This is a genomic window from Pseudomonas sp. HS6-2 (genome assembly GCF_049325675.2).
Lineage (GTDB): Bacteria > Pseudomonadota > Gammaproteobacteria > Pseudomonadales > Pseudomonadaceae > Aquipseudomonas > Aquipseudomonas putida_N.
The window spans coordinates 2,767,988-2,825,658 of record NZ_CM143906.1 but is presented as its reverse complement, the minus strand read 5'-3'; the positions used below and the strand labels follow the sequence as shown (position 1 = coordinate 2,825,658).

Below are 57,671 nucleotides of genomic sequence, written 5' to 3'. Positions count from 1 at the left end.
GAGCAGAAAGGCCACATCGAACGTACCTGCCGCCGGCATTTTCACCGTCGAGCCATACACCCCGGGGGCCAGTTCGCGCAGGCTGCGGTCGATAACCAGAGTCGCGCGGGCCTGGTGGCCACGGTTGTTGTAGCCAGACATCGGGGCGTTCATGCCTTCGGCATAGAAGTAGGTGGTGTTGTCCACCGGGTTGACCACGAATACCGAATTGTCGTCCCGCGACACCGACAATCCTTGGGCCACTGGCAGGTCACCGGCCTGGCGTGGCGCCGCAGGGCCGGCTTCGAAGCCCTGCACGATCGGCTGGCGCCCTTCGCCCAGGCTGCTCAGGTTGATCATGCTGACCTTGGGCGAGGCCAGCCCGCGGATGTAGGCATAGCCTTTGGTGAAGGTCAGCTGGTACGGCTCGGCCGCCACCGGTACGCGGTGGATCAGCGTGTCGGTACTGGCGTCGATCACCAGCGCCTGGTTGTCCATGGTGTTGAGCACGATGCCCCAGCGGCCATCGCGGCTGAAGCGCATCGGCCCAAGGCCCTGCTCGGCCTTGACGATGTGGCGCAGCTGGTGGCTGCGGGCATCGATCACCCGCACCGTACCCTCTTCACCGTCGGCCACGTAGACCGCCTGGGACAGCGCCGAGTAGGCCACCGACAGCGGGTGCGGGCCGACCTCCAGGGTTTTCACCAGGCGCATCCCGGGGATGTCGATGATGCTCAGCGTGCCGCCGTCGCGGTTGCTGACAAAGGCGTAGCGCGAGTCGGCGCTGAAGGCGATTTCGTGGTGCCCGGAGCCGGTGGCGAACGACTTCAGGGTGCTGCGCGACGGGACGTCGATCACCGTCACCCCGCCTTTGGCCGGGTTGCGGCTGTTGTTACCAACCCACAGCCGGTGCTGGTCCGGCTGCAAGGCCAAGCGCACCGGTGATTCGCCTGCATCCAGGGTCGCCACACGGGTGAAGGTTTCGGTATCGACGACCGCCACCTGGCCACGCTCGGGGATCGACACGAACACCTGCTTGTCATCCCCGGTTGCCGCCCAGTCCATGGGCCGGCCCGGCAGGTCGATGCGCGCCAGGGTACTGGTGATGCCGCCCACCGACACCGTCGGGTCGATCACGGTCAGGCTGGCGTCCTTGTTCAGCACCAGCAGGAAGTAGCTGTTCAGGTCCAGCAACGGGCGAGCGCCGATGCTGCTCTTGAGGAACAGCGCAACACGAGCCTTGCAGCTCTGATCGCGGTTGCCGCCTTCGAGCGGTGCCGACTGCGCCGGGTCGATCCAGGCCCCCGGCGCCATGCCCGACAGCGGCTGGCCGCTGGCCTGGTCGGTGACCTTGAAGCGGATGTTGGCAAAGGCCCCTTCACGCACATCGCCGCCGGCCAAGGGGCGCGCCTCGAACTCCACCGTCACGCCATCGCGGCTGAGCCGGTGCAGGGCCTGCGGGTCGCCAGGCTCCTGCAGCAGCTCGCGCGGGTCGCACCAGAGCTTTTCATAAGCCACGCCCAAACCGATCAGCACCGCACCCAGCATCACCCCCAGTACTGCAGGCCGAGTCTTCTTGTTCTTGTACATGCTCGCGCTCCCCTACCCTTACTGGCTCGCCGCATTTGCCGGCGGCGCATCATTGGTCACCCGCAAGATGCCCCACAGTCCCGAGAGGTTGCCGTAGGCGGCATAGTCGCGGAACAGGTAGTCACCTGGCACTGCGTTGGCGCCACCGGCACTGGGCAGCATGAAGCTGAAGTGCGCCGCCGGCAGCACGCTCTCCTGGGCGCCGATGTACATGGCCATCGGGTTGTAACCGAAGCGCACCGAGCCGATGCCTGGCAGGTTCGTCGGGTAGCCGTCGAGGTCGTTCTTCTCGGCCTGGTAGTTGTGCAGCGGCCACAGGTGACCGTCGAGCTGGTAGGTGATGCCGCGGCTGCCACCGCTTGGCATCAGCACATGGCTGCGCACCGGCTGGCCAGGCTTGGCATACAGCACCGGGGTTTGCGGGTCGCCGCCGACCAGTGCGTTGCTGTAGGCCATGTGGGCGTTGGGCACGTCGGCAAAACCGAAGCCATCGGCATGGCCGAACGGTGCGTCCGGCGCCAGGCCGAAGCGCAGCCACAGCGGCTCGGTCTTGTAGTTCAGCGCCATGTTGCCGTTGTCCTTCGGATCGCCCGGCACGCCGTTGCCTTCGGTGGCGATGCCCTCCACCGGGCGGCCATCGGCCCAGCGCATGTTCATTGAGCGCTGCCACACTGTGACCAAGTCACGGTAGTCGGGCTGGCCGCTGACCTTCACCGTGGCCTGGGCGCGGCTGGCGCTGTCCTCGGTCCAGGTCGCGGTCTGCGGCAGGACACTCATGCCGGCGACCAAGCCCTTCTGCGGTTGCTTGATGACATCCGCCGGGGTCAGGTTGAGGCCACCGAACTCGATCGCCGTGGTGTTGATGTTGTCCACCGTGCGGCCCAGTTGCAGCAGCGGCTTGCCTTCGCGCTCCAGGTGGCCGGCGTAGTACTGGTACACCCGGCTCGGGTAGGCGCCGCTGTTACCCGCCCGGGGCGGCACGGTCTGCACCGGGTTGGCACCGACGTTGACGCCGTCGGACTTGGTGATGTCGTAGGCCAGCAGCTGCGCATGCAGGCCGACATGGCTGGACGGCCGCATCAGGTTGTTGTTGAAGGCGGTGGCGCCTTCGCTATCGAAGCGGTCGCGCTTGACCACGTTCTGCATCACCGCAGTGCTGGGCAAGTCAGGCATCACCTGCGGCAGGCGGTTTTCCAGGGTGATGCTGATGCAGTCGCCAGCATTGGCGCGCAGCACCAGCGGCTCCACCGGGACGCCAGCCTTGAGCTTGCCGGTGGCCGGGTCGAGGTCCGCCTTGCGCACGTACAGCACGGCAGTCGGGTCATGCAACGGCGCGCTGTGGCCGCCGACGGTGAAGGTGGTGCCGTCCTCCTCGTCGACCACCGTCACCTGCGGGATACGCGTATTGCGGCTGTTGAACACCAGGGTGCCACCGTTGGCCTTGAGCGGGCCACCGACATGCTGGCCGATACCGGCCGGGTCGTAGATGCTGACGCCGTTACGGTTCTCGAGAATGTCGTTGGCCAGTGCGGCGACTATCTCGTAGCTGCGCTTGACCGTCGGGCGGGTGCCGATGCCATTGGGGTTGGCCGTGGTTTTCGGGCAGACGCCGTCGAAGTTGACCGTGTTGCGCATGGCCACCGGCTGCGGGTTGTTCGGCAACGGGAACAGGTCGGCGCGTTGCGCGGTGTAGTTGCGCATCACGCCCCAGATACCGTTCCAGTAGCCTTCCAGGGCCGCATCCATGCTGTACAGGTAATCACCGTTGGTGGCCGCGGAGCTGGAGATCATCGACACCGGTGCCATGAAGCCCATCTGCTCGGAAATGCCGATCATCTGCGAGGCCTTCCAGCCCGAGTTGGAGCTGTTGCCAAAGCCGGAGCCGTTCTGCAGCCACTTCACACCGTGCAGGGTGACGTTGTGCTCCTCTTCATGGCCACCGGCGTGCAGGCGCAGGCGCACGTTGTCGCCGGAATAGGTACGCAGCATGGGCGTGAACGGGTCACCCGGCTCGCTACCGGCCTGGTTGATGTGGGGTGGGAACAACGTGGTGCCGCCGGTTGGCCCGACCGCCGAAGTGATCGCCGAAGGCGCCAGGTTCATGGCCGGGATCGCCCGGTCAGTGCGGCTCTGCAGGGCGTAGCCCAGGTCGCCGCCGAGGCCGTCGGCCTGCATGCCGCGCTTGCCGTCCGGGCCGACCTTGTTCGGGTCGAACACGCGCAGGGCCAGCGGCTCGTTGCGGTAGTTGACGACGAACATGCCGGGGTCATCCACCGAAATGGCCTGCGGGCATGGCCGGCTGGGGCAGCCTGGGCTCAAGCCGCCACGGGACTCGACCACCGACTCGAGCAGGTTGGAAGCCTTCTGCCGCACCGGCGGGTTGATGGCGTAGCGGAAGCTGTCTGCGGTGGCCGGATAGGCCTGGCCGTTGGGCACGCCATCCGGGCCAGCGCCGACGTACACGCCCGCTTCATAGGCATGCTGGAAGTCGCTGTACTCCAGGAAGAACTCGCGGTAGCTGTCGTTCTTGCCGTCGCCGTCATGGTCGCCGGTCTGGATCACCGCCTGCCACGAAGTCGGGCCGCCGTCCTGGCGGGCGCCCGGGTTGTACAGCTTCTCGCCGGTTTCGGCGTGGTACCAGGTGGAACCGGCCGGCTCGGCCAGCACGGTGGCGTAGAGCCCCAGTTGCTGGTGGGTCGATGGGCCAAGGTGGTCATGGGTGAAGATGGTGCCCAGGCCCCGGTCGACGTTATGCACGTTGATTAGCGGGTCAGCGAACCAGCGTTGCATGGCGGTACGCGCGCCCTGCCAGTCAGCCCGGCCGAAGCGCCCGAAGTACGGGTGCTGCCTGGCTTTCGGGCAGGCGGCCGTGCCCTCGCGGGCATCGCCCTCGGTGCAGCCGTTGAAGCTGCGAATGGCCTGCACCCGTTCCACCACGCTGCCGGGCGAAAGAATGCCGTCTTCGTAGTTCCAGCCATTGGCCGAACCGTCGGCGGCGGTCAGGTCCCACTTCGGCAGGTGGATGTGCTGGCCGATCACATCGGTCGGCGTACGCACCTGGTAGTCGTCCATCTCGTAGTACGACGGGATCAGGTTGGTGTGGGTGTACATCGTGCAGTCGAAGGTGTTCATGCGCATCACCAGCGGCTCAGGCGGGCGCTGCTTGGTGATCACCGGCCAGGCATCTTCCCAGAGCGCCAGGATGCGTGCCTGCGGGAAGTGGTAGCCAACCTTGTTGTACACCGCATCGAACTGGATATTGGCGCCCTTGTAGATGCGCGGGCGGTCAGCGGTGAAGGCGGACGCGCCCCGGAAGTTCATGCCGGTGAGGCTTTCCCCGCTGAAGAACTCGCCTACGCCCGAGGACTGGGTCAGGCGCTTGCCGCGGTCGTCCATGCAGGGTTCGTAGAAGGGGGCGCCTGCGGTCGGCAGCGCGCCGTTGGTGCGAAATGCCTTGGCCACCGGCTGACTGCCGGGGATCAACGCGTAGCTGGCGTGCTCGGCCTTGGCGTGGAACTGCATGGCAGCCTGTTCGACGTCGGTGCCCTCTTCCGGCAGGTAGATCGGCCTGGCCTTGTGCACCACCTTGGAAAAATCGAGTTTGGTGGTGGTGGTCACCGCCTCACCGCCGGCGGACACCCCATCCAGCGCGTGGCGACCGAGGCCACCGTCCCAACCGTCGACCTGGTTCGGGTCGAGGTTGGCCCACAGGGCCTTGCCGCTCTCCTTCAACTGCTTGGCCAGGGCCGGATCGAGCATGTCCAGCGGCGGGGTTGGCGGGCGGTTGCCGACGCTGCTTTCCATGCCGCCGATCCAGAACGGGTAGCCGGGGTTCTTCAAGCTGCCGTCGGCGTCGCGGTTGGCCTCGCTACGGTCGACCAGGGCCAGCGAACCGACTGCCTTGGGCGCGGCGGACTCGTGGGCGTGGTCATCGGCGGCCACTTGCTCGGTGGCGAGCTTGGGTATCACCACCACCTTGCCTGGCATCGGTGCCATGGCCTTGCCAGGCAACGGGACGATGGCCGGGATCGGCGTACCGGCCACGATCTCGCCATCGGGCAAAGCCCGTGCGCCGACTGCCGGCTTGCCACTGCGCAGGGCGAAGGGTGTGCTGTGGTAGCCGTTCTGGCCTTGCCCGCTGACTTCCAGGCGAGTGCCTTCCTCGAACACGTCGTGCACCCGCCACATGGCCCACATGCCCTGGGCGAAGTGCGGGTAGAAGTGGCAGTGGTAGATGGCATCGCCGGCCACGCGGTTGCGGTTGCCTGATCCGCCGTTGGCGATTTCATAGGTGTAGCCGATGCCCGGCCCGATGCCTTGGGCATCGATGTAGTCGGAGTTGTCATCGTTGGGGTTGAACAGCCACTGATGCCCATGCAGGTGGAAGATGTGCTGCTCGTGGCCGTTGTGGGTATTGCGGAACTTGGTGAAGTCGCCGATGTAGCTGTGGTGCACGTTGGCCGGCTCCGCCGGGTACAGGGCCATGCTGGCCTTGACCCCGGTAGCGCTGGCCGGCGGCACTTCACCTGGGCGGATGTGCTCCAGGCCGACGTTGGCCGGTACATCGACCAACGTACCGATATCGCCCACGGTATGTGCGCTGAGGAAGAATTCCTCATAGGCGCACGACAGGCAGTCATGCATCGGCCCGACGCCCAGGCGGTTGGCCACCACTTCTGCGCCCATGCCACCCGAGCCGTAGTTGATCATGAACGAATCGCGGGTCGGCTCCAGCACATGGCCCATCACCGGGTCGGCCCAATAACCCGGGAAGGCCTGGGTGGCGGCCACTTCGTCGGCGAACTGCGAGGCGAAATCACGGAACGCTTCAAGGCGGTTGGGCAGTGCCGGGTTGCGCTTGCCGATGCTCTCCAGCGGATAGGTGGTCTTGGGAAAACTGCCATCGGGGTTGGGGCCCATGACGATGGCATCGGTTTCGCTGTTGAGGATCTCATTGCCGTCGAGCATGGCGATGATCGGCTTTCCGGCCTTGCCTTCACTAAGCCATGGCTCGCTTTGCGGGTACCGCGCCTGGTAGTCGATCACGGGTTGGCCGGTTGCCGTGCGCCCGGTGGTTGCCAGGCGCATTTCTTCTTCAGTGAGGGTATTGCGGAAGGTTCGCCCACCTTTGGGGACGACCACCACCTGGCCGAACAGGCCGTTGGCAACATTGCCGGCGCCCCCCTGGCCGCCAAAGGTCGCGCCTTGACTGGTGGCGGCGAACGCACCTTCACGCTCGGCAAACAGGGTATAGCTGCGGGTGTTGCCGGGGGCCACCAGGAAATTGCCGTTGCGGCCAGTGTTGGCGGCGATGTCACCGATGCTGTTGACGGCCTGCATGCCGTTGACCTGGAAGCCGACGTGGCGGTCGGTCACCTGCTCATCGGCAACGAAGTGTTCACCGCCCTCATGTTCGACTTCGGTTTCCGGGCCCTCGCCTTGTTCAGGCTCGATCCCGTGCTTGTTGGGGTTGGCCTTGTAGTCGAGCAGGTTGGTCAGGTTGACCGTCAGGCAGTCACCGGCGGCCACCCGCAGCACGATCGGCCGCGGGCGCTTGTCGGGGCGCAAGGTGACCTTGCCCGGTACCGCCGCGCCGCCCTTGCTCAGCGGCACCTGGTGGTCGTCCACCACATCCTCGCGCAGGGCGAACATCATGCCGTTGGCGTTCTGCGCGCCAAGGCGGTTGAACATCAGCGGCTGGTCCAGCGCCACCACGTTGGCCACCAGGCTGCGCTGACACTGCACGGCGGCCTCGGCGGGCGCTTCCAAGCCAAACAGGGCCAGGACGAATGACGTCAGGACGGGGCCTTTGGACGGGGTCGACATGCTGCACCTCCGGGACACAGGAAACACTGCGAAGAGGTCAGCAAGGTGTGTGCCATAAGGGAATTGCGTTTAATTTCAGTTAGTTGGAAAGGGAAGCGGGAACGATTTGGGGATGATTACCCATGGGAAGTCCCCGAATTGGGGGATGATAGGCATTGGCGTTTCGGGGAATTGAATGACTGAGCGATTACGTGTCGACAATTCCCACAACGTAATAGGAAGGGTGACGATCCTCCAAGAATGGCTTCCTCGCTAGTGTTCGGCCTCAGCGTAATTGCAGCTGATCGCCGATTACCAGCTCGAGGAATCACCCGATGAACGACGCTACCGTGAGCCGCGCCGCCTCACCCCCTGCCTGCAGCGCACGGGTACCGATCCTGCCAGTGCGCTACGCCATCGTGCCACGTACCGGCGCTGCCCCGCCCTTTCGCTACAGCGACTCCGGCTTCGTCCTGGAGCAAGGCTTCCCTCCACTGCAGCACTGCGCCTACACCCTGCGCGCCCTCCGTCCGGGTTATGTCTACGTGTTCATGAAAGGCACTCAGGGCGAAAAGCTGGTCATCCACGAGTACGACGGTGAGGGCCAGTACAAGGAGTTGCGCTACCGCTGCCTGGAACACTACCAGCGGCGCGACCGCTATTTGTCCGGCCGGGCGATGGGCTGGGTCTGGGCCGACACCTGCGAGACAAGCGCCAAGGAAGTCTGGATCGCCTACAGCCCGCACCTGTGGAGCAACGCCATGACTGCGCGCATCACCGGTTCGCTGGCCATGCGCAAACGGCACATGCGCCAGCTGAACATGGCCGAGTTGATTGCCGGCAACCCGGCGCCGTCCACCCAGCCCCATGTGCTGCCGGTCAGCGCCCTGCAAACCTGGGTCGAAGACTTCAAGCCGGACGCGCAACGCATGTCGCTGAGCTGGAGCAGCCAGCCACGCACCTCGGCGCTGTTCGCAGGCAGCCTGCACGCCGTTGCACGCCATTACCCCTACACCCAACCGAAGATTCCCGCCGTGGTGGTGCTCAGCGACGCCGAAGGCCTGGCCCTGGACCTGAGCCTGTCGGTGTCGGCCTACCAGCATCAGTTGCGCGACCTGATGCCCGCCGAACAGCTGCCCCATACAAAGCCGGCGCAGGGTACCGAGCAAGCCGACGTGCCGCTGTGCTACCAGCTGGATGCCGAACGCCTCAGCCCGCAGAGCCGCGACTTCCACCACCGCAACCTGGTGGCCACGTTGCTGAACAAGACCCTGGAAAGCATGTACCCGGCCGACAACCCGTCCCTGGGCACAGCGGCCCTGAGGATACGCCCCGACAGCCGACCGAAGCCGCCTTACGAGGAACGCTTCCGGGTGCTCACCCACCCAGACTATTCCGAGCAGGGTCATCGACTGGGACAGCGCATCGATACCGCCAAGTACCTTAAGTTTCTGGAGGAACGCGACGAACTGGAATACCGCATCAGCCAGATGCGTGAGCTGGCCTTGCAAGCCAGCAACGAACACGACGCCTGGCTGGCCACCGCCGAAGCCGGCCATCTGGACGATCCGTACAGCCTGGCGGCCGCGCTGGCTTGCTATGACCGTGACGATCTCAGCTCCGCACGCGGACTGGAAATGTCTCTGGCCCTGCTGATTCACCCGATGGGCCAGCCCGTGCCCGGGACCGAAGAGCAGGACCTGCGCTTCAAGCGCCTGGAGCGCTGGCTGGACCAACACGACAGCCCGCTGTACGACGCCTTGGCACCGTTCAACCCATTCCGCGACAAGGCCGACTCGATCGGCACCTTGCTCGGTGCCAGCGACAACGTCATCGAAGGTCTGGTTGGCCGATTTCCGGCTTATGCCCGTATCACTGACCTCACGGCTCAATCGGTCAGCACCGTGGTGCTCAAGCGCATGCACGGGAAGACGCGTTGGGATGCCAGCAACAGCCTGCGTCAGCAGGTGCAGGCCGCAGCGCGCGAGGTCAATGCCGAGAAGGCGCTGGGGTTGCTCGCGGCGCGATACAACATTACCGACAAGCTGATTCTCGAAAATCCGTTCAGTCAGGAAGTAGAGAAATACCTGAAAAGTGGCATGTCGCAAGTAGAGGAAATGAAGCAGCTGCGCATCATGGGCAGCCGAACGGTGATGCTGGAGATGACCACGACTTCATTGGTAAAGCCAACGCTACTCGGACTGCTCACTTCTGGCGTCGGGACGGGTTTGAATGCCGGAATGCTGTGGTTTAACGTGCTCGCGCTACAGGTGGCCTATAAAAGTTTGCTGAAAGGTGGCGCACCTGAATATGCCGCAGGGTTCGCAGCGTCCATATTCGGGGTCGTCGGTGCTACTGCTGCAACCTTGGTGGGCGCACGGGCAATACAGAAAGCAGTGCTACTGAAGTCGAGCTCTATCGCTCCCGGATTGGCGTTTGGTAATGGGCTCTTCAAATACCTAGGCAGCAATCTATTTGCGCGTTTGTCAGGTTACCCTGCGATCATGCTGGGTCTCTACTCAGACATTGAAAAATCTCAAAGGCAGAGGCAGCAGGGCGATCCCACGGCAGCAAGATATACGTTTGCAGGTGGAATTCTCATCGCTATTGGATCCGCTATTGTTCTGGAGGGTGGGCTTGCTGTTCCCGGCGCGACAAAAGTTATTCCTTTTTCAGGTTGGACCGCTGCAGCCTTTGTCCTTTTCGGCGCGGCTTTCATTGCAGGAGGGTTCTATTTTCATGCAAAAGCAAATGAGCGAATCCACAGACCAATAGAGCTATGGGCAGCACGAAGCATCTTCGGCAATCTTCGAAATGACGGAGAGATCCGCGAGGGGATACAACTCGACTACGAGAAGAAACTTCCTCGGTACAATAATTTCATCGAGGAAATTAGTCGATGGCATTCAGCGTGCTACTCACCCACCCTGCTTACCACCAAGCAATCAAACTCAATGTTTCTTCCAGGACTATCAAGCGAATGGAAAGAAAAGAGATATTGGTCTCCCCCCGACTGGACAAAAATCGTGCGCAACGAAGAAGACAAGGTAAACGCGACAGTGGAGTTCACCGTGCTTTTAAGTGGCTTCGTTATTGGCTTAAGCCGATGGGCAGGAATTTTACAACTCGTGCAGCCTGATGGAAGTATTTCAACCGCAGAGCCACGGCCCAACTGCTACCCGACTCACTCCGGAATGGTATTAAACCTCAAGCTAGAAGTAGGCAGAAGCATACAAGCGAGACTCAATATTGCATACAATCCAAATCCAGGTTTTTCCAATGACTTCATCGCTTCGAACACGTTCTACCTTGGAGCCTAAAAATGTCAGTCACCTGGTTATTCTCCCCTCAAAAAAACACCAATTTCAATGCGTATATTTCAGGCCAACTGGTCAGCAGAACAGATATACTGATACGCTTGCGCAACCCATGGGTCACAGACTCCGTATTCATGGGAAAACTTTACATCGCCATGACTATTTGCACCATCATCTTTGTTTGCTCGAGCATCATCAAGGCAGAGATGTCACTCGCGCACGATCTCGACTTCATACTCATGTACCTTTCGGCATCGCTTACCTTCTCACCTTTCCTGCTATACAGAATTTTCTATATAAAAAATCTTTCAGATTTCTATTTAAATCGATTATCGAAAAAAATATACTATCAGCGCATAAGAAAACTATTAATCTTCGACTGGAACAATGTCAGCGGCGGAGTGTTCAAACGTACCGAATTTGGCGGATCTTCTTTCAGCACCCAGTACGCTTTGGCATTCGCTCCCCGTCGAGAAGATGGCACTTTCCACCAGCAAGATTGCCTCTGGATCGACAGCAATGAACCTACCGAGTCCGACATAAAGTATGTCGCCGAAGTCTGGGAATACCTCCGCCATTTCATGGACCACGGCCCCGACAAGCTTCCTCCACCGGGAGAGCCCAACTGGTGGCACAGGCCCCTACACGCCATCTGTCTCACTCCAGCAGAAGCCTGGCGCCACTATGCCCCATGGCGAACCGGCGAACCCGGTGAAATGCAAGGCAAGAAGAACTGGCAATTGCCGTTCTGGGCCGTGCTGTTTCCCTACAACCTTTCCGTAGCCATATGTTGGTACGTGATATGTCGTCTTTTCAATGTGCGGGCAGCACCCGCACCACCCGAGGCGTTTGAACAGGCGCCGATTCAATCCACCAGGCGCAAACGCAAATAGACCGAGCGGCAAAATACAGGGCCGCCATGCGGCCCTTCGTCGGCACACTCCACAAAACCTCTGAAACAAGTTGAACATCTGCCTCCAGTAAGCTTCCAAAGGATGATACGTGCCATCCTTTTGCCAGGAGCCTGTCGCCTATGCCCATCCAGCCTTCCCTGCTGTGCCAACGCGCAGGAAGCCAGCGGCCATGAAGATGCCCGGCCGCGCGCCCAACGCCAGCCTGCAGCTCGACTACGTGCGCGACACCCTGTTCGGGCCGGTAGCTCTGAGCGTGGAATGCCAATGCCAGCTGGCCGCCCTCAACCTCCAGGGCCGCCCCGCCCTGCGCCTGCATATCTGCCCGCCACTGCCGGACAAGGTCGAGCGCGCCCACAGCGTTGCGTTCGTCTGGGATGGGCGCAGCTACCGCGGGGTGGTCCGTGATCAAGGCAAATGCGGCGATGGCGGCCTGAACTTGTTGCTGGAGCTGCAGTAACAAGTCGATCAACGGCGACGCACCCGGCTGAACCTGACGCAAACGGCGGATCTCCATAACTACAAGGCCTTGCCTTCTGGAGAACGTCATGAACAGCCCGTTGCTCAAGCTCTTCACCCATCCCTCCGACGCCTGGATCGACATCCGCCGCGCCGAGGAAGACCACCCGCAACAATACCTGCCGCGCCTGTTGGTGCTGGCCCTGATCCCTGCCCTGTGCCTGTTCGTTGGCACCACCACCTTCGGCTGGAGCCTCGCCGCTGAAGACCGCGTGCGCCTGAGCATGGCCAGCGCCGCGCAACTGGCCGGGCTGCTGTATGCCACCACGGTGGTCGGGGTGATGCTGATGGGGGTAATGATCCGCTGGATGTCGCGCGGCTTCGATACGCAACCGACGCTCAATCAATGCATCGGCTTCGCCGCCTATTGCGCCACGCCGTGGTTCTTCGCTGGCGTTTTCGGCCTGGTGCCGATCCGCTGGTTGGCACTGCTGGCACTGGTCGCCGCCTCAGCCTACGCCACGGTATTGCTGTACGGCGGCTTGCAGACCTTCCTGCGCCTGCGCAAGGAGCAGGCCATGCTGTTTGCCAGCTGCGTCTGGGGTGTGGGGTTGCTGTTGCTGGTGACCATCCTGGTGACAATGATCCTGTTCTGGACCAACGGCCTCATGCCGGAATACGTGCGTCCGGCCAGCCTCGGCTGACCGGAGCGCAGGGTGCTCAGGCGATGGCTCTGAGTGCCGCCGGATGGCTGTCTCGCAGGGTGTGCAACTGGCCAACCAGGTTCACCAGGTCACGACAACTATTCAAGTTTTGCAGCGAGATCCCGGAGAGGGTCACGCCCTGCTCCAGGCTTTGCCCCTGACCCAGGCGGATGGTCAGGGTAGTGCCGTCCGGGCAGCTGACTTCGCAGCGGTCGGGCAGGCAGGCCTGCTCGATAATCTGCCGCATTTCCAGCATCGAAACTCCTATCAACGACATGGTACGACCCTCTCTGTACTGGATGGCCTGTTGTATGTGAGTACGCCTTTGGCAGGCAGGGTGCCAATTGAAATTGCGCATGCCCAAGCGGCCGTCCATGCGCCGGGGCAATGATCGTGCGGAGAATCCTTTAGCACCTTAGTGGAAGAACGATGATCGGCCTCGCCTGTTCGATCGAATGCTGGCACTTCACGACAGGCGGTCGCTGAACGGCCTATTTGTCTTCCAGGGACGCCCATAGATGCTGCGCGGCATAAGCGCGCCAGGGGCGCCAGGCCTGGGCGCGTTCGGCCAGTTGGGCGTCGGGCCCTTCCAGCAGGCGCAAGGCTTTGACCAGCGCTACATCGCCCAGCGGCAACGCATCAGCGGCGCCCGCCTGGCGCAGCGCCAGATACAGGGCGCTCCAGGGGCCGATGCCTTTCAGCCGGCAGAGGTTGGCCAACAGCGGCTCCAGGGCCTGGCCCTTTCGCAGCAGTTCTGGTTCTGCCAGCAGTGCCCGCGCCAACGTACCGAGGGTGGCAGCGCGTGCTCGGGGCATGCCGAGGTTTTCCAGGTCGGCGTTGGCGAGCACCTTCGTTGTCGGGAAGACGTGGGTCAGGCCTGCGGTCGGCAGACATAGCGGCTGGCCATGACGCGCTACCAGGCGTCCGGCCAGGGTCATGGCGCCCGCTACGCTGATCTGCTGGCCGAGTACCGTGCGCACGGCTTGCTCGCAGGCGTCCCACCCTTGAGGGACGCGCAGGCCCGGGCGGGCGGCGATCAGCCGGGCCATCAAGGGGTCGTGGCACAGTTCGGCGGCAATGCGTGCGGGGTTAGCGTCGAGGTCGAAAAAGCGGCGAATGCGGGCGATCAGGCTGGGGACAGCTGAGGCAGGCACGCCGCTGAGCTGGATAATCAAGCGATTGCCGCTGGCGGGCCGGGCTTCTAGTACGCCGTGTTTGCCTGCCACGGGGAAACTGCGGCGATAGGTGCCAGCGCTGAAGGTTTCAATGCCGGGGATGCAGCGGGCAGCCAGGAAGGCCTGGGTCGAAGGCCAATGGTAGGGCAAGGGGTAGCGCAGCCACAAAGTGTGCTGGCCGGAGGCATTGAGTGAGCGGTGGACGGCGTGCAGTCGGGACAGAGCCATTGCTGCATCATGCCAAGGTTTGCAGGGTTTGTACCGGCCTCTTCGCGGGCACGCCCGCGAAGAGGCCGGTACAGGCAATCAATGATCCAAGCCAGCACCCTCGCCCGCCATCTGCCCAAACCGCCCGGCGTGGAAATCATCGAACGACTCGGCAATCTCCGCCTGGCTGTTCATCACGAACGGTCCATAGCCTACGATCGGCTCATCGATCGGCTCACCGCTGAGCAACAGCAGGCTGGTACCTTCAAGCGCCTCGATCACCACATCCGCGCCACCGCGCTCCAGCAGCACCAGGCTGGCCGGGCCAGCTTCGCGCTCGCCGTTGACCCGCACGCTACCGCGCAACACCACCAGTGCAGCATTGTGGCCGTCGGCGATCGGCAATTGCAGGCTGGCACCCGCCTTCAGGCGCATGTCCCACACATCCATCGGGGTAAAGGTCCGCGCCGGGCCTGCATGGCCCTGATAGGCGCCAGCAATTACCCGCAGGCTGCCGCTATCGCCCTCCAGTTGCACCACCGGAATGTCCGTCGCCAGCAGCGTCTGGTACCCCGCCGCTGCACGCTTGTCACGCGCCGGCAGGTTGACCCACAGTTGCACCATCTCCAGTGAACCGCCACTGCGGGCGAAGGCCGGGGAATGGAACTCTTCGTGGATGATGCCATTGGCAGCGGTCATCCACTGCACGTCACCCGGGCCGATCAGGCCACCGGCACCGGTCGAGTCGCGGTGTTCCAGTTCGCCCTGATAGACGATGGTCACGGTTTCGAAGCCGCGGTGCGGATGCTGACCGACTCCGCGTCGATCGCTGGTCGGGCTGAAGTCGTACGGGCCGGCATAGTCCAGCAGCAGGAACGGGCTGATCTTGCTGGCCAGGTTGTCGTAGGTGAACAGGCTGCGCACCGGGAAACCATCACCCACCCAATGGGCGTGGGGGCTGCGGTGGATACCCAGAATCTTTTTCATGAGAAGTCTCCTCTCCAAACTGGGTTAACCTTACCAATCAGCCCAATCAGCCGGTAGTCGGCTTAAACGGCATTGATCGTTCCAGAAATGGAACAGCCAATCACGCTTGCAGGTAGACCAGCACCTTCTGCGCAGCCATCGCCGGATCTTCCTGCATGAAGCAGTGCCCACCGCAGACCTGAACGGCGCTAACTACAGGGTTGAGGCTGGCGAGGCGCTGCACCGAGTGCGGCACGAAGGGATAGGTGTGTTCGCCATACAGCACCAGGGTTGGCACCTGGATGGCAGCCAGCTGCGCCCACATGCGCGACGGGAACGAGCTGAAAATTTCCACTTCGCGACTGGGCCGGCACTTGAGCACCACGCCTTCGCCGCAATCACCGATCGCGTGCTCGACATACGCCTGCAACGCCGCGTCGCTCCAGCCCTTGAAGATGCCACGCCCGTGCAGCGATGCCCGCGCTGACTCACGGTCCGGCCAATGGCTGCGCCGGTTGGCGGCCTTGCGCGCCAAGGTATGCCGGCGGTGCAGGCCGACCAGCGCAGCCGCGCCCATCACGCCGATCATGCGCCGGCTGAACAGCACCGGATCGAGCAGTACGGCACGGGCAAACAAGCCCGGCTGGCTGGCCAGCATCAACCCGGTCAACACCCCGCCGAAACTGTGCCCCACGGCGTACCGGGGAACCTCGCCATATTCCCCACGGCCGGCCTCGAAGGCCTCCACCGCCAGCGCAGCGGTACGGTTCCAGCCGCGGAAGTCACCGCCATGGTCGCTGTCACCATGGCCCTGGACATCGCAGAGCCACAGATCGAAATGTTCACTCAGGCTCAACAGCAGCGGCTGGTAGGCCAGGCAGCAAAAGCCGTTACCGTGCAGGAAATGCAGCAACGGCTTGCCGCTGGCTGGTGAGCGCCAGCCACGCAGGGTGAAGCCTTCGGAGCTGTCGAAGGACCAGGGAATCAACTGCATCGGCTTGCTGTACTCATGGGTTCATGAAAACGCCGATTCTACAAACAGCAGCGGGTAGAGTGAAATCACCAGCAGCAAGGCCATCAGGACATTGAACAGCATCAGCCAGCGCGGGTTCTGCAGCAGGTTGCGCAGGGCGCTGCCGAACATCACCCAGACACCGACGCTGGGCAGGTTGACCAAGGCAAACAGCGCAGCAATCACCACCACATTCATCACATAGCCTTGGGCCGGCGTGTAGGTGGTGATTGCCCCCACCGCCATTACCCAGGCCTTGGGGTTGACCCACTGGAATGCCGCTGCGCCCCAGAACCCAAGCGGCTTGCGCGCGCTCGGCGAATCGCCGCCGAGCGGCCCTGAGGTGGCGATCTTCCAGGCCAGGTACAGCAAGTAGGCCGCACCGGTATAGCGCAACACGGTGTACAGCGCCGGCCAGGCCTTGAATACCTCGCCCAGGCCCAGGCCGACCGCCAACACCATGACCATGAAGCCAACGCTGATGCCCATGGCATGCGGGATCGAACGGCGCACGCCAAAGTTCACGCCCGAGGCCAGCAGCATGGTGTTGTTGGGCCCCGGTGTGATCGAGGAAACGAAGGCAAACAGCACAAAGGCGGTAAGCAGGTCCGCAGAGGCAAGCATGGCAGGCATTCCAGAATCGTTGCAGGTGCTGTCACACTAACGGAGTCGCCCTGCCCTGCGACCGGTACAGTTACATTAAATTATGCAGATACACATCACTGTACCGTTCACCAAAACAAGGAAGCCCCCGCATGAGCCTGACCATCCGCCCTGCCGTTCGCGCCGATGCCGCGCAGATTCTTGCCTACATCACCGAGCTGGCCGAGTACGAACGCGCCCGTCACGAAGTGGTCGCCACCCTGGCCGATATCGAGCACAGCCTGTTCGACGAAGGCAGCACCGTGCACAGCCTGATCTGCGAGCGTGACGGCAAGGCCATCGGCTTTGCCGTGTATTTCTACAGCTATTCGACCTGGCAGGGCCGCAACGGCATCTACCTGGAAGACCTGTACATCACCCCTGAGCAGCGTGGCGGTGGCGCGGGTCGGGATGTGCTGCGGCATATCGCACGCGAAGCCGTGGCCAACGGTTGCGCGCGCTTCGAGTGGAGCGTACTGGACTGGAACGAGCCCGCGATCGGTTTCTACAAGTCGTTGGGCGCCGAGCCACAGGATGAGTGGGTGCGCTACCGGCTGGATGGCGACAAGCTTCTGCAGTTTGCCCAAGGTTGATCACATTTACCCACCCCTCGCCCCTCTCTGGAGTCTCCCTTGGAACTCAGGCAACTGCGCTACTTCGTCAAGATCATCGAACACGGCAGCCTTGGCCGGGCCGCGCTCGAACTGGAGGTCGGCGTCTCCGCCCTGAGCCAGCAGATCGCCAAGCTCGAAAGCGAGCTGTGCACCCGCCTGCTCAACCGCAGCAGCACAGGGGTCACGCCAACCAGCGCCGGCATGGCGTTCCTGCACCATGCCCAGCTCAGCCTGCGCCAGGCCGACAACGCCATCCTCGCCGCCCACCGTGGGCGCATGAGCGGCTACGTCACCGTCGGCCTGCCGCCGACCACCGCGACCGTGCTCGCCCTGCCGCTGATCAATGCCATGCGCGAGCGTTACCCCGACATCCAGCTGCACCTGGTGGAAATGCTCTCCGGGCACCTTGCCGCGCAGCTCAACGCCCGGCAGATCGACCTCGCCATCCTGTTCCAGCTCGAAGGAGGCAAACGCTGGAGCGTGACGCCGCTGCTCGATGAACGGCTGTTCGTCATCAGCCCTCCACAGCTACCCCTCGCGCCCGAAGGCAGTGTGCAACTGACCGACCTGGGCCCGCTGCCACTGGTCATGCCCAGCGCCCAGCACGGTCTGCGTTCGACCCTGATGGCTGCATTCGAACGCTCCGGCCTGGTGCCGAACATCATCATGGAAGTCGATGGCCTGGCCGTGCTGATGAATGCGGTGCGCGCCGGCCATGCCGCGACCATCCAACCAGGCGCTGCAGCGGCGCTCAGCGGTGAAAGCGGGCTGCGGGTCGCGCAAATCAGCGACGCCCACGTTGGCCGACGCAACCTGCTGGCAACCCTGGCGGACGATGAGCTGTCACCCGCCGCGCTGGCCGCCCGACGGGTGATCATCGACGTTGCCCGCCAACTTGTCAGCCAGCGGCAATGGCCGGGCGCGACCTGGATCGAAGACGCCAGCCTTTAGAAAAACTGAACACCCCATGCCATAGCCCGCCTTTCGGCGCCCGGCCGACAGCCCTACTGTCTCCTCACTCGCAAGGGGCCCTTCGTTCATGCCTCCTTGCGACCGAGGAGCGACAATGATCGATGTTCTTGTAATCGGCGGCGGTAACGCCGCCCTCTGTGCCGCGCTGATGGCCCGCGAGGCCGGCGCCAGCGTCATGCTGCTGGAGGCCGCGCCCAGGGCCTGGCGTGGCGGTAATTCGCAGCACACCCGCAACCTGCGCTGCATGCACGACGCACCCCAGGATGTGCTGGTCGATGCCTACCCCGAAGAAGAGTACTGGCAGGACCTGCTCAAGGTCACCGGCGGCCTGACCAACGAAAAACTCGCGCGCATAGCCATCCGTGCGTCCTCCAGCTGCCGCGACTGGATGCGCAGCCACGGTGTGCATTTTCAGCCGCCGCTGTCCGGTGCCCTGCATGTGGCACGGACCAACGCGTTCTTTATGGGCGGCGGCAAGGCGTTGGTGAATGCCTATTTCCGCAGCGCCGAACGGCTCGGCGTGCAGGTGCGCTACAACGCCCAGGTCAACGATATCGAACTGCAGGGCGGCAGGTTCGTCGCAGCTCACCTGCCCCCCCGCGAGGTCGAGGGCCGCCAGCTGCCTGCAGAACGCATCCAGGCAAGGGCCTGCGTGTTGGCGGCGGGCGGCTTCGAGTCCAACCGTGAGTGGTTGCGTGAAGCCTGGGGCCAGAATGCCCGTGGCGAATGGCCGTCGGACAACTTCCTGATCCGCGGCACACGCTTCAACACCGGCATCCTGCTCAAGCGCATGGGCGAACTGGGCGCCGACATCATCGGCGACCCGACCCAGGCACACATGGTTGCCATCGACGCCCGCGCGCCGCTGTATGACGGTGGCATCTGCACCCGCATCGACTGCGTGTCACTAGGCGTGGTGGTCAATCGCGACGGCGAGCGTTTCTATGACGAAGGCGAAGACTTCTGGCCCAAGCGTTATGCCATCTGGGGCCGCCTTGTAGCCGGCCAGCCGGGTCAGCAGGCCTATTCGATCATCGACCAGCAGGCCATCGGCCGCTTCATGCCTCCGGTGTTCCCAGGCACCACGGCCAATTCCCTGGCCGAACTGGCGCGCAAGCTGGGCCTGCCAGAAGCACAGTTCTGCCAGACCATCGAAGCGTTCAACAGTGCCTGCCAGGTCGGCACCTTCGACCATACCGCGCTTGACGATTGCCACACCACAGGCGTGACCCCGGCCAAGACCCACTGGGCCCGCCCGCTGAGCAAACCGCCGTTCTACGCCTACCCGCTCAAGCCAGGCGTCACCTTCACCTACCTGGGCCTGGCGACCGACGAAAGCGCCGCCGTGCATTTCGCCGGCAAGCCCAGCCCCAACCTTTTCGTCGCTGGAGAAATGATGGCCGGTAACGTACTGGGCAAGGGTTACACCGCTGGTATCGGCATGGCCATCGGCACGGCGTACGGCCGTATCGCCGGCGTCCAGGCGGCCGCCAGCGCAGGCTTCGTCGACATCCAGGAGGCACGCCATGCAGCTGTTTGATCCGCAGGCACAAAGTGAACTGATCCCGGTGCTTAACGTGCACGAAAGCGAAGTGCAGCGGCAGATGAGCATCTGCAATGCCTGCCGTTATTGCGAAGGTTTCTGCGCCGTGTTTCCGGCGATGACCCGGCGCCTGGAGTTCGCCCAGGCCGACATCCACTACCTGGCCAACCTCTGCCACAACTGCGGCGCCTGCCTGCACGCCTGCCAGTACGCCGCGCCCCACGAATTCCAGGTCAACGTGCCCAAGGCCATGGCAAAGGTGCGCCTCGACACTTACACCGAATATGCCTGGCCGCGCACCCTCGGCCGTCTGTACCAGCGCAACGGCCTGACCCTTGCGCTGGCCAGCGGCTTCGCCCTGGTGCTGTTCCTGTGCCTGAGCCTGCTGGCCATGGGTAACTTGTTCACACCCATGGCCGGCGGCAACTTCTATGGCATCTTTGCCCACAACACACTGGCGCTGATGTTCGGTGGGGTGTTCGGCTTCGCAGTCATCGCCCTGGCGCTGGGCGTGCGCCGGTTCTGGCGCGACATCTCCCCTCCAGCAGCAACGGTCGCGCTAAAAACCGCCGCTGCACTGGAAGCGACTACCAGTGTGGCCCGCCTCAAGTACCTCGACGGAGGACATGGCGAGGGCTGCAACAATGCCGATGACCGTTTCACCCTGTGGCGGCGACGCTTCCACCACCTGACTTTCTACGGTTTCCTGTTGTGCCTGGCCGCCACCGGCAGCGCGACGCTCTACCACTACCTGCTTGGCTTGGAGGCGCCGTACCCGGTGCTGAGCCTGCCGGTCATGCTTGGCATCGCCGGAGGCCTCGGCCTGCTGGCGGGCCCTGCCGGGCTGCTGTACCTCAACCTGCGACGCAACCCCAACCACGGCGACGCCGAACAGAAACCCATGGACCGCGGTTTCATCGCTCTGCTGTTGCTGGTCAGCGCCAGCGGCCTGGCCCTGCTGGCGTTCCGCGAAACCAGCGCCCTTGGCCTGCTGTTGGCCCTGCACCTGGGGCTGGTGATGGCGTTCTTCCTGACCATGCCTTACAGCAAGTTCGCCCACGGCATTTTCCGCAGCGCCGCGTTGCTCAAGCACGCCATCGAGAAACGTCAGCCCAACCCGATCAATGCTGGCAACGACTGAGCGCGGCAACCTCCATCCAATAACAACAAAAGCGAGCCATGATGAAAACGACAACACCGACCCGGGGCGCCACCCTCGGCGCCATCTTGCGGGTCACCAGCGGCAACTTCCTCGAACAGTTCGACTTCTTCCTGTTCGGTTTCTATGCCACCTACATTTCCCAGACGTTCTTCCCGGCCAGCAGCGAGTTCGCCTCGCTGATGATGACCTTCGCGGTGTTCGGCTCGGGCTTCCTGATGCGCCCGCTGGGTGCCATCGTGCTGGGCGCCTACATCGACAAGGTCGGCCGGCGCAAAGGGCTGATCGTGACGCTGTCGATCATGGCTGCTGGCACCGTGCTGATTGCCCTGGTGCCCGGCTATGCCAGCATCGGTATCCTCGCCCCACTGCTGGTATTGCTGGGCCGGCTGTTGCAGGGCTTTTCAGCCGGCGCCGAGCTGGGTGGCGTATCCGTGTACCTTTCGGAGATCGCCAAGCCGGGGCGCACCGGCTTCTACACCAGTTGGCAGTCGGCGAGCCAGCAAGTGGCGATCGTCGTGGCGGCGGCGCTGGGCTATACCCTCAACGCCTGCATGGAAACCAGTGAGGTGGCAGCCTGGGGATGGCGCATTCCGTTCTTCATCGGTTGCGTGATCATCCCGTTCATCTTCATCATCCGCCGCTCGCTGCAGGAGACCGAAGCGTTCAAGGCCCGCGCACATCACCCGGGGACGGCCGAGGTGTTCCGCTCGATGTGCGACAACTGGCGCACGGTGCTGGCCGGTGGTTTGCTGGCGGCGATGACCACCACCACGTTCTACCTGATCACGGTGTACACCCCGACCTTCGGCAAGACCGTGCTGCACCTGAGCACCACCGATAGCCTGGTGGTGACCCTGCTGGTCGGGGTCAGCAACTTCATCTGGCTGCCCCTCGGCGGTGCCCTCTCCGACCGCATCGGCCGGCGCCCGCAGCTGTTGGCAATTTCCCTGCTGTGCGTGCTGACCGCCTACCCGGCCATGCACTGGCTCGCTGAAGCTGCCAGCTTCGAGCGCCTGCTCGCGGTGTTGCTGTACTTCTCGATGTTCTTCGGCCTGTACAACGGTGCCATGGTCGCGGCACTGACCGAGGTGATGCCGGCGAACGTGCGGGTGGTCGGCTTCTCGCTGGCCTTCAGCCTGGCCACCGCGCTGTTCGGCGGCTTTACGCCGGCGGTGTCGACGCTGCTGGTGCAGGCCACCGGGGACAAAGCCTCACCGGCTTACTGGCTGATGTTCGCGGCGGTATGCGGGTTCACCGCGACGACCGTGCTGTACCGTCGGCAAAGGCCGCAAGCGGTAAGCGCCCCTTGACCCTGAGCCCATGGGCACCTGTCATTTTTATCAGGTTACGTACTGACGACTTTGCTGGAAGCTTACCTCGCATCGAGTCACACCCTGATCTTGCGAGGTAGCTGCCCCATGGGTCGTATCGAAAAGGCAGTCAACCACAACACCCCAACCGTAATGGCCCACGAAGGCCGTGGCCTTGTCGTGCGCAAGATTGCCTTTTACCGTCACCCTGACCAACTGGATGAAAGCCAGGTACGCATCACACGTCACCACTTCACTGCATCTGGCTTTCTGAAGCAAAGCGCGGACCCGCGCTTGGCTAACGCCGGTATTGCCAACTTCATCTATCACTACGACCTGCGCGGCGATGCCCTGCACACCCGCAGCGTGGATGCGGGTACCTCCGTCAAACTGAGCGACACCGCCGGCCGGCCACTGCTCATCGTGAACGGCATCCTCAGCACGGGTGACAGCACGGAGGACCACAGCCAGGCCGTCAGCCACACCTGGCATTACGAGGTGCCAATCCTGCCTGGTCGGCCGCTAGCCGTTTCCGAACAGGTTGCCAGCGAAGTCCCACGAACCACTCAGCGCTTCATTTACGCGGCCAGCACGGCTGCAGACAAAGACCGGAACATCGCCGGGCATTGCATCAGTCACTACGATACGGCCGGACTGATGACCACTGAATGCATGGCCCTCTCTGGCGTGCCACTGTCGATGACACGCCGCTTGCCCCAAGCGGCAACTGACCCCGACCTGCAAGTCGATTGGCATGGCGCGGACCCGACTGCCTGGAATGCACTGCTTGGGCCAGAAAGGTACACCACCGTCACCTGCACCGATGCCACGGGCAATGTGCTGATCACGCGGGATGCGGCTGACCATCAGCAGCGTGTGGCGTATGGCGTGAACGGGCAGCTGGCGCGCACTTGGCTGACCGTGAAGAACAGCGCGGAACAACCCGTCGTGACGGCGCTGGCCCACTCGGCCGAGGGGCGAAAGCTGAGCGAGACACACGGCAACGGCGTGACCTGCACCTACCAATACGAGCCGCGAACGCAGCGACTGGCAATCATTCGAGTAGAACGTCAAACCGGCTTGCTGCAGGACCTGCGTTACCAATACGACCCGGTAGGCAATGTGCTCAATGCCAGGGACGAGTCTCAGCCGACGCGTATTTGGCGCAACCAACGGGTGGGACCAGAAAGCCTCTACGGCTACGACAGCCTGTACCAACTGGTCAGTGCCAACGGGCGGGAAATGGCCAATGCGGGTCGCCAGAACAGTCATTCAACTCCGGCATCCGTGCCGCTTGCCAGTGACAACGCCACCTACACCCGATACATCCGCCACTACCACTACGACACCGCAGGCAATCTGACCCAGATCCGCCACAGCGCGCCCGCCAGCAACAACGGCTACACCACGGACATTACCGTCAGCAACCGCAGTAACCGGGGGGTGACCAGCACCTTGGCCGGCACTCCTGAGGGAGTAGATGCTCTGTTTACAGCCGCAGGCCATCAACGCCAGTTGCAGCCAGGCCAGGCACTCGAATGGACACCCCGGGGAGAACTGCAGAAAGTCACCCCCGTGGTGCGCGACGGCGCCCCGGGCGATCACGAACTCTACCGCTACGATGCCCGCTGCCAGCGCGTACTGAAAAGTAGCACGCAACAGCTGAACAGCCAGCAGGTCATCTATCTGGCCAATCTGGAACTGCGAACGACGGGGAAAGAAAACCTTCAGGTTTTGTGCGTGGGTGAAGTCGGGCATGCGCAAGTGCGCGTTTTGCACTGGGTGGCCGGCAAGCCGGCTGAAATTGCCAATGATCAGTGGCGTTACCAGTATGGCGACCTTATCGGCAGCCATGGCCTGGAGCTCGATGGTAACGGCAACCTGATCAGCCGGGAGGAATATTACCCGTACGGGGAGACGTCGGTATGGGCAGCGCGCAGCGCGGTTGAGGCTGACTACAAGACCGTACGCTTTTCCGGCAAGGAGCGCGATGCGACTGGCTTGTATTACTACGGCTACCGGTATTACCAGCCTTGGGCAGGGCGCTGGTTGAGTGCGGACCCGGCAGGCACGCTGGATCATTTGAATCTCTATTGCATGGTTCGCAACAACCCTGTTAGCTACCTTGACGATCAGGGGCTCATGCTGCAGTCGCCCCAGGCCGATCCGTCTGAGACGAGGGAAGACATCAAAATACTGAAGTACGGACTGGACAACTTTGAAAGCAGTGAAAAAGATCTAGTTGAAGCAACCCTGGAAACATCACTAAATACGTTGATAAGCGTCACGGATCCAGCATTCATTCCTGATGCAACTCTAATGAGGCATTATTTCGGCAGCGAATACCTATCCCAATACACCAACATTAGAAACAGCTGGAACCAAACGCTGGATGTACTTGCCGAATATCCGTCCACCTTCTCAGAATACAGTCAAATCTATCGCGCCCAAACCAACACCCCAAACGTGTTTGCCGCGACAGAACAAAGCAACGGAACTGGGCGCCTGTATATTTTTGATAATTTCTTCACACTCAGCCACTCACCTGAAGCACTAGTGGCAACAATTATCCATGAATTCAGTCATTTTGGATATGTAAACGGCATGAGCGCGAAAGTCCCCAATACCCATGACTTTTTCTACTTGAGCGACGGAGAACCAACCTTTGATTCCTTCAAATTATTGAATAGACCTAAGTTTCAAGCGAGCGACGTCATAACCCCAGAATTATTTCTCGCCGAGACAGCAAACTTCCGATCACTTCATATCGTAGACGCAAACAAAAACACTCTGACTTACAGGCAACACAATGTAGATGCTTACTTAACCCTGAATAATGCAGTTACTTTCTTCAACAACACGCCTCTACTGCGATCCCGCATTGCGGCCAGGAATGCCGACAGCATTGCATATGCAGCAGTCAAACTGGCAGTCAAGATGTGATCCACAGCGCTTCTGTCCATTTACGGATAGTAAGCTGAGTTCTACAACAATTGCGCGGGAACTTGCCAAGTTTTCAGAGACTCAGGACCTTGTCGTCACAGCTGCGAGGGTTCTGACTTTACGCATGACCACCAACCCCTCCGCCGCGACCTGCAGCACCAGTGCCACATCAGCAAGCTCAATATCCCAGTCACTGTCGCACAGCCATCAGCTGAGCCCGTTATACCGCAAACGTTCCCAGCATTATTGCCAGGTTACAACTCATCCTTGATGAGGAATGCTTGCTTCACGCAGGTGCGTTCAGCCGGAGCGAGGCAATATGTCCATAGGGAACATGGCAATCGCAGTCAACCAAAACACCCCAAAGGCAATAGCCCGCGATGGCCGCGGTTCAAGCGTGCGCGAGATCACTTATCACCGCCATCCGGACGCACTGGATGTAACCCGGGCACGCGTCACCCGCCACCACTTCACTGCATCTGGCTTTCTGAAGCAGAGCGCAGACCCACGCTTGGCTAACGCCGGTATTGCCAACTTCATCTATCACTACGACCTGCGCGGCAATGCCTTGCACACCCGCAGCGTGGATGCGGGTACCTCCGTCAAACTGAGCGACACCGCCGGCCGGCCACTGCTCATCGTGAACGGCATCCTCAGCACCGGCGACAGCACGGAGGACCACAGCCAGGCCGTCAGCCACACCTGGCATTACGAGGTGCCAACCCTGCCTGGTCGGCCGCTAGCCGTTTCCGAGCAGGTTGCCAGCGAAGGCCCACGAACAACACAGCGCTTCATTTACGCGGCCAGCACGGCTGCAGACAAAGACCGGAACATCGCCGGGCATTGCATCAGTCACTACGATACGGCCGGGCTGATGGCCACTGAATGCATGGCCCTCTCTGGCGTGCCACTGTCGATGACACGCCGCTTGCCCCAAGCGGCGACTGACCCCGACCTGCAAGTCGATTGGCATGGTGCGGACCCGACTGCCTGGAATGCACTGCTTGGGCCAGAAAGGTACACTACCGTCACCTGCACCGATGCCACGGGCAATGTGCTGAACACGCGGGATGCGGCTGACCATCAGCAGCGTGTGGCGTATGGCGTGAACGGGCAGCTGGCGCGCACTTGGCTGACCGTGAAGAACAGCGCAGAGCAACCTGTGGTGACGGCGCTGACCCACTCGGCCGAGGGGCGAAAGCTGAACGAGACACACGGCAACGGCGTGACCTGCACCTACCAATACGAGCCGCGAACGCAGCGACTGGCAATCATTCGAGTAAAACGTCAAACCGGCTTGCTGCAGGACCTGCGTTACCAATACGACCCGGTAGGCAATGTGCTCAATGCCAGAGACGAGTCTCAGCAGACGCGCATTTGGCGCAACCAACGGGTGGGACCAGAAAGCCTCTACGGCTACGACAGCCTGTACCAACTGGTCAGTGCCAACGGGCGGGAAATGGCCAATGCGGGTCGCCAGAACAGTCATTCAACTCCGGCATCCGTGCCGCTTGCCAGTGACAACGCCACCTACACCCGATACATCCGCCACTACCACTACGACACCGCAGGCAATCTGACCCAGATCCGCCACAGCGCGCCCGCCAGCAACAACGGCTACACCACGGACATTACCGTCAGCAACCGCAGTAACCGGGGGGTGACCAGCACCTTGGCCGGCACTCCTGAGGGAGTAGATGCTCTGTTTACAGCCGCAGGCCATCAACGCCAGTTGCAGCCAGGCCAGGCACTCGAATGGACACCCCGGGGAGAACTGCAGAAAGTCACCCCCGTGGTGCGCGACGGCGCCCCGGGCGATCACGAACTCTACCGCTACGATGCCCGCTGCCAGCGCGTACTGAAGAGCAGCACGCAACAGCTGAACAGCCAGCAGGTCATCTACCTGGCCAATCTGGAACTGCGAACGACGGGGAAAGAAAGCCTTCAGGTTTTGTGCGTGGGTCAAACCGGTCATGCGCAAGTGCGCGTTTTGCACTGGGTGGCTGGCAAGCCGGCTGAGATTGCCGATGACCAGTTGCGTTACCAGTATGGCGACCTTATCGGCAGCCATGGCCTGGAGCTCGATGGTAGCGGCAGCCTGATCAGCCGGGAGGAATATTACCCGTACGGGGAGACGTCGGTATGGGCAGCGCGCAGTGCGATTGAGGCTGACTACAAGACCGTGCGTTTTTCGGGCAAGGAGCGCGATGCGACCGATTTGTATTACTACGGCTACCGGTATTACCTGTCTTGGGCAGGGCGCTGGTTGAGTGCGGACCCGGCTGAGACAGTGGATGGTTTGAACCTTTACTGCATGGTCCAAAACAACCCTGGCACCTATGCAGACTCAAATGGCCTCACGCTGACTATTACAGCATATGGCTTATCACAGTTCCCCGCAGACGAAGCAGAAACAGTAAAACAAGCATTAGATGCAGCACTCCTCGCGCTCAGAAAAGTCGTGAAACCAGGCCAGTCTCTATACGCAAACGAAATGAAAACATTCTTTGGACCGCGATATGCGGATGTATTGCCGAACATAGTAAACAACTGGAAAAAAATAGCGGGCATGCTAACAGAATATGCAACACCCGAAATAGGGCACAAGAAGATAAACCGAGCAACAGAAGGCGCCAGCAACACGTATGCGCAAGTAGCCAAAAGTGATTTCCAAGGCAGCATTCTCATCCTGGACGAATTTTTCTCAACCTCCCTTACAAATGAAACACGCGCAGCAACAATCATCCATGAAATTAGCCACCTTCGAAGGGTGTCAGGAATACAGTCAGTCAGCGTAAGCGCACAGGACTTCTTTTACCTTCTGGATAGCAACGCGTCAGCAGACTCTTACAAAATTGCTTACGAAGGAAGACTCTTGGAAAACCAAGTCGAAGACCGAATTGGTTTATTCAATGAAATCGCCACTGAAAATAATTACAAAATCATCCGAGTTGACGACCAATCCATGCACTATACCGATCAACAACGTCTGGGTTACTTGCCACTGAGCGATGCAGTATCGAGATTCAATGCAAGCAGTTCTCTGCGCGCACGAGTCACCAGCAAAAATTCTGACAGCCTCTCCTACTCAGCAATGAAAATGGCTGCAAGGTTATGAATGTGACTCAATCCATTCACCCTTATTTCGTAGCTGATATGACACCGAAAACTACAGTCTTACTTAGCTAGCCAATACGAACCTTACGCATCACCATCCCCACCAACCCCAAATTGACCAACGCCAGCAGACACAGCGCCACCAACACCCCCATCGAGCCAAAGTGCTCGAACAGAAAGCCACCTACCACAGGCGTGAGTGCCTGCCCGATCAGCGAAGGCCGCGACATGCGCCCCATCAGCAGCACATATTGCGCCGGTGGCATCATCGCCAGCGGCAGCAGCCCACGCACGATCGCTCGCAGGCCGTTGCCGCAGCCGAACACCAGCAAGCCCACCGCCGTAGCAGCCGGGACAAAGGTCACCATCAGCAACCCGATCAGCACCAGGCTAACCCAGGCGAGCGCGGTCCAGATCGGGTGGCGCTTGCCCGCCAGGATCTGCAGCACCCGCGACGCCACCTGGCTGGGCCCGAGCATCGCCGCCAGGCCGATGGCCACCGGCAGCGAATGCCCCAGCCCCTGCAGCACGGCCACCAGCTGTACGGCGATGGCGGTCATGATGATCGCGCCGATGGCGAACATGCTGGTCAACAGCAGGTACAGCGGGCGGTCCACGCCAAGCGCTTCGCCTTGTGCCTGCGCCCTGGCCGGCACCTCGACCCGCCCGCCCGCTGGCAGCACCCGCCAGTACAACGGTGCCACCACCACGATCAACACCAGCGCATAGCACACGCAGGTCGCTCGCCAGCCGAAGTGTTCGATGGCCAGGGCCACGGTCGGCCATGAAAGGGTCGAGGCGAAGCCGGCAATCAGGGTGATGCCGGTAATCGCCTTGCCCGCGCCTTCGCCATACAACCCGCCGAGGGTGGCGAACAACGTTTCATACAAACCCATTGCCATGCCGATGCCGATCACCGCCCAGGCCAGCAGGAACAGGCCGAGGTTGTGGCTGGCAGCCATGATCAGCAACCCCACCGCCACCACCCCGCCGCTGGCGGCCATTTGCGGGCGGGCGCCGTAGCGGGCGACCAGCCGGCTGGACAACGGGGCCAGCAGCGCCGAGACCATCAGGCTCAGGGACAGCGCACCGTAGACCCATTGGCTAGGCCAGCCGGTGTCGCGGCTGATCGGGTCGGCCATCACCGCCATGAGGAAGAACGAGCCGCCCCAGACCAGGATTTGCAGCACGCCGAGGAGAACGATGCCAAGGGGGCCGGGCAGGCGGTGGTAAGTGTGCACGGTGGGGCCTATTTCAGTCGCTATGCAGGGGGTGGCTGTGCCGGCCTCTTCGCGGGACAAGCCCGCTCCTGCAGGTACAACGCCAACCTTGAATGTCGTGCAATCCCTGTAGGAGCGGGCTTGCCCCGCGAAGAGGCCGGTACTGCTGTTAGAGAGCTTAAGCCCAAGCGCCGTCACATGCCCGCCATCGATGATTGATCCAGACATATCATTGCGCGTGATAATAACCTTCGCTGCGTTCGATTCGTGCGCCACGCGCAAGACACTCACACTCCGCCCACTACTAATACATTGGCGGAGTTCTCCATGGATCACTCACTCAAACCCTTGCGCTTCCCCCTCGCTGCCCTGGCAGTGGTGGTGCTCAGCGCTTGTGGCCGCACCCCCGACGCCGTGCAGGCTCCCGCCGCGCCCAAGGTCAGCGTCGCCAAGGTCATCGAGCAGCCGATCAACGAATGGGATGAGTTCACCGGCCGCCTGGAAGCGCCGGAAACCGTTGAGGTGCGCCCACGGGTCTCCGGCCAGATCGACCTGGTGGCATTCACCGAAGGCGCCCAGGTGAAGAAAGGCGACCTGCTGTTCCAGATCGACCCACGCCCGTTCCAGGCAGAGGTCCGCCGCCTTGAAGCCCAGCTGCAACAGGCCAAGGCCACCGCTATCCGCAGTGCCAACGAAGCCCGCCGTGGCGAGCGCCTGCGAGACAGCAATGCCATTTCCGCCGAGCTTGCCGAGTCGCGCAGCAGCGCCGCCGCCGAAGCCCGCGCCGGGGTCGATGCGATCCAGGCCCAGCTCGACCTGGCCCGCCTGAACCTCAGCTTCACCCGCGTCACCGCGCCGATCAGCGGCCGCGTCAGCCGCGCCGAATTCACCGCCGGCAACATCGTCACCGCCGATGTCACGCCGCTGACCAGCGTGGTGTCCACCGACAAGGTGTACGCCTATTTCGACGCCGACGAGCGCGTGTACCTCAAGTACACCCAGCTGGCGCGTGAAGGTCAGCGCGGCCAGAGCACCCCGGTGTACCTGGGCCTGACCAACGAAACCGGCAACCCGCACCTGGGCCAGATGAACTTCGTCGACAACCAGGTCAACCCGCGCACCGGCACCATCCGTGGTCGCGCCGTGTTCGACAACCGCGACGGCCAGTTCACCCCAGGCCTGTATGCACGGCTGAAGCTGGTCGGCAGCGCCCAGTACGACGCTGTGCTGATCAACGACGAAGCGGTCGGCACTGACCTTGGCAAGAAGTTCGTGCTGGTCATGGACAAGGACAACAAGGCCGCCTACCGCGCCGTGGAACTGGGGCCGAAGCTTGAAGGCCTGCGCATCGTGCGCAGCGGCCTGGCCAAGGACGACCGCATCGTGGTCAAGGGCCTGCAGCGGGTGCGCCCTGGCTCGCCGGTAACCCCGGAAGAAACGCCGATGGCCAGTGAACAGACCCTCACCGCCCTCGCCCAACAGCGCCAGGCACTCGAAGCCAGCAACCCGGCGCAGAAAGTAGCGGGCTCCACCGAAAAAGTCGCCAGCGCCCAGGCGCCACGCGGTTAAGGGACCACACCGATGAACTTTTCGAAATTCTTCATTACCCGGCCGATCTTCGCTGCGGTGCTGTCGCTGGTGCTGCTGATCGCGGGCTCGATCTCGCTGTTCCAGCTGCCGATCAGCGAATACCCCGAAGTGGTACCGCCGACCGTGGTGGTGCGCGCCAACTTCCCCGGTGCCAACCCCAAGGTGATCGGTGAAACCGTCGCCGCGCCGCTGGAGCAGGCCATCACCGGTGTCGAGAACATGCTGTACATGTCCTCGCAGTCCACCGCTGACGGCAAGTTGACCCTGACCATCACCTTCGCCCTGGGCACCGACCTGGACAACGCCCAGGTGCAGGTACAGAACCGCGTCACCCGCACCCAGCCCAAGCTGCCGGAGGAAGTGACCCGGATCGGTATCACCGTCGACAAGGCTTCGCCCGACCTGACCATGGTCGTGCACCTGACCTCGCCGGACAACCGCTACGACATGCTCTACCTGTCCAACTACGCCATCCTCAACATCAAGGATGAGCTGGCGCGCCTGGGCGGCGTCGGTGACGTGCAGCTGTTCGGCATGGGCGACTACTCGCTGCGCGTGTGGCTCGACCCGAACAAGACCGCGTCGCGCAACCTGACCGCCAGCGACGTGGTGGCGGCCATCCGCGAACAGAACCGCCAGGTTGCCGCCGGCCAGCTGGGCGCCCCGCCCGCCCCCGGCTCGACCAGTTTCCAGCTGTCGATCAACACCCAGGGCCGCTTGGTCAACGAGGAAGAGTTCGAGAACATCATCATCCGCGCAGGTGCCGATGGCGAAATCACGCGCCTGAAGGACATCGCCCGGGTCGAGCTGGGTTCCAGCCAGTACGCCCTGCGTTCGCTGCTGAACAACCAGCCGGCGGTCGCCATTCCGATCTTCCAGCGCCCAGGCTCCAACGCCATCGAGATCTCCGACGAAGTGCGGGCGAAGATGGCCGAGCTGAAGAAAGACTTCCCGGAAGGCATGGACTACAGCATCGTCTATGACCCGACCGTGTTCGTCCGCGGCTCCATCGAAGCGGTGGTACACACCCTGTTCGAAGCGCTGATCCTGGTCGTGCTGGTGGTGATCCTGTTCCTGCAGACCTGGCGCGCCTCGATCATCCCATTGATGGCCGTACCGGTCTCGCTGATCGGTACCTTCGCGGTGATGCACCTGTTCGGCTTCTCGCTCAACGCCTTGTCGTTGTTCGGCCTGGTGTTGGCCATCGGTATCGTGGTGGACGACGCCATCGTTGTGGTGGAGAACGTCGAGCGCAACATCGGGCTGGGCCTGAAACCGCTGGAAGCCACCCAAAAAGCCATGAGTGAAGTGACCGGGCCGATCATCGCCACGGCACTGGTGCTGTGCGCGGTGTTCGTACCGGCCGCGTTCATTTCCGGCCTTACCGGGCAGTTCTACAAGCAGTTCGCGCTGACCATCGCCATTTCCACGGTGATCTCGGCATTCAACTCGCTGACCCTGTCGCCGGCACTGGCTGCCGTGCTGCTGAAAGACCACCACGCGCCGAAAGACCGCTTCTCGCGGTTCCTCGAGCGCCTGCTGGGCAGCTGGCTGTTCGCCCCGTTCAACCGCTTCTTCGACCGTGCCAGCCACAGCTACGTTGGCGGCGTACGGCGGGTCATCCGCTCCAGCGGAATTGCCCTGTTCCTCTATGCCGGGCTGATGGGCCTGACTTACCTGGGCTTCTCGTCCACGCCGACCGGTTTCGTGCCGGCCCAGGACAAGCAGTACCTGGTGGCCTTCGCCCAGTTGCCTGACGCCGCCAGCCTCGACCGCACCGAGGCGGTGATCAAGCGCATGAGCGAAATCGCCCTGGAGCAGCCGGGCGTGGCCGATTCGGTGGCCTTCCCGGGCCTGTCGATCAACGGCTTCACCAACAGCCCGAACAGCGGCATCGTGTTCACCCCGCTCAAGCCGTTCGACGAGCGCAAGGACCCGAGCCAGTCGGCAGCGGCCATCGCCGCCGCGCTGAACGCCAAGTTCGCTGACATCCAGGACGCCTACATCGCGATCTTCCCGCCTCCACCGGTGCAAGGCCTGGGCACCATCGGCGGCTTCCGCCTGCAAATCGAGGACCGCGGCAACCTGGGCTACGAAGCGCTGTACAAGGAAACCCAGAACATCATCGCCAAAAGCCACAACGTACCGGAACTGGCGGGCCTGTTCACCAGCTACCAGGTCAACGTGCCGCAGGTCGATGCCGCCATCGACCGGGAAAAGGCCAAGACCCACGGCGTGGCGATCACCGACATCTTCGATACCCTGCAAGTCTACCTGGGCTCGCTGTACACCAACGATTTCAACCGCTTTGGCCGCACCTATCAAGTCAACGTCCAAGCTGAGCAGCAGTTCCGCCTCGATGCCGAGCAGATCGGCCAGCTGAAGGTGCGCAACAACCTCGGCGAGATGATCCCGCTGGCGACCTTCCTCAAGGTCAGCGACACCTCTGGGCCTGACCGGGTGATGCACTACAACGGCTTCATCACCGCCGAGATCAACGGTGCTGCAGCCCCTGGCTACAGCTCCGGCCAGGCCGAGGCGGCGATCGAGAAGCTGCTCAAGCAAGAGCTGCCCAACGGCATGACCTTCGAGTGGACCGACCTGACCTACCAGCAGATCCTCTCAGGCAACACCGCGCTGTTCGTGTTCCCGCTGTGCGTGCTGCTGGCCTTCCTGGTGCTGGCCGCCCAGTACGAGAGCTGGAGCCTGCCGCTGGCGGTGATCCTGATCGTGCCGATGACCCTGCTGTCGGCCATTACCGGGGTAATCGTGTCGGGTGGTGACAACAACATCTTCACCCAGATCGGCCTGATCGTATTGGTAGGCCTGGCGTGCAAGAACGCGATCCTGATCGTCGAGTTCGCCAAGGATGAACAAGCCAAGGGCCTCGACCCGCTGGCGGCGGTACTGGAAGCCTGCCGCCTGCGTCTGCGGCCGATCCTGATGACCTCGATCGCCTTCATCATGGGCGTGGTGCCGCTGGTGTTCAGCTCCGGTGCCGGCTCGGAAATGCGCCATGCCATGGGTGTGGCGGTGTTCTCAGGGATGATCGGCGTGACCGTGTTCGGCCTGTTCCTGACCCCGGTGTTCTTCTTCCTGATCCGCCGCTTCGTCGAGCGTCGCCAGGCCCGCAAGGCCGAGCACGCAGCCGTGCTGGAGAACCACGCATGAACCTGCTCAAACCATTGACCCCGAGCCTGCTGGCTCTGGCCCTGGCGGCCTGCGCGGTCGGCCCGGACTACAAGACCCCGGACACAGAGCCCGCACAATTCGACAGCGCTGATGTGCAGGCCAAAGCCTTCGACCGCAGTCGCTTCGAAAGCGTCTGGTGGAAGCAGTTCGACGACCCGGTGCTGAACCAGCTGGTGCAGGCATCGCTGGACGGCAACCGCGACCTGCGCGTGGCCTTCGCCCGGCTCAAGGCTGCACGGGCGATCCACGATGACGTCGCCAACGACCAGCTCCCGGTGGTCACCAGCCGCGCCAGCAGCGAGATCGGCAAAGGCCAGGTTCCCGGGCAGACCACCCAGCGGGTCAACCAGGAGCGCTACGACCTGGGCCTGGACATGGCCTGGGAGCTTGACCTGTTCGGCCGTATCCAGCGCCAGATCGAGGCCAGCGAGGCCCAGGAAGCGGTGGCCCAGGCTGACCTGCAACAGCTGCAGGTCAGCCTGATCGCCGAACTGGTTGATGCTTATGGCCAGCTGCGCGGGGCGCAACTGCGCGAGAAAATCGCCGTGGCCAACCTCAAGACCCAGCAGGAGTCACGCAGCATCACCGTGACCCTGCGCGACGCCGGGGTTGGCAACGACCTCGACGTCGTTCGTGCCGATGCCCGCCTCGCGGGTGTCGAGGCCACTGTGCCGCAACTGCAAGCCGAACAGGCCCGGGCGCGGCACCGCATCGCCACCCTGCTTGGACAGCGCCCTGACGCGCTGAGCGTCGACCTTTCGCCCAAGGCCTTGCCGGCCATCGCCAAAGCCTTGCCGGTGGGTGACCCGGGCGAGCTGCTGCGCCGCCGCCCGGATATCCGCAGCGCCGAACGCCAGCTGGCTGCCGCCACCGCCAATGTCGGCGTGGCCACCGCCGACCTGTTCCCGCGGGTGAGCCTCAGCGGCTTCCTCGGCTTTACCGCCGCCCGTGGCTCACAGATCGGTTCCTCCGCCGCCAATGCCTGGGCGCTGGGGCCAAGCATCACCTGGGCCGCTTTCGACCTGGGCAGCGTGCGGGCCCGCCTGCGCGGTGCCAAGGCTGACGCCGAAGGCGCCCTGGCCAACTATGAACAGCAGGTGCTGCTGGCCCTGGAAGAGTCAGCCAACGCCTTCAGCGACTACGACAAGACCCAGCAGCGACTGTTGTCGCTGATGCGCCAGAGCGAGGCCAGCCGCAAGGCGGCCGACCTGGCCTCGGTGCGTTACCGCGAAGGCACGGTGGACTACCTGGTGCTGCTCGATGCCGAACGCGAACGCCTGAGCGCCGAAGACGCCCAGGCCCAGGGCGAAGTCGACCTGTACCGCGGCATTGTCTCGATCTACAAGGCCCTCGGCGGCGGCTGGCAGCCGGAGACCGTTGCCAGCGCACGCTGAATCGCCCCGTATCCACGACTCCTTTGGTTGGTTCCTCCCCCAACCGTTTGCCCCGCCGGCCTTGGCCTGCGGGGCTTTTTTATGGCCCCTTGGCGACCCTGCGGCTTGCAGCCCAGGGCATTCTGCCCCAAGCTCTGCCTTCCCACCGCCATGGACCGCAGCGCCCGATGCCCAGACGCCACCGCTACCTGATCGCCGTACTGCTGCTGATCCTGGTGACGCTCGCCATCGTTTTCCTGCGCCGGGACGACAAGCCCGCGCCACCGGTACTGCCACCCCACAGCTACGGCAAGGCGCTGCGCCAGGCACATGACGGTTTGCCGGGTGCCGCCCGGGTGCTGTACCAACAACTGCAGCGTGATGACCTGACACCGATCCGCCGTGCCGCGCTGTATGCCGAATTGCCCAACTACCCGTCGCCGCAGGCACTGAAGCTGGCCCGCCTGGACCTGGAGAACGACGATCCGCTGGTGCGCCGCGCCGCCATTGCCAGCGTCCGCAAGCTGCTGCCACCCTCTCAGCGCAGCCTGGTGCTGGGGCCGCTGCTGGACGATGACGAGCAGAGCGTGCGCTTTGCCGCCGTGGATGCCCTGCTCGGCCTCGACCCTGATGCCATCGGCCTGTATTTCGGCCCGTTGCAGACCGCCCTAGAGCAATACCAGCAGGCTCTGGAAAAACAACTCGACGACGCCGAGGCCCAAGTGCACCTGGCGCGCCTGTACTTGCACGAAAATGATTACGACCAGGCGGCTGCGGCCCTGCAGCGCAGCCTGGCCATGGCGCCGGATGGCCTCGACGCCCTGGCCACCCAGGTGCGTTTGCTGGAACGCCAGGGCCACCATGACCAATCCCGTCAGGTGCTGGCCAACGCCCTGGCACTGCGCCCGGACTCGGCGTTCCTGCAATACGAGCTGGGGCTCTGGCTGATCCGCCATGATCAGCGCGAGTACGCCCTGCTGGCCCTGTCGCGCGCGGTGGAGCTGGAGCCGGAGAATGCCGACTATCGCTACACCCTGGCAGTGACCCTGCACGACCTGGATCAATCCGATGCCGCGCAGAAGCAGCTGGAAACCTTGCTCAGCCGCCAGCCGGCCAATCGCCGGGCACGGGTGCTGCTGATCCAGTACTGGAAGGAAACCGGTCAGTTGCAGAACGTTCAGGTGCTGCTCGCTGAACTGGAGCGGCAGAACCCGGACGATCCCTTCCTGCAACAGGGGCTGTAGATTGCGTTGAACCCTGGGGCAGTGCCCGTGGTCCAGTGGGTATCGGACAGTTGACGGCAGCAAGGGCACAGATTGGCCTTGCCGGCCGTTTCAGGAGAATCGCATTGGCCAGTTCGGCGACGATGGACGAACGTGCTCTGATCCTGGCTCCGGCACAGCTTGCCAGCAATACTTCACTGTTGCTGGCGGCCGCCGGTATCGATTGCCTGTGCATGCATGATATGGCCAAGCTGCAGGCCTGCCTGCTCGAAGGCGCCGGCATGGCCATCATCGCCGAGCAGACCCTTACCGTTGACGCTGCCAAATTGCTGCGCGTCTATATCGACCAGCAACCAGCCTGGTCTGACCTGCCGATCGTGTTGTTGACACAAACCGCTGCGACCACTGCCTCGGCCGATGACTTTGCGTTGGGCAACCTGACCCTGCTGGCCGCACCATTCAACAATGACCGGTTGCTGATCCTGACCCAGTCGGCGCTCCGCAGCCGGCGCCGCCAGTACCTGTCACGCGACCACATGCACGACCTGCAACAGCGCCTGGATGCGCGCGACGAAGAACAGGAGAGCGCCAACCTGGCCTTGCAGCAGAACCGCAAGATGGAGGCAGTCGGCCAGCTGGCCGGTGGCATGGCGCATGACTTCAACAACCTGCTGACCAGCATCGGTGGCTGTTTCGAGCTGGTCGACAGGCGCCTGAAACACGGCCGCAGCGAGGGCCTTGAAGCCATCCTGCAGAGGGGCCAGGAAGCCGTTGCCCGTGCAGCCAGGCTGACCCATCGCCTGCTGGCCTTCGCTTCCCGCCAATCGCTGCACAATCAGCGCATCGACCTGCTCGCGCTGCTGCAGCCACAGCGTATCGAGGCCATTCTCGACACCGCCGTATGCCTGCAGCTGAACCTTCCCGCAGACCTCTGGGCCGTGCAAGCGGACAACGAGCAATTGCAGGAAACGCTGAACAACCTGCTGGTCAATGCCTGCGAAGCGATGCCTAACGGGGGCAACTTGCGCATCGAAGCCAGTAATCGTCAGGTCGATGCGCTGCAGTTCGCCGTCAGCGGACTGATGACGGGTGACTACGCCTGCGTGAGCATCATCGATGATGGCCAAGGCATGTCAGCGAGCACCCTCGAACACGCATTCGAGCCCTTCTTCAGCACCAAGCCAGTGGGCCAGGGGATCGGCCTTGGCCTGTCGATGGTCTACGGTTTCAGCAAGCAGTCCCACGGCCATGTAGCGCTGTTCAGCCAGATTGGCCACGGCACGCAGGTCGACCTTTACCTGCCGCGCCATCTTGACCCACAACAGCCCCAGACCTCGAGGCCGCAACCAGCACCTGCCAGCAAAGGCCGCCATGTGCTGGTAGTCGAGGATGATGCTCATGTCCGTGACCTGCTTTGCCAGTCGTTGCAAGATGAGGGTTATCCCTGCCTGAGTGCCTGCAATGCCAACGAGGCCTTGCAGCTGCTGCGTTCAGCGCAGGCGATCGACCTGCTGGTCAGCGACGTTGGCCTGCCGGGCATGAATGGCCGGCAGCTGGCCGAGATCGCCCGCACGCTCCGCCCGTACCTTCCGGTGCTGTTCATCACTGGCTACGCCGAAACAGCGATGGCGCGCGAAGGGTTTCTCGCGCCGGGCATGCAGCTGATCTGCAAGCCATTCGAGCTCAAGCAGTTGCAGGCACAGGTTACCAATATGCTGGGCAGCCCCTGAGCCCGTTCAATCGCTCAGCATCAGCAGAGCCTGGTTCATCAAGCTGGCCAAGGCGAAAGGCTTGAGCATCAACGCCGTGCCTGGGGTTTCGGACAGTTGCGGGTCCAACGGTTGATCGTTGAACCCGGTGATGAACAGAATCTTCTGATCCGGTTCGAACATACGCATCGCCCTGGCGACCTGCCGCCCACTGAAACCACCCGGTAGGCCGATGTCGGTGATCACCAGGTCGAAAGGGCCGTGGTAACGGAAGCGCTCGAGCGCCGAATTCGCATCCCTGGCATCGCATACGTCGAAGCCACGCTCCTGCAGGTACTCCTTCATCACCAAACGCAGGTTTTCCTCGTCATCGACCAACAGCACGCGTTGACCTCTTGCTCGAGTTACAGCAGGTACCGGCTGCGGGGTTTCTTGCGCGATGTGTTCAAGGCAACGCGGGAACAACATACAGACCTTCAGACCGTGATCAGGTACTGACTCGAGCCACACGTAGCCACCCGACTGCCCGACGAAGCCATAGACCATCGCCAGCCCCAACCCGGCGCCATGGCCCATGGGCTTGGTGGTGAAGAACGGTTCAAATGCCCGGGCCATGTCCACTTCGGGCATGCCATGGCCATCGTCCGTGACATACACGGCGACATAGTCACCTGGGGCTAGGCCTCGCTCATCGGGAAACGGTGCCTCCAGGCGTTTGTTGATCGTGCGCAGGGTCACCACGCCACGCTCAAGGCAGGCCTCACGTGCGTTGGCAAACAGGTTCACCAATGCGTTTTCCAGCTGTGCAACATCCAGGCTGATGGTCCAGGGTTCTACGTCAAGTTCCCAATCCACCCGCATTTCAGCCCCCAGCACCTGGCGCAATAGCGGTTCCATGGAGGTCAGCTGGCGATTGATGTCCAGTGGCTTGGGTGACAGCGGCTGATGGCGGGAGAACGCCAAGAGGCGGTGAGTGAGCGTCATGGCGCGTTGCAACGAATCAGTGGCTAGCGCCACATAACGTTCGATTTGCTCCAGGCGCCCTTGGTCCATACGCCGTTGCAAGAGCTCCAGGCTGCCGCCGATACCCGACAGCAGGTTGTTCATCTCGTGTGCCATGCCACCTGCCAAATGGCTAACCGACTCCAGGCGCTGGGTTGCCCATAAATGGCTATTGGACTGTTGCAAGGCATCTTCATGATCCTGAGAAATGTCTCGCCCTACGGCCGTCAGCAGCGTGCCGTCAAAACTTGCCGTCCAGCGGAACAAACGGTAGTGCCCGTCCTTGTGACGCAAGCGTATTTCCAGCTGCTCGCGCCCACGGTTGCTTACGTACTCCATGACCGCAACCTCCACCTCGGCCCTGTCGGCAGGGTGAACCAGGTCCAGGATCGGTTTACCGCTTACCTCGTCTTCAGCCCAGCCCAGGACGCGCAACCAGGTCGGGTTGGCCGCTTGCAGCCGCAGGTCGCGGGTAACGACGATCATGGCATCACGAGAAAGCTGCCAGATGTGGTCACGATCGGCCATGATGCGCTCGATCTCGCGCTCGAACGCGAGCGCCTGCTCGCGCCATTCATCATGGGCATCGACGCTGGCATTGGCCGTGTGCAGGAACCCCACCACCTCATGCTGTTCATCGCGTAACGGTGTGTAGCTGAAAGCGTAGCGGGCTTGGGCACCCGTCTGCTTGTTCGTTAGCCTTAGTGGCTGGTCTTCGACAAGGTTCGAGCCACCTTCAAGCACCTTGAACACCCAGGGGCCAATGTCCTTCCAGGACTTTGCCCACAGTCTGTCGAACGCCTGCCCCAAGGCGTGGCCGTCACATTCAAGCAACTTCGCGTAGGCATCGTTGTGAATCACGGTCATCTGGGCGCCCCAGACTACTGCGCAGGGAAACGGCGAAAGCACCATCATGTCGACGGCGATGCGCAAAGGTGCCTGCCAATGCGGCAGCGGCCCGAGCGCGCTGTTGCGCCAGTCGAACCGCGTGACCTGCTCAGCCATACCCTCCGCGGTTGATGACCGAGTGGCGAGTTCCATGCCTTGTGCCGAAGGTTTGTGCGGCGTGCCTTTTACCAACACTGTCGTGATTCCACCATTGCTCTTGGGTGAAGACTGCGTTTGCGCATCATCTGCCCGACGCTTTGCCACTGCAATAGCGGCACAGTTAACCGCTTCACATTCGGCGCACCGCGCAGGCACAGAGTAATAGCATAGAGCCATTAGCGAAATGGCGCCTTGGCAAACGGGAGCTATGCTCAATAGGTTTTCCCCGCGCCAAGGAACGCATTGCCCTTCAACGACAGACCAGGAGCGTGCTGATGAGCAATAAGATTCTGGTAGTACTGACCAATACGGCCAAATACCCGGCGCTGAAGCGGGCCACCGGCCTATGGCTGGGGGAGGCTGTGCATTTTGTCGAGGCCGTGCAGAAAGCCGGGTATGAAGTCGATTACGTGAGCCCGAATGGCGGCTATGTGCCAATCGACCCGCATAGCCTGCAGATGGCTCCGGAGCTGGACTGGCAATGGTACGACGACAAGTCGTTCATGAGCCGTCTGGGCTCATCCTCAAGCCCAGGCAAGGTCAAGGCAAGTGATTACTGCGCCATTTATTACACCGGTGGGCACGGCGTGATGTACGACTTCCCGGACAACCCGCCGCTGCAGGAACTGGCACGCAAGATCTTCGAAAACAACGGCATTGTGGCCGCCGTCTGTCACGGCGTGGCCGGTCTGTTGAATATCAAGCTCAGCGACAACAGCCTGCTGCTCAAGGACCGGGAGATTACCGGCTTTTCCAATATCGAAGAAAAACTGGCGGAGCTGGACAAGGTGGTGCCGTTTCTTACTGAAAACGAATTGGTTGCCCGGGGCGGCACCTACAAAAAGGCCGATGACCCTTGGAAGCCGTTCGTGGTCTGTGACGGCCGGCTGATCACCGGGCAGAACCCCGCCTCGACAGGCCTGCTGGCCGAGAAGGTCATTGCTGCACTCAAGCCGAAATAGGTCCTACATCTTAGCAGCGTAGTTCGCAAAAGATGCATGGCATTGGATTACAGCAGGCGCAGTAATTGATTCATAGGCTCTCCACTGGGCTGCCCACCTCGGTCAGCTCGGTAAAGGGGGCTGAATACTCATGTCAAGAACCAAGACTGCAGGGCAAAGTTTGATAGAACTCTTGCTGACATTGGCAATCAGTTTGCTACCGGTCGGCAGCGGGCTGATGATCATTTTTTATCAGCAGGACAAGAAGCTTGAAGAGACCGCACGCATCTCCGTCAAGGAAGCTATCTATTCAGTGGACTTGGCGCTGAGTCGAATACACGCTTCAGCGTCTGCTGCCATGATGTTGGCAGGGACTCCCTGCGAGAGTGCCCGGGAGCAATTGCGCGATCAGGTTGCCACAGCAGCGCACCTTCGCTCGCTGGCATTGACCGTTGACGGGCGTGTTTATTGCAGCACCTTGAAAACGCCTTTCACACCGGATCAGATGTTTCCAGATCAACGATCGCAATTTCGTCTGGTACTGGACCCGCCTGCAATGCCCAATGCCGTTCTGCTTGCCTATCAGCTTGGAGAAGAGAATCTGGGGGTCATTGCCACCTCCTATGGCATGTTGCTGCGCAATGAACTGCGTGCCTTTCAAACGGGGTTGACCCTATTACTCGAATTCGCAGATCTGTACATCTGGGCCGACGGCGACAGTCGCGACCCGGCACGTCCATCGCAAAAGGAGTTTTTCAGAGAAGGTGTTTCAGCCAAGTATGGCTATACCGTCAAGGCGGGTTATGCAGAAGGCTATTCGGCGCGAGAGACGCGCCAGACGATAAAACAACTTTTCCCGTCCCTGGCGCTGGTTGGGATATTTACTGGCTCGATCACTTACTGGGGTTTGTTCAGGCAACGTAACCGGCGTGTTCGCAGCGCCGCCAGCAAGGGTAACTGACGGCGCTGTGCTTCACTTATTCGGCATTGAGCACGCCACGGCGGACCTGATCGCGCTCGATGGACTCGAACAGCGCCTTGAAGTTGCCTTCACCGAAGCCGTCATCCCCTTTGCGCTGGATGAATTCGAAGAATACCGGGCCAAGCAGCGTTTCCGAGAAAATCTGCAGCAGCAGGCGCTTGTCACCTGGCTCGGAAGCGCCATCCAACAGGATGCCGCGGGCCTGCAACTGGTCGACTGGCTCGCCATGGCCTGGGAGGCGTTCTTCGAGCATTTCGTAATAGGTCTGCGGCGGTGCGGTCATGAAGCGCATGCCAAAGCCCTTGAGTGCATCCCAGGTCTTGAGCAGGTCGTCGGTAAGGAAAGCCACATGCTGGATGCCCTCGCCGTTGAATTGCATCAGGAACTCTTCAATCTGCCCGGCGCCCTTGGACGACTCTTCATTGAGCGGAATGCGGATCATGCCGTCAGGCGCGGTCATGGCCTTGGAGGTCAGGCCGGTGTATTCGCCCTTGATGTCGAAGTAGCGAATCTCGCGGAAGTTGAACAGTTTCTCGTAGAAACCGGCCCAGTAAGCCATGCGCCCGCGATAGACGTTGTGGGTCAGGTGATCGATGATCTTCAGGCCGGCCCCTTGCGGGTTACGGTCGACGCCTTCGATGAAGTTGAAGTCGATATCGTAAATCGAGCTGCCTTCTTCGAAACGGTCGATCAGGTAGAGCGGTGCTCCACCGATGCCTTTGATGGCCGGCAGGCGCAATTCCATCGGGCCGGTTTCGATCTCGACCGGCTGCGCCCCCAGTTCCAGGGCTCGGGCATAGGCTTCATGGGCATTGCGCACGCGGAACGCCATGCCGCACACCGACGGACCATGCTCGGCCGCGAAGTAGGAGGCAATGCTCTTAGGTTCGTTATTGAGAATCAGGTTGATGCCGCCCTGGCGATAAAGGTGCACGTCCTTGGAGCGGTGGGTGGCCACCTTGGTGAAACCGAGTATCTGGAATACCGGCTCCAGCACGCCCGGCGTCGGCGAGGCCAGCTCGATGAATTCGAAGCCCATCAGGCCCATTGGATTGTCAAAGATATCAGCCATGTTCGTACCCTCATCTGCAGCGAAAATTAATGAATGCGTAGGATGTGGAACGGCAATGGTGGAGAGCACGGGATACCGCGCACACTGCGGGCGAGGAAGTCACCAATGATCAGCTTGAACCCATGGTATGTCATATGGACCCATTCTCGGCGGGGGTTGATCCCTCGGTAACGAAGGACCTTATTGTTGTATTCGTAAATCGATTCTACATTGCGTAAATGGCTTTGTCGCGCATTAGTTCGCCATCGGCGCCGACAAACGGCTATCCTCAGCACGTCAGTCATCAGGAAGATCACCCCAGCATGCCCCTCTCGGTCAAACGCCCTGCTCGCTGGAGCTGGCGCACGCTCATGCCCTGGATCGTCGGCGTGGTGCCGCTTGCCTGCGGCCTGGCGGTGATGAACTGGCAGATCGAGCGCGAATTGCGCGCCTCCAGCCAGGCGACTGCGCGTCAGGTGGTCGAGCATGTCGATCATATTCTAGACAACCTCGCCAATGCCGCGCAGGTGCTGCTGCCGCTGGCTGGCAGCCCCTGCGCCAACGCTCAGCTGACGTTGCGCAGCCAGGTCACGCGTAATGCTTTCGTCCGTTCGACCAACCTGTTCCAGCACCACAACCTGTATTGCAGTTCGCTGTTCGGCGATTTCGACGAACCCGTGGACGCTTATGACTACACCGATGGCCGGCTGTGGCTGATGAATGGCAACTCGGTAACGCCTGGCCATGCCCTGCTGGTGTACCGGGCCAGCGATGGCGATCGCGGTGCGATCACTACCGTGGATGGCGATCACCTGCTCACTGCATTACGCCTGATAGGCCCGGAGGAAGCGCTGCAGATCCGTGTCGGCAACGCCTGGATGGGCAAGGACGGCGCGGTGCATGACGGTGCCCCACCGGTCGCCGCCGCCGCCGATGTGACCCTGGGTTCGACCCGCTACCCGTTCAGCGTGCACGGTGGCTACGAGGCCGGCAAGCAAGGCGAGCTGCTGCGCAGCCACTACCCTGCCCTGCTCAGCCTGCTGCTCGCGCTCGGCGTGGTGGCCGGCGGCGCCTGCCGCTGGCAGATTCGCCGGGCCAGCTCGCCCAGGGCCGAGCTGCAGCGGGCCCTGGAGGCGGACGAGTTCCTGCCGTACTTCCAGCCGGTGGTGCGCAAGGGTGACTACCGCTGGGCCGGGGCTGAAGTATTGATGCGCTGGAACCATCCCCGTGAAGGCCTGGTACGTCCGGACCTGTTCATCCCCTACGCCGAACACAGTGGCCAGATCGTCGCCATGACCCGGGCCCTGATGCTGCACACCGCGCAGAACCTGGCGCCCTACACCGCGCTGCTGGAAGACGGCTTCCACATCGGCATCAACATTACCGCCGACCACTGCCGCGACCTGAGCCTGCTCGACGACTGCCAGACCTTCCTCCAGCACTTTCCCCCCGGGCGGGTACGGCTGACCCTGGAACTGACCGAGCGCAAGCTGATCGAAGCCACTCCGGTAGCCCTCGAGCTGTTCGCCAAGCTGCATGACATGGGGGTGATGATCGCCCTGGATGACTTTGGTACCGGCCAGTCGAGCCTCAACTACCTGCGCCAGTTCAAGGTCGATTACCTGAAGATCGACCAGAGCTTCGTGGCCATGATCGGTGGCGACGCCTTGTCCCAGCACATTCTCGACAGCATCATCGAGCTGTCCGCCAAGCTGGGCCTGGGCATCGTTGCCGAAGGGGTGGAAACCGAGGTCCAGCGTGATTACCTGGCGCGCAGCGGGGTGGACTTTCAGCAAGGCTATCTATTTGGCCGGCCGATGCCTGCAAGCGACTTCCTCAAGGCTCTCGCCGCACAACCCGGCGACGCGCGGTTGCCGCAAGGCGCGCCCCCTGAGATCATGCGCGGCTGATTCACCTGCTCACTCCCCTATCCGAGGCATTCGTGTCAAAAGGCATTATTTCGTCGGTCATGGCGTCCTGTCTGTTCGCTGTGATGTATTTCTATACCTCCTTGCTGTCGCCGCTCGATGGCGAAGAGATCTTTGGCTGGCGCACCTTGCTCACCCTGCCCTGCCTCACCCTGTTCATGCTGGTCAGCAAGGACTGGAAACGCGTCGGCGAATTGCTCGCCCGCGTGCGTCAGAAGCCGATCCTGCTGCTGGGCATGGTTGGTACGTCGTGGTTGATGGGTGTGCAGCTGTGGCTGTTCCTCTGGGCGCCGCTGCACGGGCGTAGCCTGGAAGTGTCGATGGGCTATTTCCTGCTGCCGCTGGCCATGGTGCTGACCGGGCGCCTGGTGTATGGCGAGCGCCTGTCACGCTTGCAGAAAGTGGCGGTCAGCTGCGCCGCGCTGGGCGTCGGGCACGAGCTGTACCAGAATGGCAGCTTCGCCTGGGAAACCTTGCTGGTGACGATCGGCTACCCGATCTACTTCGTGTTGCGGCGACGCTGCCGCACCGACCACCTCGGTGGCCTGTGGTGCGACATGTGCCTGTTGCTGCCCTGGGCAGTTTGTTTCGTCACCCAGGGGCCGTTGTCGACGGCCGACCTGCACCAACACCCCGGCCTCTACGGGCTGATCCCGCTGCTGGGAGCGATCAGCGCCTGTGCACTGATCGCCTACGTACTGGCCAGCCGCCTGTTGCCGTTCAGCCTGTTCGGCCTGCTCAGCTACGTCGAGCCGGTGTTGCTGGTGGGCGTCGCCCTGCTGCTGGGCGAAACAATCGGCCCGGATCAATGGCTGACCTACCTGCCGATCTGGGCCGCGGTGCTGGTGCTGGTGCTCGAAGGTTTCAAGCACCTGCTGCGCCAGCGTCGGCGCTCGGTGTAAGGCGCACCTGGCGCACCCGGCGCTCCTCCACCGCCACCACGGTCATGCTCCAGCCATTCCAGGCCAGCTGATCACCCACCACCGGCAGGCGGTCCAGCAAGCTCATCACCAGGCCCGCCAGGGTCTGGTAGTCCTCGGTGGCGCGGGCGCTGAAGCCTGTACGCGCCTGGACCTGGCTCAGGTTCAGGGCGCCACTGACGACAAAACTGCCACCTTCCTCGACGATCGCCGGGCCTTCCACCTCACTGGCATCCGGCAACTCACCGGCGATCGACTCGAGGATGTCGGTGATGGTCAGCAAACCGGTGAAATCACCGAACTCGTTGATCACGAAGGCAATGTGCGTCGACTGGCTGCGCATCTGCTCCAGGGCGTTGAGGATGCTGAAACTCTCCAGCAGGTTCAATGGCGCCCGAGCCATGCGCTCAAGGTCCGGCTGGCTGCCGGACAGCAGCTCCTTGAGCAGCTCCTTCTTGTGCACGAAGCCCAGCGGTTCCTCGATATGGCCGTTGCGAATCAGTGGCAGGCGCGAGTACGGCGAATTGGCCAGCGCTTCGGTGATGGCGTGCGCGGGTTGCGCCAGGTCGATCACGTCGACTTCGGCCCGCGCAGTCATTACCGTGCGGATCGGCCGCTCGGCCAGGTTCAGCACGCCGCTGATCATCACCCGCTCACGGCGGTCGAACAGGACCTGCTCCTCGCCACCTTCGACCAGGTCGGCGATTTCTTCGCCCACCTCGTCAGCTTCGACCCGGCGGCCTCCCAGCAGGCGCAGCACGGCATGTGCGGTACGTTCACGCAATGGCCGGTGCTGCTGCAGGCTGCGCTTGCGGCGGGCACGGGCCAGCTGGTTGAACAGCTCGATGAGGATCGAGAAGCCGATGGCCGCGTACAGGTAGCCTTTCGGGATATGGAAGCCCAGGCCTTCGGCGGTCAGGCTGAAACCGATCATCATCAGGAAGCCCAGGCACAGCATGATCACCGTCGGGTGGGCGTTGACGAAGCGGGTCAGCGGTTTGCTGGCGACGATCATGATGCCGATCGAGAAGATCACCGCGATCATCATCACCGACAATTCTTCGACCATGCCTACGGCCGTGATTACCGCGTCCAGCGAGAACACCGCGTCAAGCACGGCGATCTGCGCCACGATCGGCCAGAACAAGGCATGACGCACGGCACCCGTCGCCTGGGTGACATGCCCTTCCAGGCGCTCGTGCAACTCCATGGTGGCCTTGAACAGCAGGAACACACCACCGAACAGCATGATCAGGTCACGGCCGGAGAAGCTCTTGCCGAACACCTCGAACAGCGGCGCGGTCAGGGTGACCATCCACGAGATACTGGCCAGCAGGCCCAGGCGCATGATCAGCGCCAGGCTCAGGCCAATGACCCGCGCGCGGTCGCGCTGATGCGGCGGCAACTTGTCGGCGAGGATGGCGATGAACACCAGGTTGTCGATACCGAGCACCAGTTCGAGGACGATAAGCGTCAACAGGCCTAGCCAGGCCGTGGGATCGGCTAGCCATTCCATTAGCGGGTACTCACGAAGGAAGCGTCACGAGGACGGAGGGGGGATGGCCGGGAAGGCCAGGGACTGGGGGGCTCCGCGAAGGTGCTCATATAGACCTTGATTGAAAATAGGGAAGACGATCCTACAAGCACAGCCGGTTTTACTGATAGCGCGAAACTATTACAAAAGCTGTAGCCGGATCGCAGGGGACTATTCTTCAATACCCATGCCGGTCAAGGCCGCAGGATGGCGGCATCGTCCAACACACGGAGTTACGGAACATGAGCCTCTCCCTTTCCATGGCCGCATTCGCCCTTGCTGCATCGATTTCTCCCGGGCCGGTCAATGTAGTCGCCCTCGGCAGTGGTGCCCGTCATGGCCTGCGGGCGAGCCTGTGGCATGTGACGGGTGCGACGCTGGGCTTCTGCCTGCTGCTGGTGCTGGTTGGCCTGGGCTTGCACGAACTGCTGTTACGCTGGCCATTGCTGGGCGTGGCGCTGCATTGGGGCGGCGTGGCGTTTCTGCTGTACATGGCCTGGAAACTGGCCAGCGACGATGGCCAGCTGAATGGCTCAGATCAGCAGCGCGCACCTTCGGCCTGGCAGGGTGCAGCGATGCAATGGCTGAACCCCAAGGCCTGGCTGGCAGCGGTGGCGGGCGTGGGTGCTTACACCGGTGGCGAACAACAACTGCTGTGGTTGTTCACCTGGATCTACGGGCCGATCTGTTTCGTTTCGGTAGCCTGCTGGGCCTGGGCCGGGAGTGTGATCCGACAGTATCTTCGCAAGCCACGGTATCTTCGGTTGCTGAATCGCGGGCTGGCTGTATTGCTGGTGGGAAGCGCGGTCTATTTGCTCGTTTGATGTCGCCAGGGCCGGCCTTCTCGCGGCTTTAGCCGAGAAGAAGCCGGCACTGCATCGCGGTAATGCCCAGGTGTCGCCGCCAGGTGCTGCTTGAACGCCCGCTGCAAGTGCGCCTGATCGGCGAACCCCGCCTCCTGCGCCACCTCGGCGATAGCCCTTCCGTTGCGCAATAGCGCCCGCGCATGCTGCACCCGTTGATCCAGCAGATAACCGTGTGGCGTCAGGCCAAAGCGCTGGCGGAAGGCCCGGATCAAATAAGAGCGTGACAAGCTACAGGCCGCGCAGACATCCTCAAGGCTCAGCGGGTCTGTGCGATGGGCCCGGATGAACGCCGCTGCCGCGTCCAGTTGCGGATGGTCCACTCGCGCCTCATCTGCCAATGGCTGCAAATAGCGTGGGAGATCGCAGAAAAAACCCGCCAGGCGATCTTCACGATCGTTCAGTTCGTTGTCGAACAGGTCGGCAAACAGCTGCAGCAAGCGGCTGTACAAACACGGCGAAGTACTGACTGTCTGTGCTGGCAATTGGAAGCCCAGAGCCTGCAACCACGGCATGTCGACGAACAGCATCAGGTACGACCAGGGCTGGCCGGCGATCGGGTTGCAGGTGTGCACCACTCCTGGGTTCATCAACACCGTGGTACCGGCCATTACCTCGACCTGACTGGCACCGCTCAGGTAGGTACTGCAACCACCGGTGATCACGCCGATGGAAAAGCTCTCATGGGAATGGGCGGCATAACAGACCTTACGCCCATCCCCCACGCGCCGGGCTTCGACGAACGGCAATGCAGGGTCCCGCCAGAACCGCGACACCTCGATCATCGCCCTGCCCTCAGTCGCTGCTGTGCTGCACCACCACCAGCAGCTGCGCTGGCTGCTCGCCGACCGAACGCAGGCGGTGCGGTGTCTGGGCATTGAAGTGCAGCGCATCGCCCTGCTCCAGCAACACCCGTTCATTCATGAAATCGACCTCCACCTGGCCTGCGTGGACGAACAGAAACTCCTCACCCTCATGCTCCTTGAAGGTCGGGTCGCTGAACTCGGTCGGCGGCTGGATCAGGAACGGCAACAGGCTGTGCTGCCCGAACTGGCGAGTCAATGCCGCATAGCCCGGCCCATGGCCATCGCCCACCAGCGCCTGGCGCTCGCCCTGGCGTACCAGGCTGTAGCGGCTCTGCCCGGCCTGCTCCTCGGCGAACAGCTCTTCGACATTGACGTTCAACGCGCGTGCCAGCTTGAGCGCAGCAGCGATCGACGGCGTGTTCAGGCCACGCTCCACCTTGGACAGGTAGCTCTTGGTCATGCCGGATTTTTCGGCCAGTGTCTCAAGCGTGACACCAAGTTTTTTTCTCAACAATTTCAATCGGTTAGGCATGCGACGCGATTTTCCAGGATCAACAGGCTTGTCTATGACACTTTGTGTCATATAGGATTATTTGTGTCTCGCGCTTACCCGTTCCCCAACCGACTAAAGCTTTGGAACAGGCCAGCGCTGACATCGCTCATCACGCCACAGAGGAAAACCCATGGCCAAGACCCTGACACACAGCAAGGACCAACTGGTCCAGCAGGCGCTGACGCAGATGCAAGGCTCGCTTGCCGATACTACGTGGAATGTGCGAGAAAAGCTGGCCTTGACCTGCCGAATTCTGTTCGACCATGGCCACGACTCCGGTCTGGCCGGGCAGATCAGTGCCCGCGGCCCGCAACCTGGCACCTTCTACACCCAGCAACTGGGCCTGGGTTTCGATGAAATTTGCGCCAGCAACCTGCTGCTGGTCAACGAGGACCTCGAAGTGCTCGAAGGCCAGGGTATGCCCAACCCGGCCAATCGCTTCCACAGCTGGGTGTACCGCGCCCGCCCGGACGTGAACTGCATCATCCACACCCACCCGACCCACGTCGCCGCGCTGTCGATGCTGGAAGTCCCGCTGCAGATTTCGCACATGGACCTGTGCCCGCTCTACGACGATTGCGCCTTCCTCGAAGCCTGGCCTGGCGTGCCGGTGGGCAACGAGGAAGGGCAAATCATCAGCACCGCGTTGGGGGACAAGCGCGCCATCCTGCTCTCGCACCATGGCCAGCTGTCCACCGGCACCAGCATCGAGCAGGCCTGCGTGTATGCCCAGCTGATCGAGCGCGCCGCGCGTCTGCAATTGCTGGCGATGTCGGCCGGTACCCTCAAGCCCATCGCCCCGGCACTGGGCCGTGAAGCCCACGACTGGATCGACCGGCCCAAGCGCCATGCCGCTGCCTTCAACTACTTTGCCCGGCAGTGCCTGCGCACCCATGTCGACTGCCTGAACTGAACCCTGAATGCCTTGCTTGCGGAGCCTTTTAAAATGACGACTGAAATCCACGGCATCATCGGCTACACCATCACCCCCTTCAGCGCTGGCGGCGAACAACTCGACCTGCCCGCGCTGGGCCAGTCCATCGAACGCCTGATCGACGGCGGCGTGCAGGCCATCGCGCCCTTGGGCAGCACCGGCGAAGGGGCCTATCTCAGCGACAGCGAATGGCAGCAGGTGGCCGAGTACAGCCTTGCGCAGATCGGCAAACGAGTGCCCAGCATCGTCAGCGTGTCCGACCTGACCACCGCCGGTGCCGTGCGCCGCGCCCGCTTTGCCCAGGCCCAGGGCGCCGACGCGGTGATGGTACTGCCGGCTGCCTACTGGAAGCTCAGCGAAGCCGAGATCCTCCAGCACTACCGCGCCATCGGTGAGGCCATTGATATCCCGATCATGCTTTACAACAACCCGGCCACCAGCGGCACGGACATGTCGGTGGAGCTGATCCTGCGTATTGTCCGGGAAGTGGCCAATGTGACCATGGTCAAGGAGAGCACCGGCGACATCCAGCGCATGCACAAGCTGCAGTTGCTGGGGGAAGGCCAGGTGCCGTTCTACAACGGCTGCAATCCACTTGCGCTGGAGGCCTTCGTGGCGGGTGCCAAGGGTTGGTGCACGGCAGCGCCGAACCTGATTCCGGCACTCAACCAAGGTTTGTATCAGGCAGTGCTGAAGGGAGACCTGGCGCAGGCCAGGGCGCTGTTCTACCGGCAGCTGCCGTTGCTGGACTTCATTCTCAAAGGCGGGTTGCCAGCGACCATCAAGGCTGGGTTGGCAATGACCGGTTTGCCGGTGGGTGAACCACGCAAGCCGGTGTTCGGGCTGGACGAGCCAGGTCGAGCGGCGTTGGCGGCATTGTTGGCAAAGCTGACTGACTGAAAACCTGCACCGGCCTCTTCGCGGCGGTATTACGCCTCGAAGAGGCCGGTACAGATAACACAACTATTTCAAGGCATCACCGGGGGAACGTATTGCAACGTGGTGCCCAGTGCCCACAGCAACACCAGCACCAACGGCACATGCACCAGCAACTGCACGAACGAAAAACCGATCAAATCACGCGCCTTGAGCCCTAACACCCCCAGCAATGGCAGCATGTAGAACGGGTTGATCAGGTTCGGCAGCGCCTCTGCGGCGTTGTAGATCTGCACCGCCCAGCCCAGGTGGTATTTCAGGTCGTTGGCCACCAGCATCACGTACGGTGCTTCGATGATCCACTTGCCACCACCCGACGGGATGAAGAAGCCCAGTACTGCCGAGTAAACGCCCATCAGCAGCGCGTAGGTGTCATGGGTGGCGATCTGGGTGAAGAACAGCGAGATGTGATGGGCCAGGGTCTGCTCATCCACGCCCTTGACCTGGGTGAGGATCGCAGCGATCGAGCCGTACAGCGGGAACTGGATCAGCACCCCAGTGGTGGTCGGCACGGCGCGCGCCACGGCATCGAGGAAGCTGCGCGGGCGCCAGTGGAGCAAGGCCCCGAGCATGATGAACAGCAGGTTGTAGGTGTTCAGCCCGGAAATCGCGGTGATCGCCGGTTTGGTGGCGAACTCCTGGTACAGCCAGCCAGCGGCCAGGGCCACCAGCATCAGGATCAGGATCGGGCTGTGCTCCAGCCATTCGCCCGGGCGGGTGCGCTTGGGCGCCGGCGGTGCAGTGAAGCTGGGGTCGACGCCACAGTCTTCGGCGCTGCGCGCACTGTTCGGGCCGGGGGCCGTGGCGTAGGCGATCACCAGCGAGACGATCACCAGGGCGGCCAGCATCACGCCGGATTGCCAGAGGAAAATGGTTTCGGTGAACGGGATCACGCCGGTGATCGACAGGATCGAAGGCGGCAGGCTGGCCGGGTTGGCCTGCAACTGCGCAGCCGAGGACGACAGGCCCAGCGCCCACACAGCCCCCAGGCCCAGGTAGGCGGCGGCACCGGCGGCGCGGTAGTCCATCTTCAGTTCGGTGCGACGGGCCAGGGCACGGACCAGCAGGCCGCCGAACACCAGCGACAGGCCCCAGTTGAGCAGCGAGGCCAGCATCGAGATCAGCGCAACCCAGCACACCGCCGAGCGGCCGTTCTTGGGGATGCGCGCCAGGCGGTCGATCAGCTTGGCGGCGGGTGGCGAGCTGGCCACCACGTAGCCGCCGATGACCACGAAGGCCATCTGCATGGTGAACGGGATCAGGCTCCAGAAGCCATCGCCGAAGGCCTTGGCGGTGTCGGTCGGCTTGGCGCCCATGGCCAGGGCGCCAATGCACACCAGCAGCACGGCCAGGGCGGCGAATACCCAGGAGTCGGGGAACCAGCGTTCAGCCCAGTTGGAACAGCGCAGGGCAAAGCGGGCGGAGCGGCTGTCTTGGATTTCAGCGGCCACGGTTACTTCCTTTTATTGGTTTTATCGGACTTTTTCTGCAAAAACGCAAAAACCCTGTGGCAGCGGGTTCACCCGCGAAGGTGGCGGTGAATGTACCGACGCCTTCGCGGGTGAACCCGCTGCCACAGGGGACAGTGTGATGCTTTAGAAGGTCATTTCCTTGACATCGTCCGGCACGATCAGCTTGCCGGCAGTTTTCTCGATGATTTCTTCAACGCTCACCCCCGGCGCGGTCTCGCGCAGGATGAAGGCGCCGTTTTCGATCTCCAGATAAGCCAGGTCGGTCAGCACCTTGCGGATGCAACCGGCACCGGTCAGCGGCAGGCTGCAGCGCGACAGCAGCTTGGACTCGCCATCCTTGGAGGCGTGGGTCATGGTGACGATGATGTTGTCGGCACCGGCCACCAGGTCCATGGCGCCGCCCATGCCCTTGACCAGCTTGCCGGGGATCATCCACGAGGCGATGTTGCCTTCCACGTCCACTTCGAAGGCGCCCAGCACGGTAAGGTCGACATGGCCGCCACGGATCATGGCGAACGACTGCGCCGAGTCGAAGATCGATGCGCCGCGGCGGGCGGTGACGGTCTGTTTGCCGGCGTTGATCATGTCGGCATCGATGGTGCTTTCGGTGGGGAATTCGCCCATGCCGAGCAGGCCGTTTTCGGACTGCAGCATCACGTCCATGTCGGCCGGTACATAGTTGGCCACCAGGGTCGGGATGCCGATGCCGAGGTTGACGTAGTAGCCGTCCTTCAGTTCACGGGCGACGCGTTGCGCCATCTGTTCGCGGGTCAGTGCCATGGTCAGGATCTCTTTGTTGTTCTGATGGACGGCGCTCAGGCCTTGACGGTGCGCTTTTCGATGCGTTTTTCGAAAGTGCCGACGATCACCCGGTCGACGAAGATGCCCGGGGTGTGGATTTCGCTGGGCAGCAGCACGCCAGGCTCGACGATTTCTTCCACTTCAACCACAGTGATCTTGCCAGCGGTGGCCGCCAGTGGGTTGAAGTTCTGCGCAGTGTTGCGGTACACCACGTTGCCGTAGTGGTCGGCCTTCCAGCCCTTGACGATGGCGAAGTCGCCGGTAATGGATTCTTCGAGGATGTACTTGCGGCCCTTGAATTCGCGCACTTCCTTGCCGTCGGCAACCGGGGTGCCGTAGCCGGTGGCGGTGTAGAAAGCCGGGATACCGGCGCCGCCGGCGCGCATCTTCTCGGCCAGGGTGCCTTGCGGGGTCAGTTCGACTTCCAGCTCGCCACTGAGCAGCTGACGTTCGAATTCGGCGTTTTCGCCGACGTAGGAGGCGATCATCTTGCGGATCTGCCGATCTTCCAGCAGCACACCCAGGCCAAAGCCATCGACACCGCAGTTGTTGGAGACCACGGTCAGGCCCTTGACGCCTAGGCGCTTGATTTCAGCGATGAGGTTTTCGGGGATGCCGCACAGGCCGAAGCCGCCGGCCAGCACCGTCATATTGTCGGTCAGGCCTGCCAGGGCCTCTTCATAGGTTGCTACGCGCTTGTCCAGTCCGGCCATGCTGATCCGCCTTTTGTAGTTGTTGAACCGACGAGGCTGTCGGTGAGCGTGTGCGACCATCTTCACCGCTGGCGACTTATTTGTTAATTTTGTTTTCATCATCGATTGATAACTTTTCCAAAACAGCGATCGAGGCTGCCATGAACGTCAAGCAACTGCGCGCCTTCGTCGCCGTCGCCAAGTACCAGAGCTTCGCCCAGGCCGGTGAACACCTGCATGTGTCGCAACCGGCCCTGAGCCTGACCATCAAGGCGCTGGAGGAAAAACTCGGCGGCGCCCTGCTCACCCGCACCACCCGCAGCGTCAGCCTGACCGCCGAGGGCGAGGTGCTGCTGCCGCTGGCCCGGCGCCTGCTGGCCGACTGGGACGACACCGAAGAGATGCTGCGCCAGCGCTTCACCCTGCAGCTTGGCCGCGTGTCGGTAGCGGCCATGCCGGCCTTTGCCGGCAACCTGCTGCCGCATTCGCTCAAGGTGTTCCGCCAGCGCTACCCCAAGGTCAATGTCACGGTGCATGACGTGATCAACGAACAGGTGCTGGAACTGGTGCGCCATCGCCGCGTCGAACTGGGCATCGGTTTCGAGCCGGATAACAGCGAAGGCCTGAACTTTCACCCGTTGTACATGGACCGTTTCGTCGCCGTGGTGCCGGCCGATTCACCGCTGGCCTTGCAAACCCAGGTCACCTGGGCGCAGTTGCTGGCGGAAGACTTCATTGCCTTGCAGCGCCCGTCGGCGGTGCGCCTGCTGCTGGAGCAGAACGTCGCGGCACGCCACGGCAAACTGGCGGTGGCATTCGAAAGCCACCAGCTGTCGACCATCGGCCGCATGGTGGCCAGCGGTCTTGGCGTCAGCGCGGTACCGGCGCTGTGCATCAACCAGATGCAGGAACTTGGCGCACGTTGCGTGACGCTGGTCGATCCTGCGGTCGAACGGCGCATCAGCGTGATCGCCCTCGCCGACCACAAGCTTTCCACCGCAGCCCAGGCGCTGCTCGAGGTGCTGCTTTCCCATACCCAGACTCCGGAGGTGACATGCGTTACGTGAAACTGGCAGGTTGCAGCGTGCCGGCCATAGGCCAGGGCACCTGGTACATGGGCGAAGACCCGGCCCGCAAGGCTGCCGAAGTGGCCGCCCTGCAACAGGGCATCGAACAGGGCATGACCCTGATCGACACCGCCGAGATGTATGCCGAAGGTGGCGCCGAGGAAGTGGTCGGCCAAGCCATTGCCGGGCGTCGTGACCAGGTGTTTCTGGTCAGCAAGGTGTACCCGCACAACGCCAGCCGCCGTGGCGTGCCTGAAGCCTGCGAACGCAGCCTGCAGCGCCTGGGTACCGAGGTGATCGACCTCTATCTGCTGCACTGGCGTGGCCAGTATCCGCTGGAGGAGACAGTCGAGGCGTTCGAGCGCTTGCGCGAGCAGGGCAAGATCCGCCGTTGGGGGGTGTCCAACTTCGATGTCGATGACCTGCGCGAACTGCACAACCCCGATTGCGCCACCAATCAGGTGCTATACAACCCGGCGCAGCGTGGCATCGAGTTTGACCTGTTGCCGTGGAGTCGCCAACGGGGCTTGCCGACCATGGCCTATTGCCCGCTGGCCCAGGCCGGGCGGTTGTTGCAGCATCCTGTGCTGAGCGAGATCGCCGAGCGCCATGGGGCGACGCCGGCGCAGGTCAGCCTGGCCTGGGTGACGCGGGAAAACGATGTGATTGCCATTCCCAAGGCGGTATCTGCAGAGCATGTGCGGTTGAATGCGGCTGCCGGGGCGCTGACCCTGACCCTTGAAGACCTGCGGTTGATGGACCGGGCATTTCCGGCACCGACGCGCAAGCAGCATCTGGCAATGGTCTGACAGAAGCTATCAAGGTCAGTGAAAGTCCCGGCTTTTTACATCCAGCCCCTGTAGCAAGGGGCTGATGTCCTCCAGCCGCCGGGCGATCAGATGCCGCACCCCGTTCTCCTGCTCCAGCCGCCCGCTCACCTTGAGTAGCTGCGACCCCACCAGCGCCCTCCGCTGCCGCTCGGCCAAGTCGCGCCAGACCACCACGTTGACCATGCCGAACTCATCCTCCAGCGTAACGAAGGTCACCCCGCTGGCGGTCTGCGGCCGCTGTCGCCCCACCACCAGCCCGGCCACGGCAATCGCATCGCCATGCTCGACCCCAGCCAGTTCGCCAGAACTGCGACAGCCCAAAGCCCGCAACCGTGAACGCAACAGCCTGAGTGGATGCGGGCCCAACGTCGTCCCCAAAGTGTCGTAATCGGCAACCAGGTCCTCGCCAACCGTTGGCACGGGCAACGCCACTGGCGCTTCCGGCACTGCCTGCACCTCGGCAAACAGCGGCAATTGCGCCTGCACCGCCGCCACCTGCCAGCGTGCCTGGTGGCGGTCACCGGCCAAGGCTCGCAGTGCCCCCGCATCGGCCAGCCGGGCGCGGGCGCGGCTATCG

42 protein-coding genes (2 of these 42 running past the window's edge) are annotated in these 57,671 nt (G+C 62.4%); 25 read left to right on the top strand and 17 right to left on the bottom strand.

The genetic code is table 11. The features are described 5' to 3' along the window. Together ACOKS3_RS13185 and mnxG are read right to left on the bottom strand one after the other, a co-directional pair. Positions 1 to 1,569 carry the 5' portion of a cytochrome D1 domain-containing protein gene (locus ACOKS3_RS13185; protein WP_103447121.1) on the bottom strand. Its footprint begins 420 nt before the window's first position, so only the first 1,569 of its 1,989 coding nucleotides appear in the window; the start codon lies at positions 1,567 to 1,569; its stop codon lies off the left edge, out of view. Between the two features lie 18 nt (positions 1,570 to 1,587). Beyond that, positions 1,588 to 7,395, bottom strand: a complete 5,808-nt coding sequence (gene mnxG, locus ACOKS3_RS13180; RefSeq protein ID WP_422763170.1) for a manganese-oxidizing multicopper oxidase MnxG — start codon at positions 7,393 to 7,395, stop codon at positions 1,588 to 1,590. Between the two features lie 314 nt (positions 7,396 to 7,709). On the opposite strand from mnxG, the gene ACOKS3_RS13175 reads away from it, so the two are divergent. From ACOKS3_RS13175 to ACOKS3_RS13160, 4 genes are all read left to right on the top strand, one after another. After that, entirely contained in the window at positions 7,710 to 10,694 is a 2,985-nt protein-coding gene (locus ACOKS3_RS13175; RefSeq protein WP_422763169.1) for a T6SS effector BTH_I2691 family protein, read from the top strand. 2 nt (positions 10,695 to 10,696) lie between these two features. Next, entirely contained in the window at positions 10,697 to 11,584 is an 888-nt protein-coding gene (locus ACOKS3_RS13170; protein ID WP_422763168.1) for a DUF6708 domain-containing protein, read from the top strand. Positions 11,585 to 11,774: 190 nt separating this feature from the next. Further along, complete coding sequence (locus tag ACOKS3_RS13165; protein ID WP_103447117.1) at positions 11,775 to 12,062, top strand: hypothetical protein; 288 nt, start codon at positions 11,775 to 11,777, stop codon at positions 12,060 to 12,062. Between the two features lie 88 nt (positions 12,063 to 12,150). Then, positions 12,151 to 12,765 carry a Yip1 family protein gene (locus ACOKS3_RS13160; protein WP_422763167.1) on the top strand — a complete coding sequence of 205 codons (615 nt, stop codon included), beginning with the start codon at positions 12,151 to 12,153 and terminating at the stop codon, positions 12,763 to 12,765. A gap of 16 nt (positions 12,766 to 12,781) precedes the next feature. Here the strand turns inward: ACOKS3_RS13160 and ACOKS3_RS13155 are convergent, their stop codons facing one another. The 5 genes from ACOKS3_RS13155 to ACOKS3_RS13135 all read right to left on the bottom strand — a co-directional run bounded on the left by ACOKS3_RS13155 (position 12,782) and on the right by ACOKS3_RS13135 (position 16,758). Then, the gene (locus tag ACOKS3_RS13155) at positions 12,782 to 13,042 is read right to left on the bottom strand and encodes a DUF1652 domain-containing protein (RefSeq protein ID WP_103448239.1); all 261 of its coding nucleotides are present in this window, start codon (positions 13,040 to 13,042) and stop codon (positions 12,782 to 12,784) included. Between the two features lie 214 nt (positions 13,043 to 13,256). Next, positions 13,257 to 14,168, bottom strand: coding sequence for a DNA-3-methyladenine glycosylase family protein (locus ACOKS3_RS13150; protein WP_103447115.1), 912 nt, complete (start codon positions 14,166 to 14,168; stop codon positions 13,257 to 13,259). A 78-nt stretch (positions 14,169 to 14,246) separates the two neighbouring features. Then, positions 14,247 to 15,134 (bottom strand): pirin family protein, encoded by an 888-nt coding sequence (locus ACOKS3_RS13145; protein WP_422763166.1) that lies wholly within the window; start codon positions 15,132 to 15,134, stop codon positions 14,247 to 14,249. A gap of 100 nt (positions 15,135 to 15,234) precedes the next feature. Then, a complete protein-coding gene (locus tag ACOKS3_RS13140; protein ID WP_103447113.1) occupies positions 15,235 to 16,107 on the bottom strand; it encodes an alpha/beta fold hydrolase in 873 nt (290 codons plus the stop codon). A gap of 21 nt (positions 16,108 to 16,128) precedes the next feature. Beyond that, complete coding sequence (locus tag ACOKS3_RS13135) at positions 16,129 to 16,758, bottom strand: LysE family translocator (RefSeq protein ID WP_103447112.1); 630 nt, start codon at positions 16,756 to 16,758, stop codon at positions 16,129 to 16,131. A 122-nt stretch (positions 16,759 to 16,880) separates the two neighbouring features. Between ACOKS3_RS13135 and ACOKS3_RS13130 the strand changes: the two genes are divergently transcribed. The 7 genes from ACOKS3_RS13130 (at position 16,881) to ACOKS3_RS13100 (ending at position 28,429) form a co-directional block, all read left to right on the top strand. Next, positions 16,881 to 17,360: a GNAT family N-acetyltransferase gene (locus ACOKS3_RS13130; protein WP_103447111.1), complete on the top strand. Its 480-nt coding sequence runs from the start codon at positions 16,881 to 16,883 to the stop codon at positions 17,358 to 17,360. Positions 17,361 to 17,399: 39 nt separating this feature from the next. Then, positions 17,400 to 18,332 (top strand): LysR family transcriptional regulator, encoded by a 933-nt coding sequence (locus tag ACOKS3_RS13125; RefSeq protein ID WP_422763165.1) that lies wholly within the window; start codon positions 17,400 to 17,402, stop codon positions 18,330 to 18,332. Positions 18,333 to 18,447: 115 nt separating this feature from the next. Further along, a complete protein-coding gene (gene tcuA, locus ACOKS3_RS13120; protein ID WP_103447109.1) occupies positions 18,448 to 19,893 on the top strand; it encodes an FAD-dependent tricarballylate dehydrogenase TcuA in 1,446 nt (481 codons plus the stop codon). After that, a complete protein-coding gene (tcuB, locus tag ACOKS3_RS13115; protein WP_103447108.1) occupies positions 19,880 to 21,037 on the top strand; it encodes a tricarballylate utilization 4Fe-4S protein TcuB in 1,158 nt (385 codons plus the stop codon). Before tcuA ends, tcuB begins: the two co-directional genes overlap by 14 nt. Positions 21,038 to 21,075: 38 nt before the next feature. After that, positions 21,076 to 22,368, top strand: coding sequence for an MFS transporter (tcuC, locus tag ACOKS3_RS13110; RefSeq protein WP_103447107.1), 1,293 nt, complete (start codon positions 21,076 to 21,078; stop codon positions 22,366 to 22,368). 108 nt (positions 22,369 to 22,476) lie between these two features. Continuing rightward, positions 22,477 to 25,311: an RHS repeat-associated core domain-containing protein gene (locus ACOKS3_RS13105; protein WP_422763164.1), complete on the top strand. Its 2,835-nt coding sequence runs from the start codon at positions 22,477 to 22,479 to the stop codon at positions 25,309 to 25,311. A gap of 334 nt (positions 25,312 to 25,645) precedes the next feature. Next, complete coding sequence (locus ACOKS3_RS13100) at positions 25,646 to 28,429, top strand: RHS repeat-associated core domain-containing protein (protein WP_463581487.1); 2,784 nt, start codon at positions 25,646 to 25,648, stop codon at positions 28,427 to 28,429. Positions 28,430 to 28,496: 67 nt separating this feature from the next. On the opposite strand, the gene ACOKS3_RS13095 is transcribed toward ACOKS3_RS13100, so the two are convergent. Next, a complete protein-coding gene (locus tag ACOKS3_RS13095) occupies positions 28,497 to 29,618 on the bottom strand; it encodes an MFS transporter (RefSeq protein ID WP_463581492.1) in 1,122 nt (373 codons plus the stop codon). A 357-nt stretch (positions 29,619 to 29,975) separates the two neighbouring features. Between ACOKS3_RS13095 and mexE the strand changes: the two genes are divergently transcribed. The 5 genes from mexE to ACOKS3_RS13070 all read left to right on the top strand — a co-directional run bounded on the left by mexE (position 29,976) and on the right by ACOKS3_RS13070 (position 38,756). Beyond that, the gene (gene mexE / locus ACOKS3_RS13090) at positions 29,976 to 31,217 is read left to right on the top strand and encodes a multidrug efflux RND transporter periplasmic adaptor subunit MexE (RefSeq protein ID WP_103447104.1); all 1,242 of its coding nucleotides are present in this window, start codon (positions 29,976 to 29,978) and stop codon (positions 31,215 to 31,217) included. Between the two features lie 12 nt (positions 31,218 to 31,229). Further along, positions 31,230 to 34,409: an efflux RND transporter permease subunit gene (locus ACOKS3_RS13085; protein ID WP_103447103.1), complete on the top strand. Its 3,180-nt coding sequence runs from the start codon at positions 31,230 to 31,232 to the stop codon at positions 34,407 to 34,409. After that, positions 34,406 to 35,824, top strand: coding sequence for an efflux transporter outer membrane subunit (locus ACOKS3_RS13080; protein WP_103447102.1), 1,419 nt, complete (start codon positions 34,406 to 34,408; stop codon positions 35,822 to 35,824). The genes ACOKS3_RS13085 and ACOKS3_RS13080 overlap by 4 nt, the downstream gene beginning before the upstream one ends. A 167-nt stretch (positions 35,825 to 35,991) precedes the next feature. Then, positions 35,992 to 37,047, top strand: coding sequence for a HEAT repeat domain-containing protein (locus ACOKS3_RS13075; RefSeq protein ID WP_103447101.1), 1,056 nt, complete (start codon positions 35,992 to 35,994; stop codon positions 37,045 to 37,047). Positions 37,048 to 37,151: 104 nt separating this feature from the next. Continuing rightward, the gene (locus ACOKS3_RS13070) at positions 37,152 to 38,756 is read left to right on the top strand and encodes a response regulator (RefSeq protein WP_422763162.1); all 1,605 of its coding nucleotides are present in this window, start codon (positions 37,152 to 37,154) and stop codon (positions 38,754 to 38,756) included. A gap of 6 nt (positions 38,757 to 38,762) precedes the next feature. On the opposite strand, the gene ACOKS3_RS13065 is transcribed toward ACOKS3_RS13070, so the two are convergent. Next, positions 38,763 to 40,778 carry a response regulator gene (locus ACOKS3_RS13065; protein WP_422763161.1) on the bottom strand — a complete coding sequence of 672 codons (2,016 nt, stop codon included), beginning with the start codon at positions 40,776 to 40,778 and terminating at the stop codon, positions 38,763 to 38,765. Between the two features lie 281 nt (positions 40,779 to 41,059). On the opposite strand from ACOKS3_RS13065, the gene ACOKS3_RS13060 reads away from it, so the two are divergent. Both ACOKS3_RS13060 and ACOKS3_RS13055 read left to right on the top strand, forming a co-directional pair. Then, complete coding sequence (locus tag ACOKS3_RS13060) at positions 41,060 to 41,746, top strand: type 1 glutamine amidotransferase domain-containing protein (RefSeq protein WP_422763160.1); 687 nt, start codon at positions 41,060 to 41,062, stop codon at positions 41,744 to 41,746. A 130-nt stretch (positions 41,747 to 41,876) separates the two neighbouring features. After that, positions 41,877 to 42,686, top strand: a complete 810-nt coding sequence (locus tag ACOKS3_RS13055; RefSeq protein WP_422763159.1) for a CSS-motif domain-containing protein — start codon at positions 41,877 to 41,879, stop codon at positions 42,684 to 42,686. Positions 42,687 to 42,702: 16 nt separating this feature from the next. Here the strand turns inward: ACOKS3_RS13055 and hppD are convergent, their stop codons facing one another. Continuing rightward, a complete protein-coding gene (hppD, locus tag ACOKS3_RS13050; protein ID WP_079227918.1) occupies positions 42,703 to 43,779 on the bottom strand; it encodes a 4-hydroxyphenylpyruvate dioxygenase in 1,077 nt (358 codons plus the stop codon). 302 nt (positions 43,780 to 44,081) lie between these two features. On the opposite strand from hppD, the gene ACOKS3_RS13045 reads away from it, so the two are divergent. Both ACOKS3_RS13045 and rarD read left to right on the top strand, forming a co-directional pair. After that, positions 44,082 to 45,668, top strand: coding sequence for an EAL domain-containing protein (locus ACOKS3_RS13045; protein WP_422763158.1), 1,587 nt, complete (start codon positions 44,082 to 44,084; stop codon positions 45,666 to 45,668). Between the two features lie 32 nt (positions 45,669 to 45,700). Continuing rightward, a complete protein-coding gene (rarD, locus tag ACOKS3_RS13040; RefSeq protein ID WP_422763157.1) occupies positions 45,701 to 46,588 on the top strand; it encodes an EamA family transporter RarD in 888 nt (295 codons plus the stop codon). On the opposite strand, the gene ACOKS3_RS13035 is transcribed toward rarD, so the two are convergent. Next, complete coding sequence (locus tag ACOKS3_RS13035) at positions 46,551 to 48,122, bottom strand: TerC family protein (protein ID WP_422763156.1); 1,572 nt, start codon at positions 48,120 to 48,122, stop codon at positions 46,551 to 46,553. The two genes, rarD and ACOKS3_RS13035, sit on opposite strands and share 38 nt — an antisense overlap. 260 nt (positions 48,123 to 48,382) lie before the next feature. Here ACOKS3_RS13035 and ACOKS3_RS13030 point away from each other — a divergent pair, with 260 nt between their 5' ends. Continuing rightward, positions 48,383 to 48,964: a LysE family translocator gene (locus tag ACOKS3_RS13030; protein WP_422763155.1), complete on the top strand. Its 582-nt coding sequence runs from the start codon at positions 48,383 to 48,385 to the stop codon at positions 48,962 to 48,964. Here the strand turns inward: ACOKS3_RS13030 and ACOKS3_RS13025 are convergent. Together ACOKS3_RS13025 and ACOKS3_RS13020 are read right to left on the bottom strand one after the other, a co-directional pair. Then, positions 48,949 to 49,788: an AraC family transcriptional regulator gene (locus ACOKS3_RS13025; protein ID WP_422763154.1), complete on the bottom strand. Its 840-nt coding sequence runs from the start codon at positions 49,786 to 49,788 to the stop codon at positions 48,949 to 48,951. The two genes, ACOKS3_RS13030 and ACOKS3_RS13025, sit on opposite strands and share 16 nt — an antisense overlap. Positions 49,789 to 49,798: 10 nt before the next feature. Next, complete coding sequence (locus tag ACOKS3_RS13020) at positions 49,799 to 50,341, bottom strand: helix-turn-helix domain-containing protein (RefSeq protein WP_103447091.1); 543 nt, start codon at positions 50,339 to 50,341, stop codon at positions 49,799 to 49,801. Positions 50,342 to 50,492: 151 nt separating this feature from the next. Here ACOKS3_RS13020 and ACOKS3_RS13015 point away from each other — a divergent pair, with 151 nt between their 5' ends. Both ACOKS3_RS13015 and ACOKS3_RS13010 read left to right on the top strand, forming a co-directional pair. Next, the gene (locus ACOKS3_RS13015) at positions 50,493 to 51,275 is read left to right on the top strand and encodes an aldolase (protein ID WP_103447090.1); all 783 of its coding nucleotides are present in this window, start codon (positions 50,493 to 50,495) and stop codon (positions 51,273 to 51,275) included. A 33-nt stretch (positions 51,276 to 51,308) separates the two neighbouring features. Continuing rightward, positions 51,309 to 52,196: a dihydrodipicolinate synthase family protein gene (locus ACOKS3_RS13010; protein WP_422763153.1), complete on the top strand. Its 888-nt coding sequence runs from the start codon at positions 51,309 to 51,311 to the stop codon at positions 52,194 to 52,196. Between the two features lie 68 nt (positions 52,197 to 52,264). Here ACOKS3_RS13010 and ACOKS3_RS13005 read toward each other — a convergent pair whose 3' ends face one another. From ACOKS3_RS13005 to ACOKS3_RS12995, 3 genes are all read right to left on the bottom strand, one after another. Continuing rightward, positions 52,265 to 53,683 (bottom strand): short-chain fatty acid transporter, encoded by a 1,419-nt coding sequence (locus tag ACOKS3_RS13005; RefSeq protein WP_103447088.1) that lies wholly within the window; start codon positions 53,681 to 53,683, stop codon positions 52,265 to 52,267. 144 nt (positions 53,684 to 53,827) lie between these two features. Continuing rightward, positions 53,828 to 54,484, bottom strand: a complete 657-nt coding sequence (locus tag ACOKS3_RS13000; protein ID WP_103447087.1) for a CoA transferase subunit B — start codon at positions 54,482 to 54,484, stop codon at positions 53,828 to 53,830. Positions 54,485 to 54,519: 35 nt separating this feature from the next. Next, the gene (locus ACOKS3_RS12995) at positions 54,520 to 55,218 is read right to left on the bottom strand and encodes a CoA transferase subunit A (protein WP_027916752.1); all 699 of its coding nucleotides are present in this window, start codon (positions 55,216 to 55,218) and stop codon (positions 54,520 to 54,522) included. Positions 55,219 to 55,358: 140 nt separating this feature from the next. On the opposite strand from ACOKS3_RS12995, the gene ACOKS3_RS12990 reads away from it, so the two are divergent. Both ACOKS3_RS12990 and ACOKS3_RS12985 read left to right on the top strand, forming a co-directional pair. Next, positions 55,359 to 56,264, top strand: a complete 906-nt coding sequence (locus ACOKS3_RS12990; protein WP_103447086.1) for a LysR family transcriptional regulator — start codon at positions 55,359 to 55,361, stop codon at positions 56,262 to 56,264. Then, on the top strand, positions 56,252 to 57,073 hold the full coding sequence (locus ACOKS3_RS12985; protein ID WP_103447085.1) for an aldo/keto reductase: 822 nt from the start codon (positions 56,252 to 56,254) through the stop codon (positions 57,071 to 57,073). Before ACOKS3_RS12990 ends, ACOKS3_RS12985 begins: the two co-directional genes overlap by 13 nt. A 15-nt stretch (positions 57,074 to 57,088) precedes the next feature. Here ACOKS3_RS12985 and ACOKS3_RS12980 read toward each other — a convergent pair whose 3' ends face one another. Next, positions 57,089 to 57,671, bottom strand: the final stretch of a protein-coding gene (locus tag ACOKS3_RS12980; protein WP_422763152.1) for an error-prone DNA polymerase. It continues 2,531 nt past the right edge of the window; only the last 583 of its 3,114 coding nucleotides appear in the window; the start codon falls outside the window, past its right edge; it ends in the stop codon at positions 57,089 to 57,091.

Coding starts and splice junctions, on each gene's coding strand:
- ACOKS3_RS13175 (WP_422763169.1), top strand. CDS start 7,710: ATGAACGACGCTACCGTGAGCCGCGCCGCCTCACCCCCTGCCTGCAGC.
- ACOKS3_RS13145 (WP_422763166.1), bottom strand. CDS start 15,134: ATGAAAAAGATTCTGGGTATCCACCGCAGCCCCCACGCCCATTGGGTG.
- hppD (WP_079227918.1), bottom strand. CDS start 43,779: ATGGCTGATATCTTTGACAATCCAATGGGCCTGATGGGCTTCGAATTC.
- tcuA (WP_103447109.1), top strand. CDS start 18,448: ATGATCGATGTTCTTGTAATCGGCGGCGGTAACGCCGCCCTCTGTGCC.
- ACOKS3_RS13065 (WP_422763161.1), bottom strand. CDS start 40,778: ATGGAACTCGCCACTCGGTCATCAACCGCGGAGGGTATGGCTGAGCAG.
- ACOKS3_RS13135 (WP_103447112.1), bottom strand. CDS start 16,758: ATGCCTGCCATGCTTGCCTCTGCGGACCTGCTTACCGCCTTTGTGCTG.
- ACOKS3_RS13165 (WP_103447117.1), top strand. CDS start 11,775: ATGAAGATGCCCGGCCGCGCGCCCAACGCCAGCCTGCAGCTCGACTAC.
- ACOKS3_RS13055 (WP_422763159.1), top strand. CDS start 41,877: ATGTCAAGAACCAAGACTGCAGGGCAAAGTTTGATAGAACTCTTGCTG.
- ACOKS3_RS13160 (WP_422763167.1), top strand. CDS start 12,151: ATGAACAGCCCGTTGCTCAAGCTCTTCACCCATCCCTCCGACGCCTGG.
- ACOKS3_RS13085 (WP_103447103.1), top strand. CDS start 31,230: ATGAACTTTTCGAAATTCTTCATTACCCGGCCGATCTTCGCTGCGGTG.
- ACOKS3_RS13020 (WP_103447091.1), bottom strand. CDS start 50,341: ATGCCTAACCGATTGAAATTGTTGAGAAAAAAACTTGGTGTCACGCTT.
- ACOKS3_RS13105 (WP_422763164.1), top strand. CDS start 22,477: ATGGGTCGTATCGAAAAGGCAGTCAACCACAACACCCCAACCGTAATG.
- ACOKS3_RS12985 (WP_103447085.1), top strand. CDS start 56,252: ATGCGTTACGTGAAACTGGCAGGTTGCAGCGTGCCGGCCATAGGCCAG.
- ACOKS3_RS13015 (WP_103447090.1), top strand. CDS start 50,493: ATGGCCAAGACCCTGACACACAGCAAGGACCAACTGGTCCAGCAGGCG.
- tcuC (WP_103447107.1), top strand. CDS start 21,076: ATGATGAAAACGACAACACCGACCCGGGGCGCCACCCTCGGCGCCATC.
- ACOKS3_RS13100 (WP_463581487.1), top strand. CDS start 25,646: ATGGCAATCGCAGTCAACCAAAACACCCCAAAGGCAATAGCCCGCGAT.
- ACOKS3_RS13130 (WP_103447111.1), top strand. CDS start 16,881: ATGAGCCTGACCATCCGCCCTGCCGTTCGCGCCGATGCCGCGCAGATT.
- mexE (WP_103447104.1), top strand. CDS start 29,976: ATGGATCACTCACTCAAACCCTTGCGCTTCCCCCTCGCTGCCCTGGCA.
- ACOKS3_RS13030 (WP_422763155.1), top strand. CDS start 48,383: ATGAGCCTCTCCCTTTCCATGGCCGCATTCGCCCTTGCTGCATCGATT.
- ACOKS3_RS13170 (WP_422763168.1), top strand. CDS start 10,697: ATGTCAGTCACCTGGTTATTCTCCCCTCAAAAAAACACCAATTTCAAT.
- ACOKS3_RS13000 (WP_103447087.1), bottom strand. CDS start 54,484: ATGGCACTGACCCGCGAACAGATGGCGCAACGCGTCGCCCGTGAACTG.
- ACOKS3_RS12995 (WP_027916752.1), bottom strand. CDS start 55,218: ATGGCCGGACTGGACAAGCGCGTAGCAACCTATGAAGAGGCCCTGGCA.
- ACOKS3_RS13075 (WP_103447101.1), top strand. CDS start 35,992: ATGCCCAGACGCCACCGCTACCTGATCGCCGTACTGCTGCTGATCCTG.
- tcuB (WP_103447108.1), top strand. CDS start 19,880: ATGCAGCTGTTTGATCCGCAGGCACAAAGTGAACTGATCCCGGTGCTT.
- ACOKS3_RS13060 (WP_422763160.1), top strand. CDS start 41,060: ATGAGCAATAAGATTCTGGTAGTACTGACCAATACGGCCAAATACCCG.
- ACOKS3_RS12990 (WP_103447086.1), top strand. CDS start 55,359: ATGAACGTCAAGCAACTGCGCGCCTTCGTCGCCGTCGCCAAGTACCAG.
- ACOKS3_RS13035 (WP_422763156.1), bottom strand. CDS start 48,122: ATGGAATGGCTAGCCGATCCCACGGCCTGGCTAGGCCTGTTGACGCTT.
- ACOKS3_RS13140 (WP_103447113.1), bottom strand. CDS start 16,107: ATGCAGTTGATTCCCTGGTCCTTCGACAGCTCCGAAGGCTTCACCCTG.
- ACOKS3_RS13080 (WP_103447102.1), top strand. CDS start 34,406: ATGAACCTGCTCAAACCATTGACCCCGAGCCTGCTGGCTCTGGCCCTG.
- ACOKS3_RS13025 (WP_422763154.1), bottom strand. CDS start 49,788: ATGATCGAGGTGTCGCGGTTCTGGCGGGACCCTGCATTGCCGTTCGTC.
- ACOKS3_RS13150 (WP_103447115.1), bottom strand. CDS start 14,168: ATGGCTCTGTCCCGACTGCACGCCGTCCACCGCTCACTCAATGCCTCC.
- ACOKS3_RS13010 (WP_422763153.1), top strand. CDS start 51,309: ATGACGACTGAAATCCACGGCATCATCGGCTACACCATCACCCCCTTC.
- ACOKS3_RS13045 (WP_422763158.1), top strand. CDS start 44,082: ATGCCCCTCTCGGTCAAACGCCCTGCTCGCTGGAGCTGGCGCACGCTC.
- mnxG (WP_422763170.1), bottom strand. CDS start 7,395: ATGTCGACCCCGTCCAAAGGCCCCGTCCTGACGTCATTCGTCCTGGCC.
- ACOKS3_RS13155 (WP_103448239.1), bottom strand. CDS start 13,042: ATGTCGTTGATAGGAGTTTCGATGCTGGAAATGCGGCAGATTATCGAG.